This window comes from Microbispora sp. CL1-1, assembly GCF_012034195.1.
Lineage (GTDB): Bacteria > Actinomycetota > Actinomycetes > Streptosporangiales > Streptosporangiaceae > Microbispora.
On record NZ_JAATEK010000017.1, the window covers coordinates 57672 to 114783 of the forward strand.

Consider the following 57112-nt stretch of genomic DNA (forward strand, 5'->3'; position numbering starts at 1 on the left):
GCGGCGGCTGCACCTGCTGCTGGCCGAGGCGGCGTACGCGGGCCGGTTCAAGCAGCAGCACCTAGTGGTGCCGAACGAGACCTGGGTGCCCGACCGGGTCAGCCGGCCCGGCGACGACCGCGTCGTCTATCTCGGCTGGCTGTCGGAGGCCCGGGGCGTCCAGGAGGCCGTCGAGGTGGCGCGCCTGCTCCAGCCCCATCGGGTGGCCGTGGAGCTCATCGGCTACGCCGACCCGCAGAGCCGCCCCCTGCTGAACGAGGCCGTCGCCCAGGGCGTGCTGGAATGGCGCGACTTCATGCCGAACGACGAGGCGCTCAAGCGGCTCGACGGCGCGCTCGCCGGGCTCTCGCTGCTGCACGACGAGCCCAACTATCGCCACTCGATGCCCACGAAGATCGTGGAGTACATGGCGCACGGCATCCCGGTCATCACCACCCCCTCGCCGCGGGCCGTGGAGCTCGTGGAGCGCTACCAGTGCGGCCTCGTCGTCCCCTGGCAGGACCCTCAAGCGGTGGCGCGGGCGGTGCTCAAGCTCAGGGACAACCCCTTCGAGCGGATCGGCACCGGTGGACGCGGCTACGCCGCCGCGCGGGCGAACCACCACTGGCCCAACTCCGCACGCCGCTTCGTCACCCAGTTAGAGGCGTGGGCGGGCGTCAAGAGCTGAACGCGTGGTGAACACTCCCGCAGGCGGCCGCTGAGGCCGGCCCGGCAGTGCGCACATCCGGGTAGGCTGGGCGCGGCAAGATCATTTGAACGACGGGCGGTAGTGTCCTGAAAGTGCGCTGGCTCACTCTGATCCTGGGTGTGGCGATCCTCGCCGGCGTCGCATCAGTGGTGATCGTCCTCCGTGACGGAAGCACCGGCTCCGGCACCGCCAGCGCCGGGCAGACCGTCCCCTCGACCCCCATGGTGGGGTCGCCGACGCACAGCGTGTTCACCGACCCCTGCGGGACGTTCGAGACCGCGGCGACCACGCCGTACGCCGTGAGCGGCTACTGGCTCATCCCGACCTCCGACCCCTGCACCTGGCGACGCCAGCTTGAGGCCATCCACCGCCTTGGCGGGGACACCGTCGTACGCCTCGGGTTCGGCCTGTCGCCGCGCAAGACCGACGATGAGGGGCAGGTCCTGGAGGCCTCGACCCCCGAGGGCAAGGCGCCCAAGCCCGACGCCAGGTTCGCCCGCTGCGTCGAGAACGGGCTGCCGTGCATGAAGGCGGCGGAAAAGGAGCTCCAGGCGGCCAACCCGGGCAACCGCATCACGAGGACGTACGTCTACCGCACCGACGAGCGCTTCGGCCCCGGCATCTTCCGCTGCCCCCAGATGGAGCACGAGATCGTGGTGGGGGACGCCGTCTTCTTCCGGCTCATCGCGCCCGAGGACGGCTCGGACGACCCCACCTGCGACTTCAGCCGTGAGGGGCGCGGCTATCACCTGATCCTCGTCTCGGCGGGCACCAGGGACAGCCTCAGCGAGCTGCTCGACCTCGGCGACCGGTTCGGCATCAAGGTCTTCCCCGCCCTGCCGCTCGCCCCGCGCGACCCCGAGGAGTCGACCCGGGCCGACCCCCGCCACATCGGCACGCTCACCACGCTGACCCGGCGGGTGCTCCAGGACTACGGCGACCGGTTCAAGGGCCGCGAGTCGCTGGGCGGCGTCTATCAGCCGTTCGAGCTGCAGTTGCGCGACTGGCCCGACCCGAGCAAGGTCGACACGCTCCAGGTGTACGCCGAGCAGCACCTGATCGTCGAGCAGGAGCTGCCGGACAAGCCGATCCTCGTGAGCCCCTACATCGACAGCCGCAGGCGGGTGAAGTACACCTCCACGCCCGCCCAGGTGGCGCAGGGCTTCAAGCAACTGGCACGCACCGGAGTCGAGATCATCGCGCCGCAGGACGGCCGGGGCACGGGCAAGGTCGGCCTGTTCTGGCCCAACTGGAAGAACAAGCCGGTGGACGACACCCTCAAACCGGTCGTCGGGGAGAGCACGTACGCCACGGCCTACTACGGCAGCACCCGCGACTACTACCGCGCGATGTCGCAGGCCCGCCAGGACCTGGTCCAGGAGGGCATCCAGGTGGAGCTGTGGGCCAACGTCGAGGCGTTCGAGCCGTCCACCTCGGCGGAGCCCTGCGGCCGTCAGGGCACCCGCGGGCGTACGGACAAGCCCCGGCTGGACACCCAGGTGACGCTCGCCGCGCCGTACGTGTCGAAGATCATCTCGTACATGTGGAGCGACTTCTTCACCTGCGGCTCGCCGTCGCTGTCGGAGGAGATCGCGGCCGACTGGGACCGTCCGATCCCGATCGAGGCGCAACGGCGCGCGCGGCAGATACAGGACGGCCTGGAGATCCGCGGCTACCACCTCGGCTCGGCCAAGGTCACGCTGAGCTGGCCGGGCCTGGACACGCCGCGCGTCGTCGACTCGGCCACGGTCGGCTGGCACGACACCACCCCGATCCCGGGGCTGCCCGCGGGCACGGAGAAGATCTGGATCCCGGTGGACTGGGCCACGGTCCCCGGCGACGTCTGGGTGCGGGTGGAGGTCACCTCCGCCGACGGCAGGAAGTCCGCCGAGCCCGTCTACTACCACAACACCGGCTGATCTCCCTGCCGCCGTGTCGCGCCGGAGGCGCGCAGTGGGTACGCGCCGGAGGCGCGTGCGGTGCAGGGGCGTGATGCGCGTGTCAAGCGTAGGGTGCGGCAATGTCCGGGCAAGGAACGGGCAATGCCGCGGCGGGGCTCGCGCGCGGCGCGCCCAGCCCGCTGATCTCCTTTGCCTGCGCCGCCGCCAGTGGATCTCCATGTCGCGGCGGCGTGATGGCCGGCCCATCCCCGCCGGCGCCGAGGTGCCTCCGCAACAGGGCACCCGACGATCGACAAGGAGACCGCACATGAACCGACTTCGTAACCTCCTGCCCGCGGGTATCGCGGCGGGCGCGCTGGTGACCGGGATGGCTCTGGCCGCCCCGGCGGCCACCGCCGCCCAGACCGCGAGCGGGCGTGCGAACGTCGTCACCGCGCTCGACTACAACAGCACCGGCTGGACCTACCGCCAGGTGCCCCCCACGACCCAGGTGCCGGACTTCGCCGACCGGGGGTTCGACGACAGCGGCTGGCCGCTGGGACAGGCCGGCTTCGGCACCACCAACGGCACCTGCTCGTGGAACAACGAGAACACCGTCAAGACCCCGTGGGCGGTCGACACCGACATCCTCGTGCGCCACTGGATCCACCTGCCGCGCGACGCCCAGCAGGTGCGCATCCAGGGCACGGTGGACAACGACGCGCAGGTCTACTTCAACGGCCACCTCGTGCAGAGCGTCAAGAGCGGCAAGTGCGCCGCCGGGGCGATCGACGTCGTGGTGCCCGTGGCCGACCTCGACTGCTGCAACCTGATCGCCGTACGCGGCCATGACGGCGGCGTGGCGACCTATCTCAACCTCCGGGTGACCTACGTCAAGCCCACGAACGCGTTCTGACCCACCCGGCCGTGCGTGGCCCGGCATCGGCCGTACGGTGCCGGGCGACGCCCGACGGGGGTTACGAGGGTGTGGAGCGGTGATGAAGCTCCCGTGCGGGGCCCGGCCGGCCTACCCAGGACGGCTCGAGCCGAGGCCCGCGTCCTGTAGCGTCATGGGCATGATCCCGCGTATTCCTGTCAGCGTGGATCTTGTCGTGCTCACCGTCAGGTCCCAGCAGCTCAGCGCACTCGTCTGGCGGCGCGACCGGCCGCCGTACGAGGGCCGGTGGGCGCTGTCCGGCGGGTTCATCAAGCTGGAGGAGGACCTGCCCGCCGCGGCGGCCCGCGTGCTGGCCGAACGGGCCGGTCTTCCCGGGGCCCCGGTCCATCTGGAACAGCTTCAGACCTACGGCTATCCGGACCGCGACCCGCGTCAGCGGGTGGTCAGCGTGGCCTATCTGGGTCTCGCTCCCGACCTGCCCGCGTCCACCGAGGCCCACATGAGCTGGCAGCCGGTGGCCGAGCTGACCGAGATGGCCTTCGACCACCGCAGGATCATGCTCGACGGCGTGGAGCGGGCGCGGGGCAAGCTCGAATACACCTCGCTCGGCGCGGCCTTCTGCCCGCCCGAGTTCACCGTCGCGGAGCTGCGCCGCGTCTACGAGATCGTCTGGGGACGCCCGCTCGACCCGCGAAACTTCCACCGGAAGGTCACCAAGACCGAGGGCTTCCTCGTGCCCACCGGGCGCACCACGACCCGCGACGGCGGCCGTCCCGCCATGCTCTACCGCCGGGGCCCCGCCGTGCTGCTCCACCCGCCCATGCTGCGCACCTGACCGGCCGCGCCGGCCGTTCCCCCGGACCGTCCCGGTTGCGTGCGCGACCTGCTGCGGTTCTGCGCGGTCCTCGGAGTCGTCCGCTTCCCCTGGCGAGACACACGCCTGGGACACGCTTCACCGTTTCGGCGGGTGGCTGTTCCCCCTGGCTGTTCGTGGGCGCTTCCGCGTGCGCGAGCGGCGAAGCGCGCGGCCGCATGCGGGCGGCGGGCGTCGTCGGTTCAGCGGGCGCGGTACGGCGGGCGTCGTCGGTTCAGCGGGCGTCAAGGGCCTTGAAAGCGGCCCGGGACACACTGCCGGCAACGACGAGGAAAGGACCCCCAGCCATGACCCTCACCCGCTCCCTCGCAGGCATCACGCTCGCTGCCGGCATCCTGGCCCTCGCCCCGCTCGCGACCGCGACGGCCGCCGAGGCCACCGCCGCCAAGTCCTGGGGCCCCTACTACGCCACCGGGTCGAAGGCCAAGGTCAGCGGCTCGCTGATCGCCGCGGCCAAGAGCGACCGGAGCCGGCCCGCGCCGTACGTCAAGGTCACCGGCAAGGTCACCAGCCTGAACCACACGTCGTCCACCTGCGGCTGGGCCCTGTTCCGCGTCAGCTACTTCGACGCCGCCAACAAGCCGCACCTGGCCTACCGCAACTACCGCACCTGCTCGTACGGCGCGAAGAAGACCTTCGCCTTCACCATCAAGAACGTCGGCGAGGTCGAGCTCAAGGTCTGCTCCGAGCGCAAGGCCACCAAGCCGTCCCTCACCTGCCAGTACGCCGGCAGCTGGAAGACGCTCTACGCCTACTACCAGTAAGACCGGGGCAGGAGAGTTATCCACAGGGGGCGTGCGGGGTGCCGCCGGGACAGGCGGATCTCCTATCGTTAGGGCATGCCTCGATTCCGCTCGATCCTCGACACCGTGCCGGCCTACAAGCCGGGCAAGGCCGTGGTCTCACCGGACGGCCGCTCCTACAAGCTGTCCTCCAACGAGAACCCCTTCGGACCCCTGCCGTCGGTGCTTGAAGCGATCGCGCGGGCGGCCACGGACGTCAACCGCTACCCCGATCCCGGCGCGGTCCGGCTCACCGAGACGCTCGCCGAGCGGCTCGGCGTGCCGTACGACCACGTGGCGCTGGGTGCCGGATCGGTCGCGGTCGCCCAGCAGATCCTGGAGGCGGTGGGCGAGCCCGGCGCCGAGGTGATGTACGCCTGGCGCTCGTTCGAGGCCTACCCGATGCTGGTCGGCTTCGCGGGCGCCACCTCGATCGAGGTGCCGCTGCGCGACGAGACGCACGACCTCGACGCCATGGCCGACGCCATCACGCCGGAGACGCGCCTGGTCTTCGTCTGCAACCCCAACAACCCGACCGGCACGGTCAACCGGGCCGACGAGCTCACGCGGTTCCTCGACCGCGTGCCCGAGAACGTCCTCGTCGTCCTCGACGAGGCCTACCGGGAGTACGTCAGGGACGCGGACGTGCCGGACGGTCTCACGTTCTATCGCGAGCGCCCCAACGTCGCCGTCCTGCGCACGTTCTCCAAGGCGTACGGCCTGGCGGGGCTGCGGGTCGGCTACCTGATCGGGCAGGAGCCCGTGGCCGCCGCGGTCCGCAAGACGCTGCTGCCGTTCGCGGTCAACCACCTCGCCCAGGCGGCCGCGATCGCGTCCCTGAAGGCCGAGGACGAGCTGCACGAGCGGGTCGAGACCGTGATCAAGGAGCGCGCCCGGGTCAGGGAGACGCTGCTGTCGCAGGGCTGGACCGTCCCGCCCACCGAGGCCAACTTCGTCTGGCTGCGCCTCGGCGAGCGCACGATGGAGTTCGCCGAGAAGTGCGCGGCCGTCGGGGTCGCGGTGCGCCCGTTCGCCGGCGAGGGGGCCCGGATCTCCATCGGCGACAGCGAGGCCAACGACGTCTTCCTCGCCGCCGCCGAGGCGTTCCGGAAGGACTCCTAGCAACGTCCACGGGGTGGAGGGAGCGGAGCGGAAGGGAACGAGGACCGCAGCGAAGGCCCAGCGGAGCGGGTTTCGCGAGGACCGGAGTTTCCTTCCGGCGCAGTGACCGACTTGCCCCAGGCCCGTGGATACGTCTGGTGCAGACCGGCAACGGTCTCCGCCACCTGCCGGCTTGCCCAAGATCTGTGAACGTCCCCCAGGCTTCGCGAGGAGCGGGGTTTCCGCACCCCGCCAGGGGGCCGTTCGAGGGGCGGGGTTTCCGCACCCCGCTAGGAGGCCGGGTAGTACTGCCGGATGAGCTCCTCCGTGGCCCGCGCCGCGTGGCCGGGATCGGCTCCGGAGGCGACCAGCACCCGCGTCGCCACGGTCTCGTGATCGCGGAGGAGCGCGAGCAGGATGTGCTCGGTGCCGATGCGGTCGTGGCCGCGCCGCACGGACTCCTCGTTCGACGCCTGGAGGACCGCGGAGGCGGTCGGGGTGAACGGCAGGGGCTCCGCCGTGGCGGACCGGCCGTGGCCGACGGTCTCCTTGACCCGGAGGCGCGCGTCCTCAAGGCTCAGGCCCAGGCTCGTGAGAACCTGGGCCGCCAGGCCACCGCCTTCGCGGAGCAGACCGAGCAGGATGTGCTCGGTGTCGATGGATGAGTGGCCGAGCGTCCGGGCCTCGTTCTGGGACAGGACGACGACCTGTCGTGCTCGATCGGTGAACTTCTCGAACATCGCGCGGTTCCTCGCAAAGCAGTGTCAGTGAACCCTTCCGGGTCCTGTCATGATCCGGTTGTCAGCGATCTTGTATATCGCGTGCGGCCGTCCATGGAGTCGCCCACCCTGACCGCCGCGGGATGCCCTCGCATTTGTCGTGCGAATATCGCGGGATAGTCGGCGGATCGCAGCGAAATCATGCGTCCGATTCGCGTGCGGCCTCGAATTACCGATTTCGCTCTCATGCCTCGCCAAGCCGGCCCCGTTTCCCGTTCGGTCCCCGTTTCCCGGTTCGGCCCGGTTTCCGGTTCGGCCCGGTTTCCGGTTCGGCCCGGTTTCCGGTTCGGCCCGGGTTCCAGGTCCGGCTCGGATTCCCGGCCCGGCTCATGCTCACGGTGCGGCGGCTCGCATTCACGGCTCGACGGCCGGCTGGGGCGCCGTGACGCGTCCGGGGCCCGCGGGGGCCTCCTCCTCCGGCGGCGTCGCGGGCCTCCCACGGCGCTCGGTGGAGACCACCAGCGCGACCCCCACGACGATCAGGACCCCCGCCACGAGCATGGCCGCGGTGACCGGCTCCGCCAGCACCGCCATCCCGAGCAGCACCGCCACCACGGGGTTCACGTACGCGTAGGTGGACACGAGCGAGATCGGCGCATGGCCGAGCAGCCAGATGTAGGAGGTGAAGCCCACGAGCGAGCCCACCAGCACCAGGTAGGCCAGGGCCGTCCACGACTGCCAGCTCACCTCGGCGAGGTGCAGCCGTTCGCCCTGCACGAGACCCATGACCAGCAGGGCGATGCCGCCCACGGCCATCTCGACCGTGCTGGCCACGAAGGGGTTCTTCGGCATCGGGATCCGGGGGGAGATGAACGACCCCACCGACCACGACAGCGAGCCCAGCAGCACGATGGTGATGCCTACGCCGCTGCCGGACGCGCCGCCGCCCCGCAGGGAGAGGAAGGCGACCCCGGCGAAGCCCACCAGCACGCCGGCCAGCGTCAGCACGTGCGGCCGGTCCCTGAACATCGTCCTGAGCACGATCAGCCACAGCGGGGTGGAGGCGACGAGCAGCGCGGCCAGGCCGCTGGAGATGTGCTGCTCGGCCACGGCGACCATGCCGTTGCCTCCGGCGAGGAGCAGCAGCCCGACGAGCGCGGCGCCGCCGAACTCCTTCCACCGCATGCGGAGCGGCACGGCCCTGACGAGCAGGACCGTGCCGAGAACCAGCGCCGCCGCGACGAAACGGAGTCCACCGCTTGTCATCGGCGGAAGGGTCTGGATGGCGATGGCGATGCCGAGGTACGTCGAGCCCCACACCACGTACACGGCGGCCAGCGCCAGCCACACCCGTGCGTCATGACCGTTTCGTTCCATGGGTCATGACAATAGACCGTTGTTTCCGGACGGCGATTACCGGTTCAGCTTCTCCACGATCAGCCGGTAGAGCTGCCGCGGCCGGCCCGGCTGGGGGGTGCGGTTGGGCGGAAGCGGCCACGCGAGTCCCTCGTCAACCAGCGTGCGCAGCAACCGCCTGGCCGTGCGGGGGGTCACCCCGAGCATGCGTCCGGCGCCCTCCGCGTCGACGACCGTGTCGCCGCCCTCCAGCTTGGCGGCCAGGCGCGCCAGCACCTCGACCCCTTTGGGCTTGACCGGTCCGCCCGGCTGGGGAGGCATCCGGGGCGGCGGCACCAGTGCGCGGCCCTCCCGGTCCACGGCGAAGCCCTGCGGCTGCTTGCCGCCCTGGGTGCGCGCGAGCGCGCCCCTGGCGTGCGTCTCGGCCTCGTGCGTGGTGCGGCCCATCCCCACACCCACCTCGACCGCCAGACCCAGCTCCTCGCGGATCCTGGCGGCGAACGGCAGCACCCGGAACCCGTCCGTGGCCGTCGAGATCGAGCCCTTCGTCGCGACCACGAGATAGCTGTGGTCGTCGATCGGCCACACGCTCGCGTTGATCCGGTTGGCCTCCTGCACCAGCAGGCGGTGCAGCGACAGCCGCAGCTCGTCGCGCCAGTAGCGCGGCGCGGCCCGCCGTACGGGCTCGCGCAGCGTCGGCACCTCGACCAGCACGACCGTGAGCTGCGACTCCTCCAGCCGGTGGCGGGCGCCGAGCAGCGCCGCCGTGTGCAGTGCCGTACGGACGGCCGCGGAGGTCGGCCTGACGGGCACCACCGGCACCCCGGCGGCGGTCAGCCGGTCGGCCACGCCCTGGACGCACGTGAGCGCGCCCGTCGTGGCCCCCTGGCGGAACAACCGCTCGTGGAAGGCGGTGATCGTGCCCACCGGGCCCGGCTCGTCTCGGCTGTGGACCTCACCGGAGGAGAGGTTGAGGTCCGTGTACGCCTCGTCGATGTCCGGCCGGCCGAGCACGTCGAGGCTCACCCGGCGCGGATCGATCCGCTCGTCCAGCGCGGCCCGTGCGATCGCCGCCACGAGCGCGGCCCCGCCGAGCTGCACATGCGTGGCCGGCATCGTGAGCACGCCGGCTCGCCGGGCGAGCTCGAAAGGCACCGGACTCGCGAACAGGCATGCGTCCACACCCGGACCGAGCCGGGTCACCTTGTCCGCCGCCTCCTGCTCGTCCCGGTATGCGGCGGCGACCAGCCGGCAGGGCACCGGGGCAGCCGAGTGCCCCATGAGCATCACCCGCTCGACCAGATCGTGTGACCCCACCACGCCGATGGTGAGGTCGGGTGTCACCGTGCCCAGACGTGACCCGCGCGGAGTGTCTTCCGTGCGTTCGACCAATGTTCGTCCCATCCCACGTCGCCCTCGTTGTTGTGGCTTCTCTTTGGAACGATCGCTGGTTAAGGCCGTAATGTCACGCCCAGATTTACCGGAATACCATTCTGGGTGGTCTGGGGGGTTCCTTAAATCGGAAGATCTGCGCTGGTCAGGGCATTAGTAAAGGTTTCCGGACTCACCCCTCGTCCGAAGTGGAAATTTCACGCACCACATCTGCGCCGAGAGCCTGCATACGCTGCGCGAGCGCGGCGTGGCCCCGGTCGATCAGATATCCGGACCCGATCGTGGTCTCGCCCTCCGCCGCGAGCCCGGCCAGCACGAGCGCGATGCCCGACCGCAGGTCGTGCGCAGTCACCTCGGTGCCGTGCAGCGGCGTCGGTCCGTGCACGACGGCCCGGCTGCCCTCGACCTCGACGTTCGCCCCCATCTTGTTCAGCTCGCCCGCGAGCGCGAAGCGGCCGTCGAAGATCCGCTCGTGGATGTAGCTGGAGCCCTCGGCGAGGCAGGCCACGGTCATCAGCGGCGACTGCAGGTCGGTCGCGAAGCCGGGGTAGGTGTCGGTGATGACGTTGATCGGCCGCAGCGGGCGGTTGCGGCGCACCTGGAGGACCGCGCCGTGGGTCTCGAACTCGACGCCCATCTGCTCCAGCTTCCACCGGACCACGCCGAGGTGCTCCAGGGAGGCGCCGACCAGGCTGACCTCGCCACCGGTGATCGCGGCGGCCATCGCGAAGACGCCCGCGTCGAGCCGGTCGGGCATGACGGTGTGCTCGACCGCGGTCAGCTCGTCGACGCCCTCGACCGTGATGAAGCCCGTGCCGCCGCCGCGGATGCGCGCGCCCATGCGGGTCAGCATCGTGATGACGTCGAGCACCTCGGGTTCGAGGGCCGCGTTCTCGATGACGGTGGTGCCCCGCGCCAGCGAGGCGGCCATGATCAGGTTCTCGGTGCCGGTGTGCGACGGGGTGTCGAGGTAGAGCGGGGCGCCGATCAGGCCGCCGGCCTTGATGTGGATGACGGATTCGCCCTCGTCCACCATCGCGCCCAGGCGCTTGTAGCCCAGGTAGTGGAAGTCGAGGTTGCGGCTGCCGAGGTTGCACCCGCCGATGCCCTCGATGATCGCCTCGCCCAGGCGGTGGAGCAGCGCGGGGACGAACAGCACCGACCCCCGGAACCGGCGGGCGATCTCCGCGGGCAGGACCGGGCTGGTCAGGCGGGAGGCGTCGATGACGAGCGTCCGCTCGCTCTCGTGGAACTCCACCTTCGCGCCCACGGCCTGCGCGAGCTCGACCGCCCGGCGCACGTCCTCGATGACGGGCACGTTGCGGAGCACCGTGCGGCCCTCGGCCGCGAGCAGCGCCGCCCCGATCATGGGCAGTACGGCGTTCTTCGCGCCCTGGATGAAGGCGGTTCCACGCAGTACGTTGCCACCGCGCACGCGGTAACGGACCATGAATTGCTCCTATTTCGGGGGAAGGATGGGGGACTCCCGTCAGCCGGCACCCGACGCGTCGGCGAGGACGATCGGCCTAGAGTAGCCGCTGTTCCAGGAGTTTCGGGGAGGAACTACCCCCAGAACGCATGGGGGAACGAGTCACTTGAGACTACTTGCGTGACCTGTGTGATTCAGCCGCGGAAACGCTCGCCGGTGAGCCGCTCGTACGCCTCGACATAACGGCTGCGGGTGCGCTCGACGATCTCGTCGGGCAGCGGCGGGGGCGCCTCGCCGGACGACCTGTCCCAGCCCGATTCGGGGGACAGCAGCCAATTTCGGACGAACTGCTTGTCGAACGACGGCTGGGAGTGGCCGGGCTCCCACTCGTCCAACGGCCAGAAGCGGGATGAGTCGGGCGTCAGCACCTCGTCGCCCAGCGTCAGCACGCCGTCGGCGTCCCAGCCCAGCTCGATCTTCGTGTCGGCCAGGATGATGCCGCGTTCCAACGCGATCTCGGCGCCGCGGCTGTAGACGTCGAGGGTGATCCGGCGCAGCTGCTCGGCCACGTCCTCGCCCACCTCGCCCACGACCTCCTCGTACGTCATGGGCTCGTCGTGCTCGCCCATGGGGGCCTTGGTCGACGGCGTGAAGATGGGCTCGGGCAGCCTGGACCCGTCGGTGAGCCCTTCGGGGAGCGGCACGCCGGAGACGACGCCCTCCCTGCGGTAGTCCACCAGCCCGGAGCCGGTGAGGTATCCGCGTGCCACACACTCCACCGGCACCATCCGCAGCCTGCGGCACAGCACGCCGCGGCCGGCGAACTCCGCCGGGACGTCGGTCGAGACCACGTGGTTGGGGACCACGTCCTTGAGCTGCTCGAACCACCACAGGGACAGCCGGGTGAGGATCTCCCCCTTGTCGGGGATGCCGGGTTCGAGCACGTAATCGAAGGCCGAGATGCGGTCGGAGGCGACCATCAGCAGCAGCCCGTCGGGGGTCTCGTAGAGGTCACGTACCTTGCCGGAGTGCAGGTGCTTCACCGTTCCATCTTCCCAGCTCTTCACCGCGCCTTGAGCAGCGGGAGCGTCCGCGGCCGCACCTCGATGTGATCACCCACGAACGGCGGGAACGGGTCCTCGGTCCGTGTACTCGAAGGTCACCCGGCCCGCTCGCATCGTGAGCATGCCGACCGGGCGTTCGCCGAGCAACACCTGAGCGGTGGTCTGTGTGCTCATGCGCTCACTCTGGCCTGATCAGATCGGGACCGTCCGGGAAACCGAAGAGCGCGTTCTCCTGGACGTGCTCCTCGACCGCCGTCGCGAGCTGGTCGAAACGGCGCGCGAGGAAGAGGTCCTCGTGTTCTGGAAGATCGCGCAGGGCGGCCTCGTCGATGACGTGGCTCCGTAGAATCTCGGGGTCCGCCTGGCCGATCGCCGCACGGATGGCCCGAGCGGGGACGTCACGAGGATGAACGAGGTGCTGGCCGTCCACCACCCAGCACGCGTCGGCCGCCTCGGGCGCGTCGATCCTCAGCGGCCCGATGTCTGGACGCGCGGCGGCGGCCGGCCGCTGTCACATGAGCAGGGCGCCGATGGGATAGCCGCGCAGGACGCTGTCGAACAGCCTGACGACGTCGTCCCGGTCCCAGCGGAAGGAACGCTGGAAGGACGGAATGCGCAGCCGTCCGTCGCGCACCAGGCCAGGGAGGTACGCGAGACGGATCTCCTCGACCCGTGGCCTGGCGACCGCGGCCATGCGCCCTCCCCTCCGCTGATCAGATCGTATGTCCGCACACGAGTCGTGCACCAACCGTTAGGCGGACATCACCGATCGTCAGGCGTCAGGAGGACGCTGCGGCGAGGGCGATGTCGGAGCGGTGGTGGGAGCCGCGCATCGTGATCTGCTCCAGCGCCTCGTAGGCCCGGGCCCTGGCCTGGGCGACGTCGGCGCCCGTGCCGACCACGTTGAGCACCCGCCCGCCGTTCGACACGACCCGGTTGGCCTCGTCGAGGGCCGTGCCCGCGTGCAGCACGTACGCGCCCTCGACCGTCACAGGGAGCCCGGCGATCGGGTCGCCCTTCACCGGGTCGGCCGGGTAGTTCTCGGCGGCGAGCACCACGGTCACGGCCGCGCCGTCCCGCCACCGCAGCGGCGGATGCCCGGCGAGCGTGCCGGTCGCGCACGCGAGCAGCAGCCCGCCCAGGGGGGTCTCCAGCCGGTCGAGCACGACCTGGGTCTCCGGGTCGCCGAACCGCGCGTTGAACTCGATGACCCGCGGCCCGGACGAGGTCAGCGCCAGCCCGGCGTACAGCACTCCCGTGTACGGCGTGCCGCGCCGCGCCATCTCGGCCACGGTCGGGCGCACGATCTCGGCCATCACCCGCTCGGACAGGCCCTCCGGGGCCCACGGCAGCGGGGTGTAGGCCCCCATGCCGCCGGTGTTGGGGCCCTTGTCGCCGTCGTAGGCCCGCTTGAAGTCCTGGGCGGGCTGCAAAGCAACCGCATCGGTCCCGTCGCACAGCGCGAACAGCGACACCTCGGGGCCGTCGAGAAACTCCTCGATGACGACCCGGCCGCATGCCCTGGAGTGCTCCAGGGCCTCCTCGCGGCTGTCGGTCACGACCACGCCCTTGCCCGCGGCCAGCCCGTCGTCCTTCACGACGTACGGCGCGCCGAACGCGTCGAGCGCCGCCGCGGCCTCCTCCTGCGTGGTGCAGGTGTACGCACGGGCGGTCGGCACCCCGGCGGCGGTCATCACGTCCTTCGCGAACGCCTTGGACCCCTCGATCCGCGACGCCTCCGCCGACGGGCCGAAGCAGGCGATCCCGGCGGCCCTGACCGCGTCGGCGACCCCGGCGACCAGCGGCGCCTCGGGGCCGATCACGACGAGGTCGGCGCCCAGCCGTTCGGCGAGCGCGGTCACGGCCGCCCCGTCGGTGGGCGTGACCTGGTGCAGGGTGGCCACCTCGGCGATCCCGGCGTTGCCGGGGGCGCAGTGGACCTCTACGACGGCGGGGTCGAGCCGCAGGGTCCGGCACAGAGCGTGCTCACGACCCCCGGAACCGATGACAAGTACGCGCACCCGACCATTGTCGCAGTCTTTGCCCGCCACACCTCCGGCGCGGCACCACCGCCCCCGCGCCATCGCCCCCGCGCCATCGCCCCCGCGCCATCGCCCCCGCGCCGCCGTCCCCGCGCCGCCGTCCCCGCGCCGCCGTCCCCGCGCCGCCGTCCCCGCGCCGCCGCCCCCGACACCCGCCGGCGCGGCGACCCCGGCGTCGCGCCGTCCCCGCGCCCAGGCGGAGCGGTTTGGGGGTGGATACACATCGATGGCCAGTTTGTACGGGCGCTTTTTGGCAAGAAGTGCATGATCGACGGCACTTGACGCGGGTACGCTGGAACAGGTGTCCAACGGCCGTGTGGTAGGTTAGACAGGCTTCGCGCTGTCTCGTGGCGATTGGAGGTGGTCTGGGATGAATTCTGGTGATCCCGTCAGTACGTGCTCGCGCACGTACGTCGTGCGCATTCCCGACCACTCCGAAACTGAAGCCCGAGGGGCAGCTCACGCCTGTATGAAGGGGTGACATCACGTCGCGCGTAGAGCGTGCCGGCTCGGGCGGGAAGGGACCGCCATGCGCTCCTCTCTGCTCTTTCCCCGCATCAACAGGCACACCCGGGTCATGCCCACGCGCCTCGGCGCGGCGCCGATGAAGAACGTGGAGCCGATCGTCCGCTGTGTGCCGCCGAGCAATTCCCTCGTCGAGTTCGGCGCGTACGTCGGCGGCAAGAAGGTCGAGGCCGGCGGCATTCCCGAGGCCGTGCGCCTGGTACGCGAGCACAACGAGGTCAACGAGGTGCCCGACGCGTACGTCTGGGTCGGGCTGCACGAGCCCGCCGCGCCCGAGGTCGAGTGGCTCGCCGAGGTGTTCGGCCTGCACCCGCTCGCCGTAGAGGACGCCATCAAGGCCCACCAGCGTCCCAAGGTCGAGCGCTACGGCGACTCGCTGTTCGTGGTGCTCAAGACCGTCGCGTTCCTCGACCACGAGGTGTCGGCGGCGAGCAGCGAGATCATCGGCACCGGCGAGATCATGGTGTTCGTCGGGCCCGACTTCGTCGTGACCGTACGGCACGGCCGCTACTGCCCGCTCGGTGAGATCCGCGAGAAGCTGGAGGCCAAGCCGAAGCTGATCGCCCGCGGCCCGACCGGCGTCCTGCACGCCATCGCCGACCACGTCGTGGACAAGTACCTTCAGGTCGCCGACCTCATGCAGGCCGAGCTCGAAGAGGTCGAAGCGGCCGTCTTCGCGGAGGTCAGCTCCCGCGACATCAACCGGATCTACCAGCTCAAGCGCGAGATGCTGGAGCTCAAGCGCGCGGTCGGACCGCTCCAGACCCCCTTCAACGCCCTTCCCCAGCGGCGCAGCATCCCCTCCGAGATGCGTGAGTACTTCCGCGACGTCGGCGACCACCTGTCCCGCGTGTGCGAGGCGGTCCAGGCGTCCAACGAGCTGTCCGACTCGATCCTCCAGGCCGCGCTGGCCCGCTCCAACGCCCTCGCCAACGAGGACATGCGCAAGATCTCCTCGTGGGTGGCGATCATCTCGGTCCCCACGATGATCGCCGGCATCTACGGGATGAACTTCGAGCACATGCCCGAGTTGCGGTCGGTCTACGGCTACCCGATCGTCATCGGCGTGATGGTCGTCGCCTGCACGCTCCTGCACCGCGCCTTCCGCCGCAACGGCTGGCTCTGACCTCCCCTTTTCCCCCGGGACGCCGCCCCACGGGCGTCCCGGCGGGTGCCGACCGTTTCGGACTGCGTACGCTTCGTGACCGGAATCATGAACAATCGGTCATTGCTATCTGTCAAATGATGTTGTTAGGTGGGGGGAGCGGGCCGCTCGACACATCGACCGTTTCCACTCTCGCAGGAGCGTGTCATGACAGAGGCGACACCCCGGCTGGCCACCTATCCCCTCGCTCGCGAACGTGCCTTCGACCCACCGGACGAACTGGCACGCCGCCGCGCCGAGGCGCCGATCCAGCGGATGACGTACGCGGACGGGCACGAGGGCTGGCTGGTGACGGGTTATGCCGAGGCGCGTGCCATCCTGGCCGACAACCGCTTCAGCACCCGCCCCGAACTGTTGCACTCGCCGATCCCCCAGCGCAGCGAGTTCCGCAGTGAGCCGCTGACGCCGGGGTTCTTCATCCGCATGGACGCCCCCGCCCACACCCGCTATCGCCGCCTGCTGACCGGGCAGTTCACGGTGCGGCGGATGAAGCAGCTCGAACCGAGGATCCAGGAGATCACCGAGAGCCGCCTCGACGCCATGGAGCGCGAGGGCGCCCCCGCCGACCTCGTCGAGTCGTTCGCACTCCCCATCCCCTCGCTGGTCATCTGCGAGCTGCTCGGCGTGCCGTACGAGGACCGGGGGAAGTTCCAGCACGACTCGGCGGTGCTGCTGGACCTGAGCTCCTCGATCGAGGAGGTCCGGGCCGCGGTGCAGGACCTGTACTCCTACCTGCACGGCCTCGTCCTGGCGAAGGCCAAGGAGCCCGCCGACGACATCCTGAGCGGCCTGGTCGCGGGCGGGGAGCTGACGCACGAGGAGATCGGCGGCGTCGGGCTGCTGCTGCTCATCGCGGGCCACGAGACGACCGCCAACATGCTCGGCCTGGGCACGTTCGCGCTGCTGACGAACCCCGACCAGCTCGCCGTCGTGCGGGACGACCCGGCCGCCGTCGAGAACGCGGTGGAGGAGCTGCTGCGCTACCTCAGCATCGTGCACATCGGACCAACCCGTACGGCCCTGGAGGACGTGGAGGTCGGCGGCTGCCTGATCAGGGCAGGCGAGGCCGTGACGCTGTCGGTGGCGGCGGCGAACCGCGATCCCGAGCGGTTCGAGGGCGGCGACACGCTCGACGTGACCCGGCCGGCGCACGGGCATCTGAGCTTCGGGCACGGCATCCACCAGTGCCTCGGCCAGCAGCTCGCCCGGATCGAGATGCGCATCGCCTATCCCGCCCTGCTGCGCCGCTTCCCCAACCTGCGCCTGGCCGTGCCCGCGCACGAGGTGCCGATGCGGTCCAATATGGCCATCTATGGTGTGCACCGCCTGCCGGTGCTGTGGTGAGGAAGGTCGCAGGGGGAACGATGAAGATCAAGGCGGACACCGGACGGTGTATCGGTGCGGGGATGTGCGTGCTCACGCTGCCCCGGGTGTTCGACCAGAGCGAGGACGACGGCACGGTCGTGGTGCTCGACGCCGAGCCTCCGGCCGACCTCGAGTCCGGGGTGAAGAGGGCCGTGCAGCTCTGCCCGTCCGGCGCGCTGTCCGTGGAGGAGTGAGCCGAGCGGGCCGTGTGACGGCGACACGCAGGGGCGGGTGACGCTCGGCTACTTGACGGGCACGGTCCGGTGCGCTTGGCTGTACGTCGGCTGTGAAGCCATTCTTGTGGGTGACCCTGGAGCCCCGCCTCGGTGGTTGTGAAACCGCCCACGGCGGGGCTCTTCCTTTGCGCTGTACGGCTCAGGCTCCTACGGGCCGTAGCGGGGTCACCGGGCCGGGCAGCGGCAGGCCGCGGGCCTTCCAGAGGCGGCGCATGCGGTCGGGGTAGTCGGTGACGATCCCGGCCACCCCCATGTCGATCAGCCGGGCGGCCTCGTCGGCGTCGTTGACCGTCCAGACGACGACCGGCAGGTTCTGCCGGGCCGCCCCCGTCATCAGCGCCTCGTCGACGAGCACGCGGTCGGGGGACAACGCCGTCGCCCCCACCGCCGCGGCCGCCGCCGCGAGGTCGCCGCCGACCTCGCCGAGACGGATGCCGTTCATCCAGGCGGGGGTCATCGTGTCGCGCTCGACCAGGGCGTACCGCCGCTCCAGCATCGGCCGGGCGATCTCCAGGAGGCGCCAGTCGAAGCTGAGCAGCGCCGCCCTCGACAGCCGGTCGTGCCGGTCGAGCTCGTGGACGACCTCCTCGACGAAGCGGCGCGGGTCGGCGCACAGGTCGGGACGGGTCGGATCGGACTTCAGCTCCACGTGGAGGCGCACGTGGTCGGCGCCGAGGGCGCCGATCAGGCCGAGCACCGCCCCGAGCGTCGGCATCCGGGTGTCCGGCAGCGGCACCTGCGTGAGCGCGAAGCGGTCGTCCGGCCGCTCGGGCAGCCGTACGCCGACGTCGAGGGTGCGCAGCTGCGGCAGGGTGAGCGCGATGATCGGCTTGCCGACGTAGGGGAACATCTCGTCGCCGGGAACGGCCATGCCCGTGTCGGCGCTGGTGACCGCGGACACGTGCAGGTCGTGGGTGAGCACGAGCTGTCCGTCCGCGGACATGGCGACGTCGAACTCGAGTGCGTCGACCCCCAGCTCCAGCGCGAACGCCAGGCCGGGCAGGGTGTTCTCGGGCCGCAGGCCCCGCGCTCCACGGTGCCCGTGCAGCTCAACGTATCCATGCACAGCGGCGTACCTTACCGCCTCGCCTGTCCGCGGCCCGGAACCCGCCGGTTCCGGGCGCGTACCCCACGAACCATCAGATCAGGGAACGAATCTGGATGGTCTGCGTGCGGCCCGGACCGACGCCGATGGCGGAGATCGGGGCGCCGCTCATCTCCTCCAGCGCCCTGACGTACGCCTGCGCGTTCGGCGGCAGGTCCTCGAACGTCTTGGCACCGGTGATGTCCTCCTGCCAGCCGGGCAGCTCCTCGTAGATCGGCGTGGCGTGGTGGAACTCGGTCTGCGTCATGGGGATCTCGTCGTGGCGGACGCCGTCCACGTCGTACGCCACGCAGACCGGGATCCGCTCCAGGCCGGACAGCACGTCGAGCTTGGTCAGGAAGAAGTCGGTCACGCCGTTGATCCGGGTGGCGTACCGCGCGATGACCGCGTCGAACCAGCCGCAGCGGCGGTTGCGGCCGGTGGTGACGCCGTACTCGCCGCCGGTCTGGCGCAGCCAGTCGCCCTGCTCGTCGAGCAGCTCGGTCGGGAACGGCCCGGACCCCACGCGCGTGGTGTACGCCTTGAGGATGCCGATGATCCTGGTCAGGCGGGTGGGCGGGATGCCGGAGCCGGCGCAGGCGCCGCCGGAGGTGGGCGAGCTGGAGGTCACGAAGGGATAGGTGCCGTGGTCGATGTCGAGCAGCGTGCCCTGCCCGCCCTCCAGAAGCACGACCTTGTCCTGGTCGAGCGCCCGCGAGAGCACGAGCGAGGTGTCGGCGATGTGGGGGCGCAGCCGCTCGGCGTAGCCGAGGTACTCCTCCAGCACCTTCGCCGGGTCGATCCCGCGGCGGTTGTAGATCTTGGTGAGGATCTGGTTCTTCTCGCCCACCGCGGCCTCGATCTTCTTGCCGAGGATGCCGGGGTCGAGCAGGTCCTGGACCCGGATGCCCATGCGGTAGATCTTGTCGCCGTACGCCGGGCCGATGCCGCGGCCGGTCGTGCCGATCTTGGCCTTGCCCAGGAAACGCTCGCTGACCTTGTCGATGGCCTTGTGCTGGGGCATGATCAAATGAGCGTTGGCCGAGATCAGCAGCCGGTCGCAGGAGATGCCCCGCTCGGCCAGCCCGTCGATCTCGCCGAGCAGCACGCCCGGGTCCACCACCACGCCGTTGCCGATCACCGGGACCACGTCGGGGGAGAGCACGCCCGTCGGAAGCAGGTGCAACGCGTACTTCTGGTCGCCGATGACGACGGTGTGGCCCGCGTTGTTGCCACCCTGGTAACGCACGACGTAGTCGACGTCACCACCAAGCAGGTCGGTGGCCTTCCCCTTGCCCTCATCGCCCCACTGGGCGCCAACGAGAACGACAGCCGGCATGGTTCAACTCCCGCACCAAGACGAAAAGCCCCTGACGCAAGCGCGGCAGGGGCCTCTTGCACACAGAGACTACCTGAGGGGCATGCCGACGGTGAACGGAGTCTTAAGTCACAAGACGGATTGATTGTCCCGCTTAATGCCCCGTTTGGGCGGTTTGTCCAGGAGTCATCCAGGCAATTCGTTAAAGAGATCGTTCAGGGGTTGGGTGCGAGCGCCTCCGCGGCCTCCCGGCTGCTGTCACGCAGGAACTGGGCGCAGCGCTCGGCCTCGTCCTTCTCGCCGATCGCCTGTGCCGCCCGGGCCAGGGCGTTCAGACAGCGCAGGAACCCCCGGTTGGGCTCGTGCTCCCACGGGATCGGCCCGTGCCCCTTCCAGCCCGCCCGGCGCAGCTGGTCGAGACCCCGGTGATAACCGGTGCGCGCGAACGCGTACGAGGTGACGGCGTGACCCGCGGCGAAGTAGTCGTCGGCGAGAGCGGCCCAGGCCGCGGAGTAGGCGGGGAAACGGGCTGCCACGTCGGCCGCCTTGGCGCCCGACTCGAGCATCTGCCGCGCTTCGGGGTTGTCCGGCAGCAGGGTGGGCGGCGGGCCGGCAAGGAGGTTCTCGTGCGATTCCATGGGGACAGTCTTACCCGTCCAAGAGCCACACGGGTATGGGCGGCCCGGTGGGAACCGAAGACCGATACAAGAATGCGGCTTCGCGTTTCCCGCCGGGCCGTGCCCTGACTACTTGAGCTTGGTGCCCGCGGACTTGAGCTGCTGGCACGCCTCGACGATGCGCGCGGCCATGCCGGCCTCGGCGGCCTTGCCGTACGAGCGCGGGTCGTAGGCCTTCTTGTTGCCGACCTCGCCGTCGACCTTCAGCACGCCGTCGTAGTTGCGGAACATGTGGTCCACGATCGGGCGGGTGAAGGCGTACTGCGTGTCGGTGTCGATGTTCATCTTCACCACACCGTACGAGATCGACTCGCGGATCTCCTCCAGGGTGGAGCCGGAGCCGCCGTGGAAGACCAGCGAGAACGGCTTCTCCTTGCCGTACTTGGCGCCGACTGCCTCCTGGATCTCCTTGAGCACGCTCGGGCGCAGCTTGACGTGGCCCGGCTTGTACACGCCGTGGACGTTGCCGAAGGTGGCGGCCACGATGTAGCGGCCACGCTCGCCGAGGCCGAGGGTCTCGGCGACGGCCAGGGCGTCCTCCGGCGTCGTGTACAGCTTCTCGTTGATCTCGCCGACGATGCCGTCCTCCTCACCGCCGACCACGCCGATCTCGATCTCGAGGACGACCTTGGCGGCGGCGGTCTTGTCGAGCAGCTCGCTCGCGATCTGGAGGTTCTCGTCCAGCGGCACGGCGGAGCCGTCCCACATGTGCGACTGGAACAGCGGGTCCTGGCCGCGCGCGACGCGCTCGGCGGAGATCTCCAGCAGCGGGCGGACGAAGGAGCCGAGCTTGTCCTTCGGGCAGTGGTCGGTGTGCAGCGCCACCGTCACCGGGTACTTCTCGGCGACCACGCGGGCGAACTCGGCGAACGCCACCGACCCGGTGACCATGTCCTTCACGGTGGTGCCGGAGAGGAACTCCGCGCCACCGGTCGACACCTGGATGATCCCGTCACTTTCCGCCTCCGCGAAGCCGCGCAGCGCGGCGTGCAGGGTCTGCGACGAGGTCACGTTGATCGCCGGGTAAGCGAAACCGCCCGCTTTGGCGCGGTCGAGCATCTCGGCGTAGACCTCTGGAGTCGCGATAGGCATGCGAAGTCATCTCCTTCTGACGGTATGCGGCGTGGCAAGTATCCCGAAGGGCGGGCCGATCGGGAAAGCCGGGTATGCGGGGCACCGGGAAAGCCGCGGTCATTCCGCGATTCACGGTTTTCCACAGCCCTGCCGCTTCTCAGTCTGATCTCACCCGGGACGGGTAGGCTCGCCCCGTGGACGTGCTCTTGGACCTTCTTGACCCGAAGTGGTGGCTGAGCATGCTCGGCGCCTTCGCGACGATCGGCGTCATCGCCATCGTATTCGCCGAGACCGGGCTGCTCGTCGGGTTCTTCCTGCCCGGTGACTCGTTGTTGGTGACCGCTGGAATTTTCAGCACCGTCGCCGCAGCGGAGGGATTCGGGATCGCGCCGCTGTCACTGCCCACTCTGTTGATCGGCGCACCGCTCGCGGCCATCGCCGGAGCGCAGTTGGGCCACTTCCTGGGGGCGAAGGTCGGGCGAAAGATGTTCGACAAGCCCGACTCCCGGCTGTTCAAGAGGGAGCACGTCGAGAAGGCGGAGTACTACTTCGAGAAGTTCGGCCCCGCGAAGGCCGTGGTCGCCGCGCGGTTCATGCCGATCGTCCGCACCTTCATGAACCCGGTGGCCGGCGTGCTGGAGATGGACGCGCGCCGTTTCTTCGTCTGGAACGCCCTCGGCGGGGTCGTCTGGGTCGAGGCCCTGCTGCTGCTCGGCTATTTCCTCGGCAGCAAGGTCGAGGGCATCGACAGGTTCATCCTTCCGGGCGTCTTCGTCGTCGTCCTCCTGTCGGTGATCCCGATCGTGCGCGAGGTCCTGAAGAACCGCAAGGCCGCCGCCGCCGTCCCCAAGGGCCGACACCACGCACCCCGGTAAAGCGTCCGGCGGGGCGGTGCCGCCGTGGGCCGTCCGTACGGGGGAGCCGGGGATGACCTGCGGGAAAGTGCTGCCGCACAAGAAGTGACCGGTCAGTACTGAGATATGCCTCACACCCGCTACTCTCCCGATTGTGGGACGCCACAGGTCTGATCCCCTCGGTGTCGCCAGGCTGGCGCTGGCCGGCCTGGCGGCAGTGCTGCTGCTCGCGGTCATCGTGGTCGGCGCGAGAGCGCTGCTGTCCACGTTCGGCTCGGAGGAACCCGCCTCCGACACGGCCTCCACCTCGCCGGCGCGGCCCACCGCCGAATCCTCCAAGCCTCGCGTGCCCACCGTACGCGTGGTCTGCAAGGCCGACCTGTGCCCCGTGTTCGTCCGGGTGCCCGGTGGCGACGTGCTCATCGACCGCGACCTGGCCCGGGGCGAGGAGGCGTCCTACTTCCAGCCCGAGCTCGACATCGTCCTCGACGACGCGAGCACGGTCCAGGTCTTCGAGAACGGAACCGCCAGGTCACCCGGGTCGGCCGGTGAGCGGCAGGCGTTCAGCGTGAAGCGGTCTGAGGATCAGTGAGCGCCAGGTCCGCGAGCGAGTAGGCGGAGCGGTAGGGGATTCCCGTCGCGGCCAGCGCCTCGTCGCCGCCCCGGTGCACGATCGTCGCGATGCCCACGACCTGCGCGCCGGCCTCGCGCAACGCCTCCACGGCGGTGAGCACGGACCCGCCCGTCGTGGTGGTGTCCTCCACTGCGAGCACCCGGCGCCCGGCGACGTCCGGGCCCTCGATCCTGCGCTGCAGGCCGTGGGCCTTGCCCGCCTTGCGCACCACGAACGCGTCGAGCCTGCGGCCACGCGCCGCCGCGGCGTGCAGCATCGACGTCGCCACCGGGTCGGCGCCCAGCGTGAGCCCGCCGACCGCCTCGTAGTCCAGGTCTTCGGTGAGGTCCAGCATCACGCGGCCCACCAGCGGGGCCGCCACGCCGTCCAGGGTGATGCGGCGCAGGTCGACGTACCAGTCGGCCTCCTTGCCGGAGGACAGCACGACCCGCCCGTGCACCACGGCCTTGTTCTTGATCTCGTCAAGCAGTCTCTCGCGGTCACTCATGAGCCTCAGCGTACGGCCGGCCCCGCGGTGCGGGCCGTACGGGGCGGGTGGGGTGGGCGTGGCGTGCGATGACTACTGAGAGTAAAGAGGGTCCAGCGGTTTAGCCAGGACATGGACTGCGGAATGTATGGCCGTGCAACTCATCGTAATCGCGAGGTCGCAATGCGTAGAGAAGTCCGGCATACCGACATGGAACTGCTTGAGGCCGTGCGGGGAGGCGACACGGCGGCCTTCGGGACCCTCTACCGGCGTCACTCGGCCGCCGCCCGGTCCTTGGCGCGGCAGGTCGTGCAAGGCGAGGACGCGGTCGAGGATCTCCTCGTCGAGGCCTTCGCGAGGGTTCTCGAAGCGGTGCGGCGGGGCGGCGGGCCCGCCTGCGCGTTCCGGCCCTACCTCTTGGCGTCCGTGCGCCGCTACGCCGCCGCCGGAGTGGCCGATCTGGCCGACGGTGACTCCCTCTACGTGGACCCCGAGCTCACGGGGCTGGAGCGCTCGCCGCTCGCCCGTGCGTACCGCTCGCTGCCGGAGCGCTGGCGCGCGTTGCTGTGGCATGTGGAGATCGAAGGCGGCAGGCCCGCCGACGCGGGGCCGCTGCTCGGCCTGTCGGGCAGGGCCGCGGCCCTTCTCGTCCGGAGGGCACGCCAGGGGCTGCGGGAGGCGTACCTGCGGCTGCATCTGGAGAACGGCCCGCGCGCCGAGTGCCGCCCGATCCTGTCCATGATTCTGCGGTACGTCGAGAACGGCCTGCCCAAGCAGGAGGCGGGTGAGGTCGACGCCCACGTGGCCGAGTGCATCGACTGCCGGTCGGTCTTCCTCCAGATGATCGATCTCACCCAGGAGCTGCGGGCCGTCGTCGGGCAGCTCGTCGCCGGGCCCGCCGTGGACGGCTACCTCGCCGATCTCGCCACCGCGACCGTCACGGGAGCACGGTCGTACGGCGGCGGCATGACGGGCGGCACGAGCGGGCGCGGGCCGAACGGCAGGGCAGGCGGCAGGGTGGGCCGCAGGGTGGGCGGCAGGGCCGTGGGCAGGGCAGTAGGCGGGGCAGTGGGCAGCGTGGGCACCCGGGCGCGGGCGCGGCTGGAGGCCGTGCGCCAGCACATCGGGGCGTTGGCAGGCCGGGCGGACCTCCGCATGCGGGGCGCCGTCCGGGCAGCCGAGGACGGGACGGGCACAGCGCGGCCCACGCGCGGCCGGGCGGACGCGCTGCGCGCGGCCTGCGGCCGGGCCCTGGCGATGATCCGGCGCGCGTGGGCGAAGGCGAGCGCGGCGCCGGGCGCGGTCTGGGGCATGGTCTGGGGCACGGTCTGGAGCACGATCTGGGGCACGGTGTGGGGCCGTGCGCGGGCGATGACCGGGCGCGTGTACGCGAAGGTCGGCCCGGAGCCGGGCTCGCGAGCGGGCCTGACCACGGGCCTGATCGCGGGCCTGAAGACGGGCTCGAAAGTGGGCCCGGCGATCGGCAGGGCGCTGAGGATGGCGTTCGCGCGGGTGCGTGCGGCGCTGGTGTGGCTGTCCGAGCTGGTGCGGAGCGTGCCGACGCCGCATCGGGCGGTGCTGGGAGGCATCGCCGTGGCGGCCCTCGCGACGGCCGCCTTCCTGCTCGTCGCCCAGCCGACGGGCGTGCTCTTCACCGGCGGCACGAGGGAACAGGACGGAACACGGGCCCTGGACCGCCCGCAGCCGGCGGCCGGCCCCTCGCGTTCGCAGGCCGCCACGGGCGACACCAGCGCGGCCGGCGTCCCATCCGATCCGCAGACCCCGAGCGGGGAGGCGTCCCATACGGCCGCGAGCGGCCCGGCGCCGGAGATCGTGGACGACCCGGCGGCGGAGAGCGATGCCGATGGGCCGGGCGCGGGCATCGCGCTCGGCATGCCCGAGATCACCGGCGAGGCGACGCCTGGTGCCGATCAGCGGTCGCCACGCGCGGAAGGCCGTGGTAGCTCGGGTGAGCTTCCGTCGGCCACAGGTCACGACGACGGACGATCGGCGGCCCCCGGTGTCCAAGGCCGCGAGGGCGGACAGCACGCGGACGCAGGTCGGGAGAGCGGTCGTCTCACGGGTCGCGGGCAGGACGGCAGGGGACAGGGCAGCAGAGCGCAGGCAGGCACGGAGCAGACGGGCACGGGGCAGGCGGGCACAGGGAAGGGCACGGAGCAGACGGGCACGGGGCAGGCGGGCACAGGGAAGGGCACGGAGCAGGCGGGCACGGGGCAGGCGGGCACAGGGAGCACAGGGCAGGCGAGCAGGGGGCAGACGGGCTCGGAGCGGGCGGGCACAGGGAAGAGCACAGGGAAGAGCACAGGGAAGAGCACAGGGCAGGCGGGCAGGCGACCGGTGAGCGAGCCGGACACGACCGTCCTCGCCGATCGTGAGCGGGCTTCCCGCCCTGCGGATGCCGCGAAAGCCTCGACTCCGGAACGGGAACAGGTGCGACGTCAGCTCTCTCGTCACCCGTACCAGGACCACCGTGCCCAGGCCGGGGCGCAGGGTGGTGCCCAAGGCGGCCAGGCCGGGGCGAGAGGCAGCGTTGGCAGCGCGCAGCGCAGTGTTCAAGGCAGCGCTCAGCGCAGTGCTCAGGGCAGTGCCGAAAGCAGCGCCAAGGCTGGGGCGCGGAGCAGCGCTCAGGGCGGGCAGCCTCGCTCGAAGGCGGACGCGAGCGGTGCCGAGGCCCGTGCGAAGGGCGGGGCTCGGCAGACGTCGGAGGGGGCTCGTGAGCGGCGCGAGCCGCAGGCGGGCCGTCCGGCAGCGGATCGCGCCCCGAAAGTGCGGCCAGGAACCGCTCAGGGCCCCCGGCAGGCCGGTGAGCGAGGCCGTGAGGCCCGTGAACACGCCAAGTCGGGCGGGAGCCATCCCGGAGCCCAGAAGGCCGCAGGGAGCGGGAAGAAGGCGAAGGAGGCGCTCGTCGCCGCCGTCGATCCGCTCGGCGCCCTGCTGCGCGGCCAGACCGGGCTCGTCGCCGTACGGCTGCGCAACGCGGGTGATGCGGCCACCGGCGAGATCACCGCGACGGTGACTCTGCCGCCCGGCGTCCGCTACCTGGGTCAGGACGGAGGTCGAGGCCGCGCGGCGGGCGGCGGCAAGCGACAGGGCCACGAGACGAAGCCGGGCGTCACCGGGCAGAACGGTGCAGCCCCCGAGCCGGGCGGCGGCACAGGTCAGGGGCGTGCGGCAGGGAGCACCCAGGGCGCGAACGCGGGAAGCGGGGTCGGTCCGGGGCGTACGGAGGGCGCGCGCTCGGGAAACGCGGCGAGCGGTAGCGCGGGTCAGGGGCGCGCCGCCAGCGGGGGCACGGAGGGCGCGAACGCGGGGAGCGGGGCGAGCGGTAGCGCGGGTCAGGGGCGTGCGGCAGGGAGCGGCCAGGGCGCGAACGCGGGAAGCGCGGTGGGTGACGGCTGGTCGTGTGAGGCGTCGGGCCGCTCGGTGACGGGCCAGGTGGTGCGGTGCGTCCGGGGACCGCTCGCCGCCGGTGAGGTGACGGCGATCTTCCTGAAGGTGGCCGTGGCGGCGGACGCGCCCACGGGACGGGCCTTCACGGTGCGGATACGGTCGGGGCGGCTGGAGACCACCGCCTCGTCGACCGTGGGAGTGCGGGCCTCGGGCGCGGCCGCGCGCTTCGCCGCGGACGGCCGCCTCCTCGCCCGGGTCGTCGGCAACACGCTCGTGGGCACCGCGCCGGCCGCTCCCTGCGGGGTCGCCACGGGCGGCCGGGGCCGGGCCTCCGGCGTGAGTGTGCCGGTGGACCTCGACAAAGACCCCTCGACGCGTACGTCCAGTTGCGCCGATCTCGACCTGCCCGCCGGAAGCCGGGTGTTGTGGGCGGGTCTCTACTGGTCCGGCGGCGGCCGGGGTGCGGCCCCCGCGGGCGACATCAAGGTGCGCGCGCCGAAAGCGCCGGGATACGCGACCCTGCACGCCGCCGAGGTCACCCGGAGGGATCTGCCCTCCGGGTCCGGCTATCAGGCGTTCGCCGACGTGACCTCTCTCGTCCGTACGGCGGGCGGGGGCCGCTGGTGGGTCGCCGGAACCCCGGCGCGTACGGGATCGGTCCGGCACGCGGCCTGGGGCCTGGTGGTGATGGCCGAGGACGAGCGGCAGCCGTACACCCGGGCCGTGGTCCTGGACGCCGCGGCGGTCATCGGGAGCGAGGAGAAGGCCCTGCGGCTCCCGCTCGACGGGCTGGCCCCCGGCGGCGCGCCCGCGCGCATCGACCTGATGGTGTGGAACGGCGAGGGGGTCAAGGCGGGGGTCGTCAAGATGAGTGATCGCGCGTCCGGCGGCGGAGCGGACCGGAGCCCGGAGGGTGTCCTCGGCCAGGGAGACGCCGGAGGCGTCGCGGTCGACACCCTGCACGCCCTGCTGGGACCTCGCCCCGCGCTTCAGCTCGCCACCCGGCGCGACCCCGTCTTCTTCGGCGTCGCGGTCGTGAGCGCGAGAACGTGGTCTTGACAGCCTCCCTTGCTGCACAGCCCTTGCCGCAAGGGGATTTCGAGCCGTGGCCGGTCGTTCCCGGGGTGCTTTTTTCCATACCAAATTGGTGAGAGGCGATACCCGGACAAACTGGTACGGTCGGCGTGAACGCTTGCGATCCCAGGGTTGTCGGCGTCCTGATCCCCCACCAGGCGGGCGAGGGCTGAATCGCCGGGAATCACCCTCGCGGGAAGACACGCTTGTCTACCCTGAGAGAGCCACGTAGGAAGGGCGGTGTCGCGTGGATCGCTGCGCGCTGTTCGTTGACGCCGGCTACTTGCTGGCAGACGGCGCGATGGCCGTCCACGGGACTCGCCATCGCGAGTCCGTCTCCTGGGACTATCCGGGCCTGCTGCAGCTCCTGACCAACCTGTCAAGAGAGCGCACGGGCCTTCCGCTCCTGCGCTGCTACTGGTATGAGGCGACCGTCGAGGGCCGCCGCACGCCGGAGCACGACGTGCTGGCGGACATCCCCGGGCTCAAGCTCCGCCTCGGCCGGATCCGGCCGGGCCGCCGGGAGGGCGTGGACGCCCAGGTCCACCGCGACCTCATGACGCTGGCGCGCAACAACGCGGTCTGCGACGCGGTCGTGGTGAGCGGCGACGAGGACCTCGCCCAGGTGGTGAGCGACGCGCAGGACCTCGGCATCCGCGTGACCGTCATGCAGATCGCCGCCGACGGCGCATGGTCGGCGGCCCGCACTCTGCGGCAGGAGTGCGACGACCTCGTCGAGATCGCGAGCGGCCACCTCCGGCCGTACGTCACGATGCTCACCGGAGCGGACCCGGGCCCCGGCCTCGGCAACGGCCAGTCGCACGGCAACGGCCTCGTTCCCCTCGGCAACGGCTCGCTGTCCAACGGGACGCACCTCAACGGCTCCCAGCCGAACGGCTCCCTGCAGAACGGCTCCCTGCAGAACGGGACACAGCACAACGGGACACAGCACAACGGGACACAGCCGAACAGCTCCCAGCAGAACGGCATCCCGTCGCAGGGGAGCCACTCTCCCGGCCTTCCCAGTGGGACGGCCCCGGTGGCGGGAGCGCACGGCGCCCTCCCCCAGAGCGCGTCGTACGACCTGGGCGTTTCCGGCGGGGTGTCGAACCTCCCCCAGCCGAACGCCACTGGAGCGCCCGGCACGGGCACCCCCAGCGGCGGCTCGCATGGCACCGGCGTCCCCGGGAGCGGCACTCCCGCGGACAGCGCCCAGGGAAGCGGTGCGCAGAGAGGCGGCGCTCACGGCACGGGCGTCCCCAATATGAGCGCCCCCAATATGAGCGCTCCCGGTATGAGCACGCACGACTCGGGCGCCCATGGCATGGGTGCGTCCGGCATGGGCGTCAACGGCATGGCCACTCATGACTCGGGTGTCCCCGGCATCGGTGCTCCCGGTCCAGGCGCCAACGGCATGGGCACCAACAGCATGGGTGTCAACGGCATGGGCACGCACGACTCCGGTGCCCACGGCGCCGGCTCTCATGGCGTCGGCTCCCAGGGCACGGGTTCTCACGGCGCTGGTTCCCCCGGCTCGGGTTCCCCCGGCTCGGGTTCCCCCGGCTCGGGTTCTCACGGTTCGGGTTCTCACGGCGCGGGCTCCCAGAGCACGGGCTCCCAAAGCACGGGCTCTCACGGCACTGCTTCGCACGGCACGGGCTCTCTCAATGCCGGCTCCGCCGGCAGCACTGGGGCGCACAGCGGCGGGCGGTCCTCGGCCGCCCACGCGCGTCCGGCGCTGCCCGCGCAGCCGTCCCCGCCGGTCTACAACGGCTACTCGCCCGAGTCGCAGCAGCCCGCCCAGCCGCCCCAGCAGCAGCGCCAGGCCCAGCCGTCCGGGAGCACCCCGCTGCCTGCCCCACCGGCGTCCACCCCTCCGTCACCACCGTCGCCGCCCGTCCAGACCCCGCCGAGCAGCCCGGTGGGCAGCCCGGCGCAGAGCCAGTACGGCTCCGGCTCCACGGGCTACTCGCCCTCGCAGCTCGGGCCGTACACGGGTCCGCAGCCCGCGCCGGTGCCGGTCCACACGGGAGGCACCACGACGCTCGCCGAGGCGGTGAAGGCGGCGCACAAGGAGGGCCACGACTTCGGCGAGTCGGTCGCCAGGGACGCCCCCGCGCTCTGGTTGGAGGCCGTGCTCGCCCGCAAGCCGCGGATGCCGTCCGACCTGGAGGCCCGCCTGCTGCAGGGGTCCTCGCTGCCGATCGACTTCCTGCTGCACGACGAGGTCCGGCACGCCCTGCGCCGCGGCTTCTGGGACGCCCTGGAGCGCGCCCGCCGCTGATCCCCTCGAAACGCCGGGCCGCGACCGACCGTAACGGTCCGGTCGCGACGCGCGGTCGTCAGCCGAGGGCGTCGAACCCGGCGCGCAGGTGGGCGACGCGCTCGCCCAGCTCGGTGACGGCGCCGTTCAGGGGCGTGTCGCCGGACTTGTCCGCCAGCTCCCGCACCCGCCGCAGCTCGTCCTCCACGGCGGTGACGCGGCTGGACAGCTCGGCCAGCACGGAGGTGTGGTCGCCGCCGCCCGGCAGCTCGTTCGACAGGCGTTCGCGCAGCAACGCGGCCTGCTCGGCGAGCCGCCGGTTCATCGTGTAGAGCTCCACGAACACGGCGACCTTGGCCCGCAGCACCCAGGGGTCGAACGGCTTGGTGAGGTAGTCGACGGCCCCCGCGGCGTACCCGCGGAAGGCGTAGTCGGGGGCGCTGTCGACCACGGTCAGGAAGATGATCGGGATGTTCCTGGTGCGCTCTCGCCGCTTGATGTGCGCGGCGGTCTCGAAGCCGTCCATGCCCGGCATGCGCACGTCGAGCAGGATCAGGGCGAAGTCGGTGGACAGGAGGGCCTTCAGCGCCTCCTCACCGGACCGGGCCCGTACGGGCACGACGTCCAGCGAGCTGAGGATCGCCTCCAGGGCGATCAGGTTCTCCTCGCGGTCGTCGACCAGCAGGACCCTGGCGCGGTCGGGCATTGATCATGCCTCCTGGGAGTCTCGGGACTCTGGGGACGGCACGCCCCTCGATCGTTCTGTGCCCCCGCTGCGCCCGCGCATGAGCCATCCGCGCAGGCGTTCAAGGAGCCGGTCGACGTCGACGGGCTTGGGCACGTAGTCTGACGCGCCCGACGCGATGCTCTTCTCGCGGTCTCCCCGCATGACCTTCGCCGTCAGCGCGATGATCGGCAGGTCGGCGAACTGCGGCATGGTGCGGATCGCCGAGGTCGTGGCCCAGCCGTCCATCTCGGGCATCATGATGTCCATCAGCACGAGCGCCACGTCCTCGTTGCGTTCGAGCTGCTCGATGCCCTCGCGGCCGTTCTCGGCGTACACGACGGTCGAGCCGTGCCGCTCCAGCACGCTGGTCAGCGCGAAGACGTTGCGGATGTCGTCGTCCACAATGAGGATCTTTGCCCCGGACAGCGGATCTTCACCCTGCCAGTCGTTGCCGTCCACCAGCGGCGTGTACGGGGGGACCGGGAGGTCGGTCGGGAGGGGGATCTCCGGGAGGATGTCCTTGATGTGCAGCTCGGGCACCTCGTCCTCACGGACGTCCGGCTCCGTGGGGGTGGCGATCGCGCCGCCGTCGGGCGCGGCGAGCGGCCCCGAGTAGTCCGAGGGCAGATAGAGCGTGAACGTGCTGCCCTCTCCGGGGACGCTCTGCACGTGGATCTCGCCGCCGAGCAGGCGGGCGATCTCCCGGCAGATCGACAGGCCGAGGCCGGTGCCGCCGTACTTGCGGCTGGTCGTGCCGTCGGCCTGGCGGAACTGCTCGAAGATCACTTCGAGCTTGTCCGGCGCGATGCCGATGCCGGTGTCGACGACACGGAAGGCCAGCATGCCCTCCGGCGAGCCCTGCAGCTTCTCGTCCACGTAGGTGACGTCGGCGGGCGCGCGGGTCACCTCCAGCCTGACCTCGCCCTCGTGGGTGAACTTCACCGCGTTGGACAGCAGGTTGCGCAGCACCTGCTGCAGCCGCTGCTCGTCGCTGCTCAGGTCGTCGGGGACGGAGGGGTCGACCTGGACCGTGAACGACAGGCCCTTGTCCTGTGCCAGCGGCGCGAAGGTGGCCTCCATGTAGTCGACCAGAGCGGACAGCGACATCGTCTGCGGATGGATGTCCATGCGGCCGGCCTCGACCTTCGTCAGGTCGAGGATGTCGTTGATCAGCTGGAGCAGCGCGGAGCCGGCGTCGTGGATGGTCCGGGCGAACTCCACCTGCTGCGGGGTGAGGTTGCCCTCGTCGTTCTCGGTCAGCAGCTTGGCGAGCACGAGAAGGCTGTTGAGCGGGGTGCGCAGCTCGTGGGACATGTTGGCGAGGAACTCGGACTTGTAGCGCGAGGACACCGCGAGCTGCTCGGCCCGCTCCTCCAGCGTCCGCCGGGCCTGCTCGATCTGGAAGTTCTGGATCTCGATGGCGCGGTTCTGCTTGGCCAGCAGCGCCGCCTTGTCCTCCAGCTCGGCGTTGGACCGGCGCAGCTCCTCCTGCTGGCGCTGCAGCTCGTCGGAGCGCTCCTGCAGCTCGATCGCGAGCCGCTGCGACTCGGTGAGCAGGTCTTCGGTGCGGGAGTTGGCCATGATCGTGTTGATCGTGACCCCGATGGTCTCGACGAGCTGGGTGAGGAACGCCAGGTGGACCTCGCTGAACTGGGTGAACGAGGCCATCTCCAGGACGCCGAGCACCTTGTTCTCGAAGAGGATCGGCAGCACGACGATCTGCGCCGGGTTCGACCGGCTGAGCCCGGTCTCGACCGTGATCGAGTCGACCGGCACGCCTTCGAGGATGACCTGCTTGGCCTCCAGCGCGGCCTGGCCGATGATGCCCTCGCCCAGCTCGAAGCTCGGCTTGGGGGTGGAGCCCGGCTGGATGCCGTACCCGGCGATGAGGTTGAGCCGGCCGTCGTCGTACAGGTAGCAGGCGCCGTGGCTGGCCGAGACGAGCGGGGTGAGCTCGCTCATGATCAGGCGGGCGACCTCGATCAGGTCGCGGTGGCCCTGCATCAGGCGGGAGATCCTGGCCAGGTTGGACTTGAGCCAGTCCTGCTCCTGGTTGGTCTTGGTCGTCTCGCGCAGCGTGGCGACCATCGTGTTGATGTTGTCCTTGAGCTGGGCCAGCTCGCCGGGCGCCTCGACGGTGATCGACCGGGTCAGGTCGCCGCGGGCGACCGCGCTGGTCACCTGGGCGATCGCGCGCACCTGGGTGGTGAGGTTGCCGGCCAGCTCGTTCACGCTCTCGGTGAGCCGCTTCCAGGTGCCCTCGACGCCCTCGACCCGGGCCTGGCCGCCGAGCTGGCCCTCCGAGCCCACCTCGCGGGCGACGCGGGTGACCTCGGAGGCGAACGAGGAGAGCTGGTCGACCATGGTGTTCATGGTGCTCTTGAGCTCGAGGATCTCGCCCTGGGCGTCGACGTCGATCTTGCGGGTCAGGTCGCCGTTGGCGACGGCGGTGGTGACCTGGGCGATGTTGCGCACCTGATAGGTGAAGCTGTTGGCCATCGAGTTGACGTTGTCGGTGAGGTCCTTCCAGACGCCCGACACGCCGGGAACGCGCGCCTGGCCGCCCAGCCGTCCCTCGGTGCCGACCTCGCGGGCGACGCGGGTCACCTCGTCGGCGAACGCCGAGAGCTGGTCGACCATCGTGTTCATCGTGTCCTTGAGCTCAAGGATCTCGCCCTGGGCGTCCACGGTGATCTTCTTGGACAGGTTGCCCTGCGCCACCGCGGTGGACACGACGGCGATCTGACGGATCTGCGACGTCAGGTTGTTCGCCATGAAGTTGACGTTGTCGGTGAGGTCCTTCCAGATCCCCGACACGCCGCGCACCTGTGCCTGGCCGCCCAGCCGTCCCTCGGTGCCGACCTCGCGGGCGACGCGGGTGACCTCGGAGGCGAACGAGGAGAGCTGGTCGACCATGGTGTTCATGGTGCTCTTGAGTTCGAGCATCTCGCCCTGGGCGTCGACGTCGATCTTGCGGGTGAAGTCGCCGTTGGCGACGGCGGTGGTGACCTGGGCGATGTTGCGCACCTGATAGGTCAGGTTGTTGGCCATCGAGTTGACGTTGTCGGTGAGGTCCTTCCAGACGCCCGACACGCCCTTCACTTCCGCACGGCCGCCCAGCTTGCCCTCGGTGCCGACCTCGCGGGCGACGCGGGTGACCTCGTCCGCGAACGCCGAGAGCTGGTCGACCATCGTGTTGAGGGTCTCCTTGAGTTCGAGGATCTCGCCCTGGGCGTCTACGGTGATCTTCTTGGTCAGGTTGCCCTGCGCGACGGCGGTGGAGACGACGGCGATCTGGCGCACCTGGGAGGTCAGGTTGTTGGCCATGAAGTTGACGTTGTCGGTGAGGTCCTTCCAGACCCCCGACACGCCGCGCACCTGCGCCTGGCCGCCCAGCTTGCCCTCGGTGCCGACCTCGCGGGCGACGCGGGTGACCTCCTCGGCGAACGCCGAGAGCTGGTCGACCATCGTGTTGACGGTGTGCTTCAGCTCCAGCATCTCGCCGACGGCGTCGACGGTGACCTTGCGGCTCAGGTCGCCTCGCGCGACTCCGGTCGTCACCTCGGCGATGTCGCGGACCTGCGCGGAGACGCGGTCGGACATCGTGTTGACGGCCTCGGTGAGATCGCGCCAGCTTCCCGACATGCCGCGCAGGTTGGCCCGGCCGCCCAGCTTGCCCTCGGTGCCGAGGTCGCGGGTGACCCGCGTCACCTCGGAGGTGAACAGGGAGAGCTGGTCGACCATGCCGTTGATGGCCTTGCCCAGGCGGCGTACCTCGCCCCGGGCCGCGCGGTCCACGTCGATCCGGCGGGACAGGTCGCCCTTGGCCACCGCGTCGATGACGTCGGCGGCGCCGCTGACCGGCGTCACGATGGCATCGATGAGCTCGTTGACCGAGCCCACGCTCTCCGCCCACGCGCCGACGCCCGGCCCGGGGCTCAGCCGTTCGGTGAAACGGCCCTCCTTGACGATCTCGCGGCGGACCCGGGCGAGCTCGTTGGCGAGGTGTTCGCGCCGGTCGGCCACCTCGTTGAGCAGCAGCCGGATCTCGCTGAGGATGCCCGGCGGGGCGTGGGAGACGCGACGGCGGAAGTCGCCGTCACGCCATGTGATGAGCGTTTCCAGGAACGGCACGAGATCGGATTCGCGGTAGACCCGTTCGGTCCCGGCCAGCTCGGCGTTGGCGGGCGACATTTAGCCTCCTTTACCCCGACGGGGCTGACGCGACCAAGGCGTTCGGCCTGATACGGCCTGTCCAGCCGCGGACTCCATGCCAGTCTGTCACGTTCCGTGGGGTGCGGGGCCCCTTGCTTGACCCGAAGTCAGCAGGAAGTGTGGTAAGCACAATGGTGGTGGCGACTACCCCTCGAGCCGTCCTCGCGGCGTCCTTCACGCCGGGCGAGACGGCCGTACCCGAAGTAAAGCGGTTCACGCGCGAGGTGATGACCGCGTGGGCCGCGATGTCCGTGTATCCCCAAGCCGAGCGCCTGGTGGGCGAACTGGTCGCGGACGCCGTCGGCGCGCCCTTCGAGGTCGTGTGGCTCCACCACGGCGAGTCCGTCCAGATAGAGGTGCGGGAGAAGGCGGACGGCCACGACTTCGGGCCGCCGGCCGACGCGATCACGTGGGGCGTCACCTTCACCTCGTCGTTGCGCACCCGCTGGGCCCGCCTGGAGCTGCCGGGCGGGGAGCCGGTGCAGAGCGACGAGTGGCTGCTGGAGGCCGCGCACGGCCCCGGCTGGCTGGGCTTCCTCGCCGACGCGAGCGACCTGCTCGCGGGCACGCTCAACCCGGACATGGTCCCGGCGATCATCGCCCAGATCGTGGTGCCCCGCCTGGCGAGCTGGTGCGCCGTCTACACCGACCAGGACGGGATGGGGGAGCTGCGGCCCGCCTACCTCTGGCACGCGGACGAGACCCAGATCGACCCCATGCGCGACGAGCTGGAGGAGATCGCGCTGCCGGGCGACGACGACCCCGCCGTGCTGCCGATGAGCGACTGGCAGGCGCTCGCCTACCCGCTGACCGCCCGGGGGCGGCGGCTCGGCGTGATGTGCCTCGGCCGGCGCGACCGCTTCCCCGACGAGGCCATGCAGATCGCCGAGGACCTCAGCAGGCGCGCGGCGCTCGCGCTCGACAACGCCCGCCTGTACGCGCAGCAGGCGGCGGCCAACCGGGCGCTGCAGCGCAGTCTCCTGCCGCCCGACGAGCCCACGACCCCCGGGCTCGACTTCCACGTCATCTACGAGCCGGCCGGGGAGAACAACGAGGTCGGCGGGGACTTCTACGACCTGTTCCCGATCGCCGACGGGGTTTGGCGCTTCGCGATCGGCGACGTCTGCGGCACCGGACCCGAGGCCGCCGCGGTCACCGGCCTGGCCCGGCACACGCTGCGGCTGCTGGCCCGCGAGGGGTACGGCGTGGCCGCCGTCGTGGGCCGGCTCAACCAGGCCATCCTGGAGGAGGGGGAGCGCGCCCGCTTCCTGACGCTGCTGCACGGGCAGATCACGGTCGTGCCGGAGGGCCTCGACATCCGCCTCGTCTCGGCCGGGCATCCGGAGGCCCTGCGGCTGCGGCCGAACGGCGTCGTGGAGGTCGTCGCCTCGCCGCAGTCGTTGCTCGGGGTGTTCCCCGAGGCGAAGTTCCAGGAGGACAACCTGCGGCTCACCCCCGGCGACGTGCTGCTGGGCGTGACCGACGGGGTGACCGAGCGGCGCGCGGGCGATCGGCTGCTCGACGACGACGGCGGCCTCGCCAAGCTGCTGGCGGAGTGCGTCGATCTGTCCGCCCGCGCGGTGGCCGAGCGCATCCGCCGCGCCGTACAGGACTTCGCGCCCGAGCCGAGCGCCGACGACCTGGCCATCCTCGTCCTGCGCGCGCCCTAGCCGGAGGGTTTCTTCCGGCGCGCGGCTGCCGCCCCGCCGAAGACGGAGGTTCCTTCCGGCGCGGTGACCGGCCGGCAGAGGTTCGCGGGACAGCCGCTAGGAACGGCCCAGGGTGCGGACGGCGAAGTCGATCGACGCGGCCATCTGGTGCACCCGCTCCTCCACCATCGACGTGCCCGGCCCGGCGCCGCACCGGTGGACGCACGCCTCCCTGCCGTGGTCCGCCAGGGCCCGCACGTAGCGTTCGACCTGCCGCGCCGGGCCGCGCGGGTCGTTCGCGCCCGTGAGGATCAGCAGCGGCGCCTGCACCATGTCGGCGTAGGTGATCGGGGAGGACGCGGCGTATCGCTCGGGCACCTCGGCCGGGGAGCCGCCCAGCAGCGCCCGGTGGGCCGCGCGCAGGCATTCGGCCTCGTCCTCGTACGCCGCCGCGTGGTCGGCGATCGGCATGGCGGCGATCCCCGCCGCCCACGACTTCGGCTGGGTGCCGAGCGCCAGCAGGGTCAGGTAACCGCCCCACGCCCGGCCGGCGAGCACGAGACGGTCGGGGTCGGCGATGCCGCGCTCCACCGCCCACTCGCGTACCGCCGCCACGTCGGCCAGCTCGATGTGGCCGATGTCGCCGCGCAGGGCGTCGCGCCAGGCCGAGCCGTACCCGGCCGAACCCCGGTGGTTCACCCTGATCACCGCGAAGCCGCTGTCGACCCATGCCGCGACCTGCGGCCGGAACGAGTCGTCGTCCTGGCCGCCCGGGCCGCCGCCGAACCCCGGCAGCGTGCTGCGCAGGAGGAACACCGTGGGGTAGGGCGCGGCCACCCGCTCCGGCCGGGAGACGAGGGCGTGGATGCGCCCGCCGGGGCCCTCCACGTCGATGTCCTCCAGCGGCACGGACGGCGGCGGCGTGCGCCCGGGGCTGAAGACCACGTGGCCGTTGCTCGACTTGACGACCGGCGGGTGGGCGGCGCTCGACCAGGCGTACTCGACGGTGCCGTCGGGGCGCGGCGCGGCCGCCTCGATCACCCCGTGCGGGCTCTCGATCGGGGTGAGGCCGCCTCCGGCGAGGTCGTAGCGGAGCAGTTCGGTGCGTCCCCGCTGGGTGTGGATGATGAGCAGCGCCCGGCCGTCGTCGTACCAGTCCGCGGAGATCTCGCCGCGCACCCGCAGCCAGATCTCCCGCTGCTCGCCGGTGACCGGGTCCCACACGAGCGGTTCGCGGCGGCCCCGGCGCTCGTGCAGGACGAGCAGGCGCCGGTCGCCGGGGACGGGGGCGAACCTGCCGCCGGTCACACCGCGGCCCGGCCCGTCGTTCAGCTCGGCGACCGTCGAGCCGTTCGCCCTGATCACCCGCAGGGCGGGGTGCATGACGTCGCCGTGCTCGCTGTGGTTGACGGCGATGAGCGAGCCGTCGAGCGACATGTCCGCGACCGCGGCGTACTCGTCGTGGCGATACAGCGTGACCGGCTCGCTTCCCGGCCTGGCCAGCAGGATCTCGAAGCCGTCCCGGGAGGAGCGGCCGACGGCCGCGGCGCCGTCGGAGGCGAGCGCGAGGCCGCAGGGGTGGCCGGGCGGCATGGCCAGGGGCACGTCCGGGCCGCCGTGGAACGGCTGGCGCGACCACACACCGAACCCATCGTCATAACCGTCGGTGTCGCCGGGTGTGTCGCCGAACCACCAGATCCACTGGCCGGTGGGGTCGATCGCGCCATGGCGGGTGCCGTGGGGGTGGTCGGTGACCTGGCGGGTCTGGCCGCTCGCCCGGTCCCAGGCGTAGATCTCCCAGGAGCCCGAGGCGTTGCCGCGATAGACGGCCCGCTGCGGCGCCTGGCGCGCCCACGTGGGCAGGGTCACGCGGGGTGCCCGGAACCTGGCCTGCCAGCGTTCCTCGGCCTTCATGCCGGCCCTCCCCTGCGCTTCTACGGGGTCGGGTTCAGTATGTCCCGCCAGACGCGACAATGCCTGACAAACAGGTGATGTCGGGCCACAAGTTCGGCGGTGTGCCCCTCAGGACAGGTCCAGCCCGGCGAGCTGGGCGCGGCTCGCCACGTCGAGCTTCGGAAACGGCGGTCACCCCCGCGATCCGCGCCATCCGTGCCATCGCACCATCCCACCAGGGGCGTGGCGATCCTGCGCGCGTGACCGGTGCCGCGTGGTCAGGACGTGGCGGTCCTGTGGGTGAAGGAGCGGGTGATGATCCAGCGGGTGAGGGTTCAGCGGGTGAGGGTTCAGCGGGTGAGGGTTCAGCGGGTGAGGGTTCAGCGGGTGACGGCCCAGCGGGTGATGTGGAAGGACGCGGTCACCGGCACCGGGTCGGGCAGCCCGCCGATCTTCGCGGCCAGCTCCTCCGGGCGGGTGTGCCAGGCGCTCGGGCCCATCCCGACCACCGCCTCGATCTCCTCGTGGCCGAGGGAGAGCGCGATCTCCTGGGTCTCCTCCGCGACGCGGGTGAACCGGCCGCCCAGGGCGTCGTCCAGGCGGCGGTCCTTGTCCTCGTCCACGTTGAGCAGGCCGAGCCGTTCGACGAGCGGGCTCAGGTGGCCGGGGCCGGGCGTGACGACGACCAGCGTGCCGCCCGGCCGCAGCACCCGGGCGAACTCCTCCGCGTTGCGCGGCGCGAAGACGTTGAGCAGCACGTCGACGCGGTCGTCGGCGACGGGGATCGGCCGCCACACGTCCGCCACCACGGCGCCGATGCGGGGATGCACGCGGGCGGCCCGCTTCAGCGCGTGCTTGGACACGTCGAGCGCGATGCCCACGGCGGCGTCGCCGAGCGCCGCGGCCAGGTAGTAGCCGGTGCCCGCGCCGGCGTCGGCCACCACGGCGGCGCCCTCGCACAGCCGGGCGAGGCGGCCGGCCAGCGGGGCGTAGTGGCCCGCCTCCAGGAAGCGCGCCCGCGCGGCCACCATGGCGGGCGTGTCGGCCGTGCCGGCCGGGCGGGTCAGCATGTTCACGTATCCCTGGCGCGCCACGTCGAAGGAGTGGCCGTGTGCGCATCTGACCGACCCCTCGGCCAGGTGGATCGCCGTACGGCAGGCCGGGCAGACGAGGTGGTCGATGACGTCGGCGAGCACCCGTCCATCATCCACCCCGAGCGGAGTGCGAACCGGCGGCAAGCCGGCTTTCCCAGGGGAGACCGACATCGGCCTCTATGGTGGTGCGATGTCGCACCATGAGCCGAGAATCGTGTCCGGTGCCGAGATCGTGCCGCTCTGCGATGCCGTGGGGCCGATGAAGGATCCGGTCCGCAAACCGCTGCCCGAGATGTTCGCCGGTGCCGCGTTCGCGCCCGACGAGGAGTGGGTGCTGCACTTCCACTGCTACCTGGTGCGGGCGGCGGGCCGTACGGTCCTGGTGGACACCGGGATCGGCGGCGCGGACTCGCCCGCGACCTGGGCGCCGCTGCCCGGCCGCCTGACCGAGGAGCTGGCCGCCGCCGGGACCGCGCCGGAGGACGTGGACGTCGTGGTGCTCACCCACCTGCACAGCGACCACATGGGCGGCGCGGTGGCGGGTGGCGCGCCCGTCTTCCCGAACGCCCGCCACATCGTGCAGCGAGCGGAGGTCGAGTGGGCCTCAGCCCCGGTGCGCGAGCTGATCCTCGATCCCCTGCGGGACCTGCTCGACGTCGCCGACGGCGACGTGGAAGCCGCGCCCGGCGTCCGGGTGCTGCACGCCCCCGGGCACACGCCCGGCCACCAGTGCGTCGAGGCGGGCGACGTCGTCATGAGCGGCGACGTCCTGCACCACCCCGTGCAGCTCGCCGATCCCACGATCCGTTACGTGTACGACGAGGACCCCGGCCTCGCCGTACGGACGCGCACGGACGTCCTCGCCCGAGCCGCCGTCCTCGCCCCCGCCCACTTCCCCGACCCCTTCGTGTACGTGAAGTAATCATCCGATCGCTCTTCGCTCATCTTCTTGTCAAGCTCTTGGTTATGGCTGCACAACGTACGTACGCTCTAATCGTGGGTGCCAAGGAGGAGCGCATCAACCTGCGCGTGGATGCGGAGACCAAGCGGCTGCTGGAGAACGCGAGCGAGGCTGCCGGGGACACCGTCTCCTCATTCGTCCTCGGTGCGGCTACCACGGCCGCCCGCGAGTTGCTGGCGGACCGGACGGTTTTCCGGCTTGATGAGGAGCAGTGGCAGGCCTTTGACGCGGCCCTGTCCCGGGAGTCCCGTGACGTGCCGGGGCTCGCCGAGCTCATGAGGGCTCCGACGATCCTGGACGAAGGCCCGTGAAGCTGTCTCAGGTTGCCCCCGCCACCAGGGACGACGACCTCGACGGCTTCGACTGTGGTTCTCCCGCCCAGAGTGAGTGGCTGACGCGCCATGCGCTACAGGCGCACGCGAGCGGGGGATGTCGCGTCTATGTCGTCCGCGACATCGGTTCTGGCAAGGTGGTGGGTTACTACGCGCTCGCGGCCGGGAGCGTCAGGCTCGGCGAGGCTCCTGCGCGGCTGCTCAAGGGGGCCGGTCGTCACGCACAACCCGTGGTGATCCTGGCCAGGCTGGGAGTGGACAGAGCCGCACAGGGCATTGGGCTCGGACGGGCGCTCGTGGTGGACGCTCTCCGGAGAGTGGTGCGGGTCGCAGATCAGATCGGTGTGCGAGCCATGCTCATCCACTGTGAGAGCGAGACGGCGCGGGCCTTCTATCTGCGGCTCGCCGCGTTCGAGCAGAGCCCGAGCGACCCGCTGCACCTCCTGCTGCTGATGAAGGACCTGCGACGGGCAGTTCCCGGCGGTGCGTGGGATGACGTGCCGGGGACGATCCCCGGCTGCACGGTGGCGGTTGACGTGGAGAACGGCCGCGACAGTTGACGCGGGCGGGCTTTGGTGAGGCGGGGGCCGGGACGGCGGGGGTGCGCGGAGCGGCGCGGCGGCGGGCGCGATAGCGGATCACCTGTACGGCCCCGAGCAGCCAGATCGGATACTGCACGGCGAACGCCCAGCGGAAGTCGTTCTGCAGGTCCATGACGATCCCGACGAGCGCGATCAGGGACATCGAGGCGGCGAAAACCACCGCCGTTGACGATGCCGGTCGCCACGCCGATGTGCTCGGCCGGGTTGAAGGTGCGGGCGTAGTCGAAGCCGACCAGCACCCTCCCGGCGACGGTCTCCGGGAGGCCGGTGGCGTTGATTTTCCTCCTTGTTTGTCGGCATTTCGATACGCTTGTCCGGAGAGGGGGCTCCGATGTCCGACGTCGTGAACCGCATGATCGCCGCGATGAACGACCATGACATCGACGCCGTGTTGCGGTGCTTCACGCTGGACGCGGTGGTGGTCGGGCCGGAGTTCGAGGCGGGGAACCCGAATGAGATCGCTTCCTACTTCCTGCAGATCTGGGAGGGATTTCCGGATCTGCGGCTCCTGCTCTGGGGGAGGGTCGGCCACGGTGACGCGCTGGCGACGGAGCTGCTGGCCACGGGGACCCATCGGGGGCCCTACCTGATCGCCGACGGCCAGGTCCTGGAGCCGACGGGACGCTTCACCTCTCTGCGCGTCTCCTGGTTCTGGCACATAGCGAACGACCTCATCGTCAGCCAGCGCTACTACTACGACCAGCTGGAGCTCTACACGCAGCTCGGGCTGCGCATGCCGCTGACCTTCGACCCGACCGCCTGACGGGTCTTCTCCCGCACGGACCCCGGCGAGCGTATGTGCGGGCGCATGCCCCTATGGCCGGATCCGAGGGATGCGTGTCCCATACGGCGGCGATGGATCGCCCGGCCGGGCGCATTGATGCCAGGTGATTCCTGCACCCGTTCATCAGGAGGACATGGCATGCGTCCTGTCGATTCCCCCGGCGTCGTCGCCGGATCCCCCGCGCCCGTCGGCGCGTCACCCGCCCGGCAGGCCCTCACCGCGCTCGGCCTGGCCGCGGGACCGGTCGTCGCGCTCGGCTTCACCCGCTTCGCCTACGCGCTGCTGCTCCCCGCCATGCACGAGCGGCTGCACTGGTCGTACGCGCAGGCGGGCGGCATGAACACGGCCAACGCGCTGGGCTACATCATCGGTGCGGGCACGGCCGCCTTCTGGGCGCGGCGGCTCGGCAACCGCGCCGCGTTCCTGTGGGGGCTCGTGGTGAGCGCGCTGTCCCTGTGCGCGACGGCGGCCACGGCGGACTTCCCCGTGCTGCTCGCCCTGCGCTTCGCCGGGGGATTCACCACTGCGGTCGCGTTCGTGGTCGGTTCCGCTCTCGCCTCACGTGTCGCGACCGGCGCCGGCCGCGGCCGTGCGGCGCTGCCGGTCGCGATCTACATGGCGGGCGTCGGCGCGGGCGTGGTGGTCTCCGGGCTTGTCGTGCCGGCCGCGCTGTCGGCCGGGCAGGACGCGGGCTGGCGGCTCGGCTGGCTGCTCATGGGCCTCGCCTCGGTCGCCGCCCTGCTGCCCGCCTGGCTCGGCGCCCGCGCGGTCGCGGAGCCCACCGGCCCGCACGCGGCCATGCTCACCGCAGGTCAGGTGCGCCGCCTCACCCCCACACTGGTCTGGTACGTGCTGTTCGGCGCCGGATACGTCAGTTACATGACGTTCGCGGTCGCACTGCTGCGCACCCAGGGACTGGGCTCCTCGATCGTCTCCGTGTTCTTCGTCGTGCTCGGCGCGGCCTCGGCGGTCGCCACGCTGACGGTGTGGAGCCACCTCGCGGGACGGCTGCGCGGCGGGCGCGCCCCCGCCCTCGTCGCCGCGCTGGTCTTCCTCGGTGTGCTGCCCGTGCTGCTCATGAGCCCCGGATCGGCCGCCGCGCTGCTGTCGGCCGTCGTCTTCGGCGCGAGCTTCATGGCCGGTCCCACGGCCGCCACCGTGATCGCCCGGCGGATGCTCCCCGCGTACGGCTGGACGGCGGGCATCGCGGTGCTGACCGTGGCCTTCTCGCTCGGCCAGGCCGCCGGGCCCCTGGTGTCGGGGTTGCTGTCCGACGGCCAGGGCGGCATCGCCCGGGGCCTGTGGCTGTCGGCGGTCCTGCTCGTCCTCGCCGCCGTCGCCGCCCTGTTCCAGCGCGAGCACACCCCGTCCTGACCGGCTCTCCGGCGGGGTCGGCGATGCGGAAGGGGGTGGCGCAGACTGGACGCATGGGCGTCCGGACGCGGGCGGGTCACTGCGTGGTCGTCGTCGTGTACGACGGCGTCCGGCTGCTGGACGTGACCGGCCCCCTGGAGGTGTTCACCGTCGCCAACGAGCACGGGGCGACGTACCGGCTGCGGACGGCCTCCCCGGGCGGGCGGGACATCAGGACCAGCGGCGGCGTCCGGCTCGGCGCCGACCTGGCGCTGGAGGACCTGGGCGGGGAGTCTCCCGACGTGCTGCTCGTGCCGGGCAGCCCGGACGTCGCGGCCACCGAAGGCGACCCGGTGCTGCTCGACCAGATCCGCCGGCTGTCGGAGCGGGCCGGGTGCACGGCGTCGGTGTGCGCCGGGGCGTTCGTCCTCGCGGCGGCCGGGATCCTCGACGGACGCCGGGCGGCCACCCACTGGGACCTGGCCGACCGCCTGGCGCTCAGCTATCCCCGTGTGACGGTCGACCCGGACGCCATCTTCGTCCGGGACGGCCGCGTGATCACCTCGGCGGGGGTGACGTCCGGAATCGACCTGGCGCTGGGTCTGGTCGAGGAGGACTACGGCCCCGGCCTGGCCCGGACGGTCGCCAAGCACATGGTGGTGTTCATGCAGCGGCCGGGCGGCCAGTCGCAGTTCAGCGTGCGGTTGCGTTCCGGCGGCACGGGCGGCGGGACCCTGCGGCAGGTGCTCGACGCGGTGACCGTCGACCCGGCCGCGGATCACGGGCTGACCGCGATGGCCGCCCGGGCGGGGCTGAGCGTCCGCCAGCTCACCCGGCTGTTCAAGGGGGAGACGGGCATGACCCCCGCCCGGTACGTCGAGCTCGTGAGGGTCGAGACGGCGCGGGGCCTGCTGGAGGCAGGGAACGACCCGCTCGACGTGGTCGCGCGGCATGCCGGGTTCGGCACGCCCGAGACCATGCGGCGGGCGTTCGTCCGGGAGATCGGCGTGCCGCCCGCCGCATATCGGTCGCGTTTCCGCACCACCGGCGCGTAGCTAGGCTCGGGGCATGAGATCGGAGCTGCGATGATCCCGGCGGACGCCTTCTACGCGGGGCTGTTCAAGGTGGCCGCCGCTGCGGCCGGTTTCCTCACCGACTCCTCCGGGCGGGTCCTGCTCGTGAAGCCCGGCTATCGCGACCACTGGGGCTGGCCGGGGGGCCACATCGACGAGGGCGAGTCGCCCGAGGCGGCCTGTGGCCGCGAGCTGGCCGAGGAGCTGGGCCTCACCCGGCAGGTGGGCCGCCTCCTCGTGGTCCAGTGGGTGCCGCCGCTGGACGACCGGCCGATCCCCCTGGTCCACTTCCTGTTCGACTGCGGCACGTTCGAAGACGGCACAGGCGTCGTCCTCCAGGAGGAGGAGCTGGACGACTACGGGTTCTTCACGGCGGAGCAGGCCGCCACCCTCATGCCGGCCTACCTGGTGGCGCGGCTGAGGGCCGCGCAGCGGGCCCGCGCGACCGGCGAGACCGTCTATCTCCCTGTCACCGTCGCCGAATAGTTTGCCGTCCCCGTGGAATGGGGTGGACGAACACGCCACGGTGAACGCGCGTGACGCGACGGGACGGTGAGGCATGGACGATCCGGAGCTCAAGAAGGAGCTCGAAGAGCTGGAGGCCCAGATCGAGCGCCTGCGCAGGGAGACCGTGCAGATGCGCGAGGAGATCGGGCAGAGCTGGGACGCGCCCACGGATCCGGCGGAAAGGGCCACCCTGCTGACCAACGTCGAGCAGCAGGAGGCGCTCATCGACGACCTGGAGCTCAGGCGCGAGCAGATCCTGCGGCGGATGAAGGGCTGAGCCCGCCGCCCGGGCGCCCCACCCGGCGAAGGGCGGGGCGTACGCCCCGACGAGCGGGCAGAGCACGGCCTGACCTGCGTTTGTACGCTGGTATGTGCCACGACGTGGTGGTTTGTGCCAGGACGACGGGGGCGGCGTGGGCGTCATGACCGCGATGCGAACGAGAGTTGCCAGGGGGGAACTGGACGGGCTGCCCGCGGAGGTGACCAGCTTCGTGGGGCGGCGCCACGAGCTGGCCGAGCTCAAACGCCTGATAGGGATCTCGCACGTGGTCACGCTGATCGGCGCGGGCGGGGTGGGGAAGACCCGCCTCGCGCTGCGGGTGGCCGAGGAGGTACGCAGGACCTTCCCCGGCGGCGTGCGGTTCATCGAACTGGCCGCGCTCGAAGATCCGGATCTTCTGGTGCAGGCCGTGGCCGAGGCGCTGCCGGTCAACGAGCACTCGACCCGGTCGCCGCTCGACGCGCTGATCGAACGCCTGCGGGGCAGGCAGACCCTGATCGTGCTCGACAACTGCGAGCACCTCCTCGCCCAGTGCGCGGTGCTCGTGGACACGCTGGTCCGCGCGCTTCCCGAGCTCCGGATCCTCGCCACGAGCAGGCAGGCGCTGGGCATCGCCGGCGAGCAGATCGTGGAGCTGTCGCCGCTCTCGACGCCCACCCCGGACGGCGACTCGGCGGTGCCGCTCGCCGAGTCGGACGCGGTCAGGCTGTTCGCCGAGCGGGCCGCGGCGGTCGTCCCCGGGTTCGAGGTGACCGAGGAGAACGAGGACGCGGTGGCCGAGATCTGCCGCCGGCTCGACGGCCTGCCCCTGGCGATCGAGATGGCGGCCGTACGGCTGCGCGCCCTGTCGGTGCGGCAGGTGCTGGAGCGGCTGGACGACCGGTTCCGGCTGCTCACCGGGGGTTCGCGGGCCGCGCTGCCCCGGCAGCGTACGCTGCGGGCGCTGTTCGAGTGGAGCTACGACCTGTGCACCGAGCAGGAACGGCTGATGTGGCAGCGGGTCTCGGTCTTCGCCGGCTGCCTCGACCTGGAGGCGGCCGAGCAGGTGTGCGCCGGCGACGGGATCGCCCGCGAGGACGTGCTCGAACTCATCGCGGGCCTGGTCGACAAGTCGGTCCTGCTCCGCAGGGAGTCCGACGGCATGGTCCGCTACTGCCTACTCGACACCGTGCGGCAGTTCGGCCGGGAACGGCTGGCCGAGTCCGGCGGGGAGGCGACGCTGCACCGGCGCCACCGCGACTACTACCGGAAGATCACCTCGCGGGCCTGGGCGGAGCTGTTCAGCGCCGCCCAGCAATCGTGGGTGGAACGTCTCCAGCGCGACCACGCCAACCTGCGCAAGGCCCTGGACTGGTCGCTGCGCGAGCCGGGAGAGGCCGAGACGGGCCTGGCGATGACCGCCGAACTGCTCTACCACTGGAGCGGCTACCACCTGTCGGAGGGGGCGGGCTGGTTCGACCGGAGCCTGGCCGCCGCGACCGAACCCGGCGAGGTGCGCGCCCACGCGCTGTGGGCGGGCGCCTGGATCTCCCTGCTGAGGGGCGACTACACCACCACGCTCGCCCGGCTGGATGAGGCCGCGTCGATCGCCGAGCGGCTCGGGCTGCGGGTGACGCTCGGCTACATCGCGTTCCTGTACGGCATGGCGGCCGTGTCCGGGGGCGACCTGGAAAGCGGCATGCGGCGATATGAGGAGGCGGAGGCCATCCACCGCGCCGCCGGCAACCCCATCGGCCTCGCGCTGGCACTCAACCGGCTCGCCCTGGCCAACGCGTTCCTCGGCCGTCCGGCCGCCCGTGATCTCGCCGAGGAATGCGTGGCCCTCTGCGACCTGCACGGCGAGGTCTGGCACCGGGCGTACGCGCTGCTGGCGCTGGCGATCGACGCCTGGCACCGCGGCGACGTGCGCGCGGCCTGCGCGATCGACAACGAGAGCCTGCGCTATAACACGGCGATGGGCGACCAGCTCGGCATGGGCATGAACCTGGAGGCCCACGCCTGGTTCGCCGCGGGTGAGCAGAAGTACGAGCGGGCGGCCCGGATGCTCGGCGTCGTACAGACCTGCTGGCAGGCCGTCGGGGCGCGGCTGGCGGAGTTCCGCCACATGAGCCGATATCACGACGAGTGCGAGGCGGTGACCCGGGAGGCGCTGGGCGAGCGCGCCTTCCAGGCCGAGTTCTCCCGGGGCGCGGCCCTGACGAGGGAAGAGGCCCTGGAATACGCGTTGCTCGAACGAGCGCCCGCCGCCGCGCGGGGGCCCGCGCCGTTCGAGGGCCGGATCGCGCCGCTGACGCGCAGAGAGACGGAGATCGCGCACCTTGTCGCCGAGGGACTGAGCAACAAGGACATCGCGGGGAGACTGGTGATCTCTCAGCGCACCGCGGAAGGCCACATCGAGCACATCCTCGACAAGCTGGGGTTCAAGTCGCGCGCCCAGGTCGCCGCCTGGGTGAAGGAAAGACTGAGCGAGGGCGCGGACGGCCAGGTCGCGGACGGTGCCGCAGGCCCGAAGACCGGGCCGGTCAGTGGAGGGCGTAAGCCGGCAGCTCGAACCAAGTGATCTTGCCCTGGCGGGTGCGCTCCGCGCCCCAGCAGCAGGCCAGCGTGTCCATCAGCCGCAGTCCGCGCCCGTGCTCCTCGCCCGAGGAGGGCTGGGCCATCTGGGGCATCGTGCCGTCGGTGTCCTCCACCTCGCAGCGCAGCAGCCCCTCGACGGCCGACAGCCGTACGACGAGGTCACCGCAGCAGGTGTGGCAGACCACGTTGGTGACCAGCTCGGTCACGAGGAGCTGGGTCACGTCGGACAGGTCCTCCATGCCCCAGGTGGTGAGGCGCTCGTGGACCAGCCGCCGGGCCAGCCCGGCGGAGGTGACGTCGGCGGGCAGTCGCCAGGACGCCGTCTCCACGTCGGGCTCCTCCACAAGCCGGATCGCGAGGTCGCCCACCCGCTTCCGCAGCGCGTCCCAGCGGTGCCGGATCGCGGAGTGCCGGTGCTGCCGGGCGGTCTGCGTCTCGCCGCTCTGCGCTGACGGTGACACGGATGACAACGAATCGTCCTGAACAGGAGTGAGCAGACTCATGCGGCACACCCCAAAGAAGCGCGAGCCGGGATGCTGCGACCATCCGGCATGAGCTCACCGCTGTCGTCGAAGAGCACCACGCCGTTGCAGAGCAGGCCCCATCCCTGCTCCGGGTGGAAAGCGATCAGACAGGCCGCGTCGCGGTCAGGTGCGTCCGCTGACGGGCACTGCGGGTGGTGCTGGCACATGATCGGTCCCCTGACTCTCATGCACTCTTTAGGACGTTTTCAGACTGCCCTCTTGTGCCTTGGTGCGAGGAGGGGGAAAACACCCGTATCGATACCTGTTCGCGACATACGTACGTAGTGGGTGCTAGTCGGGTAGAGGACAGGTAAAGAGCCACGGGTCCCTCACTCGTCCAGGGAGATCGGGTCCTTTGCCCGGTCAACGGACGCCTCGGACGCCCCACGGCCCGGGTTCTCCGTGGCCGGCGCCTGGTTCTCGGCCTCCGGCTCCTGCTCGGCGGCGTCACCTGCCTGGTGGAGCGGAGCCCCGCCTCCGGACGGTCACTAAAGTGACGGGCATGAATGAGCGGAGCGGATCAAATGGGCACGACATGCCGCTCCGCATCGGAGGCGAGGAGAGCGCATGAGTGAGCGGAGCGAGAGGCACGGCGCCTGGCTCATGCCACTCCGAGCCGGAGGCGAGGAGACAGCATGAGTCCGAGGATCGCGACCGCAGAGAAGGTTTCCCGTGAGGAGCTGCTCGACTTCATCCGGGGTCGCCACCGGGCGATCCTGATCACGACGAAGCGTGACGGCGGTCCCCAGGCGTCTCCGGTGACGTGCGGAGTCGACGCCGAGGGCCGCATCGTCGTGTCCACCTACCCCGAGCGCGCCAAGACCCGCAACGCCCGCCGTGACCCGCGCACGAGCGTCGTGGTGCTGTCGGAGGACTTCGACGGGCCGTGGGTGCAGGTGGACGGCACCGCCGAGGTGCTCGACCTGCCGGAGGCCCTGGAGCCGCTGGTCGAGTATTACCGCTCGATCTCCGGCGAGCACCCCGACTGGGAGGAGTATCGCGCGGCGATGGTCCGCCAGGGCAAGTCGCTGGTGCGGATCACCCCGACGTCCTGGGGCCCGGTGGCCACCGGCGGGTTCCCGCCGCGCCTGGCGTGACCCATCGCACCGGCCTGTGAGCCGCGCGTGCCTGTGGCCCTTGTACGCCGCCGGGTTCACCACCGCCTTCGGCGCGCACGGCATCGCGGCCGGTCTCGGCGTGGCCGGTGACGGCGCGGGAGCGTCCCCGCTCCGGCCCGGCCTGCTGCTCGCCCTGTATGACGGCGCCGAGGTCGTGCTCGAACCGGCGTTCGGCACGCCGGCCGACCGGATCGGCCCGCGCCCGGTGCTCAAGGGCGGCGTGGATCAGGCCGCCGCGGCCGCCTGGTAGTTACCCGGGCTTATGCCATAACAGTGGACGAACCAGCGGGTGAGGTGGCTCTGGTCGGCGAACCCCGCCTCGGCCGCCGCGTCGCTCAGTGAACGGCCCTGCGCGATCAGCCGCCGGGCCGTACGCAACCGGAGCAGGCGCTGGTAGTCGCTGGGCGCCATGCCGTACACGGCACGGAAGGCGCGATAGACCGCGAACCTGCTGCGCCCGGTCACGGCGGCGAGGTCGTCGGCGGTGACGTCGGCGAGCGGGGCGTCCTGGAGGTGGCCGCGCACCCGCTCGGCGATGCGGCGGGCGTCCGCGGAGGTGGCCTCCCGAGCCCGCACCGGCCGGGTGGCGGCACGCCGGACGATCGAGGAGACGACGGCGGTCAGCAACTCGTCGCGGCGGAGGGCGCCGGCGCCCCCGAGCAGGGCCCTGTGCAGCGCCCGGAGCCCGGCCGCGAGCGCCGGGTCGCGTACGACGGGGTGGGGGAACAACGGCGGGCCCGTCTCCCGCCCGGCCACGTCGCCCAGCACGCCGGTGACCAGCTCGGGCCCGATGTGGACGATCCGATAGGTGAACCCGAGGGCGTCGGCGGCGTGCCCGTCGTGCGGGTCGTCCGGGTTGAACGCCATGACCATGCCCGTCACGCTCGTGTGCGCGGCTCCACGGCAGGTGAACGCCTGGTGGCCCTCCTCGGTGACGCCGAAGGAATAGGTCTCGTGGCTGTGCCGGTGATAGACGTGCTGCGCGAAGTGGGCGTGCATGGCTTCCAGCGACCGGTCGGGAGAGCGCCAGTAGCGGGACCAATCCTGTGCCACCCCACCATTGTGCGGGGCGCACGAGCGTACAAGACCGCCCGGGTGCGTGCGGGCAGGCTGGGGCGCATGCGTTTCGACACCAAGATCGGGATCGTGGTCCGGGAGGACCTCGCCGTGTGGCAGAAGCTGAACGTGACGGCGTTCCTGGCGAGCGCGGTCGCGGGGGGAGCCCCCGAGGTGATCGGGGAGCGGTACGAGGACGGCTCGGGCACCTCTTATCTGCCGATGTTCCGCCAGCCCGTGCTCGTCTACGCCGCCGACCCCGCCGGGCTGGCCCGCGTGCGCGCCCGTGCCGTCGAACGCGGGCTCGCCGCGGCCGTCTACATCGAGGAGATGTTCAAGACCGGCAACGACGTGGACAACCGCGCCGCCGTACGGGCCGTCACGGCCGAGGAGATGCCGCTCGTCGGGCTGGCCGTCTACGGTCCCAGGAACGCCGTGGACAAGACGCTCAAGGGGCTCCCCCTGCATCCGTGATCCCCTCCGCGACTCCGAACAGGGGGAGGCAGGGTGCGAGGTTGTGGATCTCGAACCCGTCCGGCGTCCTCCACTCGTCGCGTGACAGGCGCACCCGCTGCTGGACGACGGCCTCGCCCCTGCGGTTGAAGACCCCGATCCCGTCCTCCCGATAGCCGAGCTTGCGGGAGACCGCCAGCGAGGCGGCGTTGTCGGCGAAGGCGGACGACCGGGCGTACCGCGCGCCGAGCCCGGCGAAGGCGAGGTGCAGGACGGCCGCGCGCATCTCGGTGCCGATGCCCTTGCCGTGGAAGCGCCTGCCGAGCCACGAGCCGGTGGCGACCTCCCGGGTGACGGCGAAGTCGACGGCCCGCATCTCCTGTACGCCGACCACCTGGCTCTCCCATACCGTCACGAACGAGCACGCCCAGTGGCCGGGAGACCAGGTGCCCCACTGCCGGAAGTGGACCTGGACGGTGGAGCGGGCGCGTTCGTGCGGCGGGGCGTCCGTCCACGGCTCGCCGAACGGCATCTCGCCCGAGTCGTGCACCCCCTCGGCGGCCCGATCGGCGAGCGCGTCCAGGTCGTCGAGGCCGGGCAGGCGCAGCTCCAGCCGTGGGGTGGTCAGTCGTAGTGCCAGGAGCGGCCAGTGTCGCATGGCACGATCGTGACAAGATCGGCCGCCCGCTGGACAGCGGTTTTTGCCGAAATAATCGGTTTCCGCCGGTCCGGGGGTGCGGCTAGTCTCTGGTGCCGCCCTGAGCGCCGGGGCCGACGAGCCCGGCGCCGACCAAGAGCGCCGACCAAGAGCGCCGACCAAGAGCGCCGACCAAGAGCGCCGACCAAGAGCGCCGACCAAGAACGCGGACGGAGAACGCGGACGAAGAACGAAGAACGCGGACAGAAACCGGGGACGAGAAACCGCATGCCCGACCCGCTCAACACGCCGGCCGCCGAGCTTCCCGTACGCCGGCTCGGACCCGGGGACCTGGATCGATGCGTCGCCCTGAGCGTGGACAGGCACTGGGCCCCGGAGGAGCGCAAGTGGCTGTTCCTCCTGGAGAACGCCGAGGTCTACGCGATCGACGCCCCTTCGGGAGATCTCGCGGGCACGGTCACGCTCACCCGATATGGCACGACAGCGGCGGGCATCGGCATGATGCTCGTCGCCACGCGGTATGGCGGACGCGGGCTGGGCCGCCGGCTGATGACGCACGTGCTCGACACGGCCGGTGACGCGACCGTCTTCCTCTGGGCCACCGAGTTCGGCCGGCCGCTGTACGAGAAGCTCGGCTTCGAGACCGTGGGCGTGACCGAGGCGCGCGTGGGGCGCCTGCGCGTCGGGGACGACCCCGTACGGACGAGGCCGGCCGACCTCGACGCCGATCTCGGCGCCCTGCTGGCGCTCGACGGGGAGGTCTTCGGCGCCGACCGGGCCGAACTTCTGACGCGGTTGTTCGCCTTCGCCGAGGAGGTAAGGGTCACCGAGGACGAGACGGGGCTCACCGGTTACGCCGTGTCGTGGCGCAACGGCGGCACCCTGTTCATCGGGCCGGTGGTCGTCGACGACGAGGAGGCCGCCCACGCGCTCGTGATCGACCTCGCACGCCGGGCCGACGGGCTGGTGCGGATCGACGCCGACCGCTCCCGGCCGAGCCTGCTGCGCCGGCTCGGCGAGCGGGGCCTTTCAGAGGCGTTCTCGACGTCCTTCATGGTCCGCGGCGGCAGGCCGATGCCCGGCGACCGGGCCCGCATGTTCGCCCCGATGATGCTCGCGATGGGCTGACCTCGGTCGATCCTCATCGGGCCGCTCCGATCGGGCCGCTCCGATCGCCGTTCCGGCCGGGCTGCTCCCGCCGCCGCCTCCGGGAAGCCGCTCCCACGGAGCCGCTTCCCCTGGTTGCTCTCGCCGGGCCGCCCCCACCTGGGCCGTTGCCAGCGGGCGGCGCGGGCGCGACGCGGCCCTGGTCTGGGAGGCTCTGATCCGGGCGGCTCTGGTCTGGGCGGCTCTGGTCTGGGCGGCTCTGATCCGGCTCTGATCTGGGCCGCCTACCGTCGCGACAGCCGGTGGCACACCGGCGCCCGCGCCGCGGCGGGTCGTGTCGTCGCCGCGGGCGGGTGCCTCGCGAGACGAAGGAGCCGGACGTGAACGATCCCGTCATCCACGCCCCGCACCCGGAACGCGCCGAGCCGCGCATTGCGCCACCCACCGCGCCGCACACCCTGCCGCACACCGCACCACCCACCGCGCCGCAGGCCCTGCCGCACACCGCGCCGCAGGCCCTGCCGCACACTGCGCCGGACGCCGGGCCCCGCACTGCGTCACTTGCTGCGCCGGACGCCGGGCCCCGCGCTGCGTCACTTGCTGCGCCGGACGCCGGGCCCCGCACTGCGTCACTTACTGCGCCGGATGCCGTGCCGGATGCCGTGCCGCCGGACTCCGGTGGGCCGTACGAGCAGGCCGCGGATGCCTTCCCGCACCTGCTGCTGGAGGCGCTGCGCGGCGCGCCCGGCACCCCCGCCTTCGAACATGGCGACAGGATCGTCTCCCGGGGCGAGCTGCTGGACCTCATCGGACGCATGGCCGGTGCGATGCGCGAGGCGGGGCTCGGCCCCGGCACGGGCGTCGCGATCCGCACCGGGCTGTCACCGGAGGCGTTCGCCGCCCAGACGGCCGCGCACGTGCTGGGCTGCCGCGTCGTCAGCGTACGGCCCGGGTATACGCCCGGGCAGCTCGCCGACGTCCTCGGCGTGGGCGTTGACGCGGTGATCCTTGATCGATCGACGGCGACGCCGGACCTGCTCCACGCCGCCGGACCGGCCACGGTGCTGTCGCTGGGGCCCGTTCCCGGCGCAGAAGACCTGGTGGCTCATCCCGGCGACGGCCGCTTCCCCGGCGTGACGGCACGCCCGGACGACGTGGCCCTGCTGACCTTCACCAGCGGCAGCACGGGCCGGCCGAAGGGCTGCGTGCTCACCTATCGGGCCATGGCGGCGCACTGGTCCAGTTATCGCGGCTGGTCGTCGATCGCGCCCGGTTTCGCGGAGTCCTTCGAGCGCTACCTGCTGTTCGGCACCCTGTCGAGCCTGGTGGTGCTGGAGTTCCTGGCGCCGTGCCTGCTGTCCGGCGGCACCGCGGTGATCCCCGAGGAGGACGGCCGTCCCCTGTTCCCGTACGCGATCGAGCGGCACCGGATCACCGGCGCGATCGTGACCGTGCCCCGGGTGTGCCAGATGCTCGACCTGCTCCGCGAGGAGCGGGTGGACGTCGGCAGCCTGCGCGCGCTGACGGTCTCGGGGTCGCCCTTCAGCCCGCACCGGCTGCTGGAGGCGCTCGACCGGCTGGGCCCGGTCGTCCATGTCGCGTACGGCGCGACCGAGGCCGGGATCATCTCCCTGCTCACGCCAGGGGAAGGCCGCGACGCGCTCACCTCGGTCGGCCGCCCGCACCCCAGCGTGGAGATCAGCGTGCGCGACGAGGAGGGCCGCCCGGTCGGCACGGGACGCCCCGGCGAGATCCACGTGCGCAGTCCCTTCCTGATGGCGGGCTACTGGAACCTGCCGGAGGAGACCGGCGACGTGCTGCGGGACGGCTGGCTGCGCACCCGCGATCTCGGGCATCTCGACGAGACCGGCCTGCTGCACCTGGCCGGCCGCACCAGAGACGTGATCATGGTGAACGCGATCGTCGTCTACGCCGGTCCCATCGAGAAGGTGCTGGCCGGTCACCCCGACGTGGCCGAGGCGTACGTGACCGGCGCGCCGGACGAGCGGACCGGGGAGGCCGTCCACGCGTTCGTCGTGCCCGCTCCGGGCCGCGCCCCGGACCACGCCGCCCTGACGGAGCTGGTGCGCGCCGAGCTCGGCGCCGACAGCGTGCCCCGGACGATCACGACGGTGTCCTCCGTGCCGGTCGCGCCGAGCGGAAAACCGGACAAGCGTGCCCTGCTGGAGCGGCATCTGTCGTCTGCGCTCTGATCCGTCTCTGAGAATCACCCGCCAACACTGGTGAAACTTCAAGCACCCCAGTGAGGGAGGCGTCAGTGCCGGACAACATCCTGGACTACCTGGTGATCGGTGCCGGACCGGCGGGCCTGCAGATGGGCCACTTCCTGCACCGGGCGGGGCGCAGCTACCGGATTCTCGAGGCGGCGCCCGAGCCCGGCGCGTTCTTCCGGACCTTTCCCCGCCATCGCACGCTCATCTCCGTCAACAAGAAGTACACCGGATGGGACGACCCGGAGCTCAACCTCCGGATGGACTGGAACTCGCTGCTGTCGGACGACCCCCGTCTCCTGTTCACGCACTACAGCGACCGGTATTTCCCCGCCGCCGAGGACCTCCTCCGCTATCTGGAGGACTTCGCCGCCTTCCACGGCCTGCACGTCACGTACGACGCCCGGGTCGCGGAGATCACGCGCCCGGACGCCGCGGGGCCGTTCACGGTGACCGACGAGCACGGCCGGACCTACCGGGCGCGGCGGGTGATCGTCGCGACGGGGGTCACCCGGCCCAACGTCCCGCCCATCCCCGGCATCGAGACGGCCGAGCCGTACGGCACGCACTCGACCGACCCCGCGAACTACACGAACCTGCGGGTGCTGATCATCGGCAAGGGCAACTCGGCCTTCGAGACCGCCGACAACCTCGTCGAGACGGCCGCGGTCATCCACGTGGCCGGGCCGCGCTCGGTGCGCCTGGCCTGGCGGACCCACTTCGTGGGTCACCTGCGCGCGTTCAACGCCAACTTCCTCGACACCTATCAGCTCAAGTTGCAGAACGCCGTGCTGGACGGCGACGTCAGGCGCATCGAGCGCCGGGCCGACGGCTCCTACCTGGTCACGGTGGCCTTCGTCCGGGCCGACGAGGTCACCAAGAACATCCCGTACGACAAGGTGATCGTCTGCACCGGATTCCGGTTCGACGCCGCCATCTTCTCGCCCGAGTGCCGTCCCGAGCTGACGATCGGGGACCGGTTCCCCGCGCTGACTCCGGCGTACGAGTCGGTCAACGTGCCCGGTCTCCACTTCGCCGGCACGCTCACCCAGTCGCTCGACTTCAAGCGCGGCACCAACGCGTTCATCCACGGTTTCCGCTACGGCGTGCGCGCCCTGCACCGCTTGCTGGAGCACCGGAATCACGGCGTTCCCTGGCCGGGCCGCGACCTGCCCGCCGACCCGGACGCCCTCGCGGCGGCCGTGCTCGAACGGGTCAACCGCAGCTCGGCGCTGTGGCAGCAGTTCGGAGTGCTCGCCGACATGATCGTCCCGGACGGGAACGGCGGCATGCGCTACCTGGAGGAGCTGCCGCTCGACCTGCAGGGCCCGCCGCTCGGCGACGCGGGCCACTACGCGATCACCCTGGAGTACGGCCCGCACCATGACAAGATCGACCCCTTCGACATCAGCGTGGGGCGGATCAGGCAGAGCGACGCGGAGCGGGCGGACGAGGGCCATTACCTCCACCCGGTCGTACGCCGCTACAGAGGCGGCGTGGTGGAGGCCGTCCACCACGTGACCGAGAACCTGGAGAACGACTGGACC

51 protein-coding genes (2 of these 51 only partly in view) are annotated in these 57112 nt (G+C 71.4%); 29 read left to right on the forward strand and 22 right to left on the reverse strand.

Translation table 11 applies throughout. From position 1 onward, the window contains the following. The 6 genes from HCK04_RS20670 to hisC all read left to right on the forward strand — a co-directional run. A protein-coding gene (locus tag HCK04_RS20670; protein WP_185949005.1) for a glycosyltransferase crosses the window boundary here: on the forward strand, positions 1-667 show its 3' portion. It extends 422 nt beyond the left edge of the window; 667 of the gene's 1089 nt are visible here — the last part of the coding sequence; its start codon lies beyond the left edge, outside the window; the stop codon is at positions 665-667. Positions 668-780: 113 nt separating this feature from the next. Next, entirely contained in the window at positions 781-2607 is a 1827-nt protein-coding gene (locus HCK04_RS20675; RefSeq protein ID WP_142649019.1) for a DUF4434 domain-containing protein, read from the forward strand. A 289-nt stretch (positions 2608-2896) separates the two neighbouring features. Continuing rightward, positions 2897-3484 (forward strand): hypothetical protein, encoded by a 588-nt coding sequence (locus HCK04_RS20680; RefSeq protein WP_142649020.1) that lies wholly within the window; start codon positions 2897-2899, stop codon positions 3482-3484. A 160-nt stretch (positions 3485-3644) separates the two neighbouring features. After that, a complete protein-coding gene (locus HCK04_RS20685; RefSeq protein WP_079314646.1) occupies positions 3645-4301 on the forward strand; it encodes an NUDIX domain-containing protein in 657 nt (218 codons plus the stop codon). Positions 4302-4627: 326 nt separating this feature from the next. Beyond that, positions 4628-5104, forward strand: coding sequence for a hypothetical protein (locus tag HCK04_RS20690; protein ID WP_142649021.1), 477 nt, complete (start codon positions 4628-4630; stop codon positions 5102-5104). A gap of 75 nt (positions 5105-5179) precedes the next feature. Further along, positions 5180-6244 carry a histidinol-phosphate transaminase gene (gene hisC / locus HCK04_RS20695; protein WP_142649022.1) on the forward strand — a complete coding sequence of 355 codons (1065 nt, stop codon included), beginning with the start codon at positions 5180-5182 and terminating at the stop codon, positions 6242-6244. Positions 6245-6513: 269 nt separating this feature from the next. Here hisC and HCK04_RS20700 read toward each other — a convergent pair whose 3' ends face one another. The 9 genes from HCK04_RS20700 to purD all read right to left on the reverse strand — a co-directional run bounded on the left by HCK04_RS20700 (position 6514) and on the right by purD (position 14204). Then, positions 6514-6963: a Clp protease N-terminal domain-containing protein gene (locus HCK04_RS20700; RefSeq protein ID WP_142649023.1), complete on the reverse strand. Its 450-nt coding sequence runs from the start codon at positions 6961-6963 to the stop codon at positions 6514-6516. A 393-nt stretch (positions 6964-7356) separates the two neighbouring features. Then, positions 7357-8319 (reverse strand): EamA family transporter, encoded by a 963-nt coding sequence (locus HCK04_RS20705; protein WP_142649024.1) that lies wholly within the window; start codon positions 8317-8319, stop codon positions 7357-7359. 36 nt (positions 8320-8355) lie between these two features. Beyond that, the gene (locus tag HCK04_RS20710; RefSeq protein ID WP_142616314.1) at positions 8356-9585 is read right to left on the reverse strand and encodes a transcriptional regulator; all 1230 of its coding nucleotides are present in this window, start codon (positions 9583-9585) and stop codon (positions 8356-8358) included. Between the two features lie 277 nt (positions 9586-9862). Continuing rightward, positions 9863-11140 (reverse strand): UDP-N-acetylglucosamine 1-carboxyvinyltransferase, encoded by a 1278-nt coding sequence (gene murA, locus HCK04_RS20715; RefSeq protein ID WP_142649025.1) that lies wholly within the window; start codon positions 11138-11140, stop codon positions 9863-9865. A 173-nt stretch (positions 11141-11313) separates the two neighbouring features. Continuing rightward, positions 11314-12162, reverse strand: coding sequence for a phosphoribosylaminoimidazolesuccinocarboxamide synthase (locus HCK04_RS20720; RefSeq protein WP_142649026.1), 849 nt, complete (start codon positions 12160-12162; stop codon positions 11314-11316). 69 nt (positions 12163-12231) lie between these two features. Further along, positions 12232-12357, reverse strand: a complete 126-nt coding sequence (locus HCK04_RS43685; RefSeq protein WP_260617349.1) for a hypothetical protein — start codon at positions 12355-12357, stop codon at positions 12232-12234. Between the two features lie 4 nt (positions 12358-12361). Further along, positions 12362-12613, reverse strand: a complete 252-nt coding sequence (locus HCK04_RS41305; protein ID WP_185949007.1) for a hypothetical protein — start codon at positions 12611-12613, stop codon at positions 12362-12364. An 81-nt stretch (positions 12614-12694) separates the two neighbouring features. Further along, a complete protein-coding gene (locus HCK04_RS20725) occupies positions 12695-12877 on the reverse strand; it encodes a DUF262 domain-containing protein (protein WP_205830498.1) in 183 nt (60 codons plus the stop codon). A gap of 85 nt (positions 12878-12962) precedes the next feature. Then, positions 12963-14204 (reverse strand): phosphoribosylamine--glycine ligase, encoded by a 1242-nt coding sequence (gene purD / locus HCK04_RS20730; RefSeq protein WP_142649027.1) that lies wholly within the window; start codon positions 14202-14204, stop codon positions 12963-12965. A 550-nt stretch (positions 14205-14754) separates the two neighbouring features. Here purD and corA point away from each other — a divergent pair. From corA to HCK04_RS20745, 3 genes are all read left to right on the forward strand, one after another. Next, positions 14755-15876, forward strand: a complete 1122-nt coding sequence (gene corA, locus HCK04_RS20735) for a magnesium/cobalt transporter CorA (RefSeq protein WP_142649028.1) — start codon at positions 14755-14757, stop codon at positions 15874-15876. Between the two features lie 186 nt (positions 15877-16062). After that, complete coding sequence (locus HCK04_RS20740; protein WP_142649029.1) at positions 16063-17259, forward strand: cytochrome P450; 1197 nt, start codon at positions 16063-16065, stop codon at positions 17257-17259. 20 nt (positions 17260-17279) lie between these two features. Continuing rightward, positions 17280-17474: a ferredoxin gene (locus tag HCK04_RS20745; protein ID WP_142649030.1), complete on the forward strand. Its 195-nt coding sequence runs from the start codon at positions 17280-17282 to the stop codon at positions 17472-17474. A 181-nt stretch (positions 17475-17655) separates the two neighbouring features. Here HCK04_RS20745 and HCK04_RS20750 read toward each other — a convergent pair whose 3' ends face one another. From HCK04_RS20750 to fbaA, 4 genes are all read right to left on the reverse strand, one after another. Next, a complete protein-coding gene (locus tag HCK04_RS20750; RefSeq protein WP_142649031.1) occupies positions 17656-18582 on the reverse strand; it encodes a glycerophosphodiester phosphodiesterase family protein in 927 nt (308 codons plus the stop codon). A 73-nt stretch (positions 18583-18655) separates the two neighbouring features. Beyond that, positions 18656-19939 (reverse strand): adenylosuccinate synthase, encoded by a 1284-nt coding sequence (locus tag HCK04_RS20755; protein ID WP_142649032.1) that lies wholly within the window; start codon positions 19937-19939, stop codon positions 18656-18658. 194 nt (positions 19940-20133) lie between these two features. Next, positions 20134-20556 carry a DUF3151 domain-containing protein gene (locus tag HCK04_RS20760; RefSeq protein ID WP_142649033.1) on the reverse strand — a complete coding sequence of 141 codons (423 nt, stop codon included), beginning with the start codon at positions 20554-20556 and terminating at the stop codon, positions 20134-20136. Positions 20557-20664: 108 nt separating this feature from the next. Beyond that, positions 20665-21687 (reverse strand): class II fructose-bisphosphate aldolase, encoded by a 1023-nt coding sequence (gene fbaA / locus HCK04_RS20765; protein ID WP_142649034.1) that lies wholly within the window; start codon positions 21685-21687, stop codon positions 20665-20667. A 176-nt stretch (positions 21688-21863) separates the two neighbouring features. Here fbaA and HCK04_RS20770 point away from each other — a divergent pair, with 176 nt between their 5' ends. Then, positions 21864-22544, forward strand: a complete 681-nt coding sequence (locus tag HCK04_RS20770; RefSeq protein ID WP_260617350.1) for a DedA family protein — start codon at positions 21864-21866, stop codon at positions 22542-22544. A gap of 133 nt (positions 22545-22677) precedes the next feature. Beyond that, entirely contained in the window at positions 22678-23115 is a 438-nt protein-coding gene (locus HCK04_RS20775; RefSeq protein ID WP_142649035.1) for a hypothetical protein, read from the forward strand. Here the strand turns inward: HCK04_RS20775 and pyrE are convergent. Next, positions 23087-23644 carry an orotate phosphoribosyltransferase gene (gene pyrE / locus HCK04_RS20780; RefSeq protein WP_142649036.1) on the reverse strand — a complete coding sequence of 186 codons (558 nt, stop codon included), beginning with the start codon at positions 23642-23644 and terminating at the stop codon, positions 23087-23089. The two genes, HCK04_RS20775 and pyrE, sit on opposite strands and share 29 nt — an antisense overlap. Positions 23645-23833: 189 nt before the next feature. Between pyrE and HCK04_RS20785 the strand changes: the two genes are divergently transcribed. Together HCK04_RS20785 and HCK04_RS41310 are read left to right on the forward strand one after the other, a co-directional pair. Continuing rightward, positions 23834-28093: a sigma factor gene (locus HCK04_RS20785; RefSeq protein WP_168066124.1), complete on the forward strand. Its 4260-nt coding sequence runs from the start codon at positions 23834-23836 to the stop codon at positions 28091-28093. 262 nt (positions 28094-28355) lie between these two features. Further along, entirely contained in the window at positions 28356-30392 is a 2037-nt protein-coding gene (locus HCK04_RS41310; RefSeq protein WP_221889948.1) for an NYN domain-containing protein, read from the forward strand. Between the two features lie 58 nt (positions 30393-30450). On the opposite strand, the gene HCK04_RS20795 is transcribed toward HCK04_RS41310, so the two are convergent. Then, positions 30451-31077, reverse strand: coding sequence for a response regulator (locus HCK04_RS20795; protein WP_142649038.1), 627 nt, complete (start codon positions 31075-31077; stop codon positions 30451-30453). A 3-nt stretch (positions 31078-31080) separates the two neighbouring features. Beyond that, positions 31081-35292, reverse strand: a complete 4212-nt coding sequence (locus HCK04_RS20800; RefSeq protein ID WP_142649039.1) for a HAMP domain-containing protein — start codon at positions 35290-35292, stop codon at positions 31081-31083. A 152-nt stretch (positions 35293-35444) separates the two neighbouring features. Here HCK04_RS20800 and HCK04_RS20805 point away from each other — a divergent pair, with 152 nt between their 5' ends. After that, positions 35445-36983 (forward strand): SpoIIE family protein phosphatase, encoded by a 1539-nt coding sequence (locus tag HCK04_RS20805; RefSeq protein ID WP_142649040.1) that lies wholly within the window; start codon positions 35445-35447, stop codon positions 36981-36983. Between the two features lie 96 nt (positions 36984-37079). Here HCK04_RS20805 and HCK04_RS20810 read toward each other — a convergent pair whose 3' ends face one another. Together HCK04_RS20810 and HCK04_RS20815 are read right to left on the reverse strand one after the other, a co-directional pair. Further along, positions 37080-38876 carry a prolyl oligopeptidase family serine peptidase gene (locus HCK04_RS20810; protein WP_142649041.1) on the reverse strand — a complete coding sequence of 599 codons (1797 nt, stop codon included), beginning with the start codon at positions 38874-38876 and terminating at the stop codon, positions 37080-37082. 359 nt (positions 38877-39235) lie between these two features. Next, positions 39236-40066 carry a putative RNA methyltransferase gene (locus HCK04_RS20815; protein WP_260617351.1) on the reverse strand — a complete coding sequence of 277 codons (831 nt, stop codon included), beginning with the start codon at positions 40064-40066 and terminating at the stop codon, positions 39236-39238. Positions 40067-40139: 73 nt separating this feature from the next. On the opposite strand from HCK04_RS20815, the gene HCK04_RS20820 reads away from it, so the two are divergent. The 9 genes from HCK04_RS20820 (at position 40140) to HCK04_RS20860 (ending at position 48401) form a co-directional block, all read left to right on the forward strand. Further along, positions 40140-40871: an MBL fold metallo-hydrolase gene (locus HCK04_RS20820; RefSeq protein ID WP_240971635.1), complete on the forward strand. Its 732-nt coding sequence runs from the start codon at positions 40140-40142 to the stop codon at positions 40869-40871. 74 nt (positions 40872-40945) lie between these two features. Next, positions 40946-41221 carry a DUF1778 domain-containing protein gene (locus HCK04_RS20825; RefSeq protein ID WP_260617352.1) on the forward strand — a complete coding sequence of 92 codons (276 nt, stop codon included), beginning with the start codon at positions 40946-40948 and terminating at the stop codon, positions 41219-41221. Next, positions 41218-41802, forward strand: a complete 585-nt coding sequence (locus HCK04_RS20830) for a GNAT family N-acetyltransferase (protein ID WP_142649043.1) — start codon at positions 41218-41220, stop codon at positions 41800-41802. The genes HCK04_RS20825 and HCK04_RS20830 overlap by 4 nt, the downstream gene beginning before the upstream one ends. Before the next feature lie 373 nt (positions 41803-42175). Next, positions 42176-42607: an ester cyclase gene (locus tag HCK04_RS20835; protein WP_142649044.1), complete on the forward strand. Its 432-nt coding sequence runs from the start codon at positions 42176-42178 to the stop codon at positions 42605-42607. Positions 42608-42766: 159 nt separating this feature from the next. Further along, a complete protein-coding gene (locus HCK04_RS20840; protein ID WP_168066126.1) occupies positions 42767-44002 on the forward strand; it encodes a YbfB/YjiJ family MFS transporter in 1236 nt (411 codons plus the stop codon). A 53-nt stretch (positions 44003-44055) separates the two neighbouring features. Then, the gene (locus HCK04_RS20845) at positions 44056-45036 is read left to right on the forward strand and encodes a GlxA family transcriptional regulator (protein ID WP_142649046.1); all 981 of its coding nucleotides are present in this window, start codon (positions 44056-44058) and stop codon (positions 45034-45036) included. Positions 45037-45066: 30 nt separating this feature from the next. Then, positions 45067-45540 carry an NUDIX hydrolase gene (locus HCK04_RS20850; protein WP_142649047.1) on the forward strand — a complete coding sequence of 158 codons (474 nt, stop codon included), beginning with the start codon at positions 45067-45069 and terminating at the stop codon, positions 45538-45540. A 73-nt stretch (positions 45541-45613) separates the two neighbouring features. Then, positions 45614-45838 (forward strand): hypothetical protein, encoded by a 225-nt coding sequence (locus HCK04_RS20855; protein ID WP_142649048.1) that lies wholly within the window; start codon positions 45614-45616, stop codon positions 45836-45838. A 154-nt stretch (positions 45839-45992) separates the two neighbouring features. Continuing rightward, positions 45993-48401, forward strand: coding sequence for a LuxR C-terminal-related transcriptional regulator (locus HCK04_RS20860; protein WP_142649049.1), 2409 nt, complete (start codon positions 45993-45995; stop codon positions 48399-48401). On the opposite strand, the gene HCK04_RS20865 is transcribed toward HCK04_RS20860, so the two are convergent. Beyond that, positions 48364-48879, reverse strand: a complete 516-nt coding sequence (locus HCK04_RS20865) for an ATP-binding protein (RefSeq protein WP_142649050.1) — start codon at positions 48877-48879, stop codon at positions 48364-48366. The genes HCK04_RS20860 and HCK04_RS20865 overlap by 38 nt on opposite strands. A gap of 38 nt (positions 48880-48917) precedes the next feature. Further along, the gene (locus HCK04_RS42595) at positions 48918-49109 is read right to left on the reverse strand and encodes a DUF5999 family protein (protein WP_142615988.1); all 192 of its coding nucleotides are present in this window, start codon (positions 49107-49109) and stop codon (positions 48918-48920) included. A gap of 468 nt (positions 49110-49577) precedes the next feature. On the opposite strand from HCK04_RS42595, the gene HCK04_RS20875 reads away from it, so the two are divergent. Together HCK04_RS20875 and HCK04_RS20880 are read left to right on the forward strand one after the other, a co-directional pair. Beyond that, a complete protein-coding gene (locus HCK04_RS20875; RefSeq protein ID WP_142649051.1) occupies positions 49578-50039 on the forward strand; it encodes a PPOX class F420-dependent oxidoreductase in 462 nt (153 codons plus the stop codon). A 16-nt stretch (positions 50040-50055) separates the two neighbouring features. Continuing rightward, entirely contained in the window at positions 50056-50310 is a 255-nt protein-coding gene (locus HCK04_RS20880; protein ID WP_205830501.1) for a hypothetical protein, read from the forward strand. On the opposite strand, the gene HCK04_RS20885 is transcribed toward HCK04_RS20880, so the two are convergent. Further along, on the reverse strand, positions 50286-51113 hold the full coding sequence (locus tag HCK04_RS20885) for an AraC family transcriptional regulator (RefSeq protein WP_260617353.1): 828 nt from the start codon (positions 51111-51113) through the stop codon (positions 50286-50288). The two genes, HCK04_RS20880 and HCK04_RS20885, sit on opposite strands and share 25 nt — an antisense overlap. Positions 51114-51179: 66 nt before the next feature. Between HCK04_RS20885 and HCK04_RS20890 the strand changes: the two genes are divergently transcribed. Continuing rightward, positions 51180-51590, forward strand: a complete 411-nt coding sequence (locus tag HCK04_RS20890; protein WP_142649052.1) for a DUF2000 domain-containing protein — start codon at positions 51180-51182, stop codon at positions 51588-51590. Here HCK04_RS20890 and HCK04_RS20895 read toward each other — a convergent pair. Then, complete coding sequence (locus tag HCK04_RS20895) at positions 51565-52227, reverse strand: GNAT family protein (protein WP_142649053.1); 663 nt, start codon at positions 52225-52227, stop codon at positions 51565-51567. The genes HCK04_RS20890 and HCK04_RS20895 overlap by 26 nt on opposite strands. 267 nt (positions 52228-52494) lie before the next feature. On the opposite strand from HCK04_RS20895, the gene HCK04_RS20900 reads away from it, so the two are divergent. The 3 genes from HCK04_RS20900 to HCK04_RS20910 all read left to right on the forward strand — a co-directional run. Continuing rightward, the gene (locus HCK04_RS20900) at positions 52495-53355 is read left to right on the forward strand and encodes a GNAT family N-acetyltransferase (protein WP_142649054.1); all 861 of its coding nucleotides are present in this window, start codon (positions 52495-52497) and stop codon (positions 53353-53355) included. Positions 53356-53714: 359 nt separating this feature from the next. Beyond that, entirely contained in the window at positions 53715-55547 is a 1833-nt protein-coding gene (locus tag HCK04_RS20905) for an AMP-binding protein (protein WP_221889949.1), read from the forward strand. 65 nt (positions 55548-55612) lie between these two features. Beyond that, a protein-coding gene (locus tag HCK04_RS20910; protein WP_168066128.1) for an NAD(P)-binding domain-containing protein crosses the window boundary here: on the forward strand, positions 55613-57112 show its 5' portion. It continues 69 nt past the right edge of the window; the window shows 1500 of its 1569 coding nt (coding positions 1-1500); its start codon is at positions 55613-55615; its stop codon lies beyond the right edge, outside the window.

Excerpts from the sequence above, each read along its gene's own strand:
- HCK04_RS20680 (WP_142649020.1), top strand. The coding sequence starts at position 2,897 with ATGAACCGACTTCGTAACCTCCTGCCCGCGGGTATCGCGGCGGGCGCG.
- HCK04_RS20685 (WP_079314646.1), top strand. The coding sequence starts at position 3,645 with ATGATCCCGCGTATTCCTGTCAGCGTGGATCTTGTCGTGCTCACCGTC.
- HCK04_RS20690 (WP_142649021.1), top strand. The coding sequence starts at position 4,628 with ATGACCCTCACCCGCTCCCTCGCAGGCATCACGCTCGCTGCCGGCATC.
- hisC (WP_142649022.1), top strand. The coding sequence starts at position 5,180 with ATGCCTCGATTCCGCTCGATCCTCGACACCGTGCCGGCCTACAAGCCG.
- HCK04_RS20700 (WP_142649023.1), bottom strand. The coding sequence starts at position 6,963 with ATGTTCGAGAAGTTCACCGATCGAGCACGACAGGTCGTCGTCCTGTCC.
- HCK04_RS20705 (WP_142649024.1), bottom strand. The coding sequence starts at position 8,319 with ATGGAACGAAACGGTCATGACGCACGGGTGTGGCTGGCGCTGGCCGCC.
- HCK04_RS20710 (WP_142616314.1), bottom strand. The coding sequence starts at position 9,585 with ATGCTCATGGGGCACTCGGCTGCCCCGGTGCCCTGCCGGCTGGTCGCC.
- murA (WP_142649025.1), bottom strand. The coding sequence starts at position 11,140 with ATGGTCCGTTACCGCGTGCGCGGTGGCAACGTACTGCGTGGAACCGCC.
- HCK04_RS43685 (WP_260617349.1), bottom strand. The coding sequence starts at position 12,357 with ATGAGCACACAGACCACCGCTCAGGTGTTGCTCGGCGAACGCCCGGTC.
- HCK04_RS20725 (WP_205830498.1), bottom strand. The coding sequence starts at position 12,877 with ATGGCCGCGGTCGCCAGGCCACGGGTCGAGGAGATCCGTCTCGCGTAC.
- corA (WP_142649028.1), top strand. The coding sequence starts at position 14,755 with ATGCGCTCCTCTCTGCTCTTTCCCCGCATCAACAGGCACACCCGGGTC.
- HCK04_RS20740 (WP_142649029.1), top strand. The coding sequence starts at position 16,063 with ATGACAGAGGCGACACCCCGGCTGGCCACCTATCCCCTCGCTCGCGAA.
- HCK04_RS20745 (WP_142649030.1), top strand. The coding sequence starts at position 17,280 with ATGAAGATCAAGGCGGACACCGGACGGTGTATCGGTGCGGGGATGTGC.
- HCK04_RS20755 (WP_142649032.1), bottom strand. The coding sequence starts at position 19,939 with ATGCCGGCTGTCGTTCTCGTTGGCGCCCAGTGGGGCGATGAGGGCAAG.
- HCK04_RS20760 (WP_142649033.1), bottom strand. The coding sequence starts at position 20,556 with ATGGAATCGCACGAGAACCTCCTTGCCGGCCCGCCGCCCACCCTGCTG.
- fbaA (WP_142649034.1), bottom strand. The coding sequence starts at position 21,687 with ATGCCTATCGCGACTCCAGAGGTCTACGCCGAGATGCTCGACCGCGCC.
- pyrE (WP_142649036.1), bottom strand. The coding sequence starts at position 23,644 with ATGAGTGACCGCGAGAGACTGCTTGACGAGATCAAGAACAAGGCCGTG.
- HCK04_RS20785 (WP_168066124.1), top strand. The coding sequence starts at position 23,834 with ATGGAACTGCTTGAGGCCGTGCGGGGAGGCGACACGGCGGCCTTCGGG.
- HCK04_RS20795 (WP_142649038.1), bottom strand. The coding sequence starts at position 31,077 with ATGCCCGACCGCGCCAGGGTCCTGCTGGTCGACGACCGCGAGGAGAAC.
- HCK04_RS20800 (WP_142649039.1), bottom strand. The coding sequence starts at position 35,292 with ATGTCGCCCGCCAACGCCGAGCTGGCCGGGACCGAACGGGTCTACCGC.
- HCK04_RS20805 (WP_142649040.1), top strand. The coding sequence starts at position 35,445 with ATGGTGGTGGCGACTACCCCTCGAGCCGTCCTCGCGGCGTCCTTCACG.
- HCK04_RS20810 (WP_142649041.1), bottom strand. The coding sequence starts at position 38,876 with ATGAAGGCCGAGGAACGCTGGCAGGCCAGGTTCCGGGCACCCCGCGTG.
- HCK04_RS20820 (WP_240971635.1), top strand. The coding sequence starts at position 40,140 with ATGTCGCACCATGAGCCGAGAATCGTGTCCGGTGCCGAGATCGTGCCG.
- HCK04_RS20835 (WP_142649044.1), top strand. The coding sequence starts at position 42,176 with ATGTCCGACGTCGTGAACCGCATGATCGCCGCGATGAACGACCATGAC.
- HCK04_RS20840 (WP_168066126.1), top strand. The coding sequence starts at position 42,767 with ATGCGTCCTGTCGATTCCCCCGGCGTCGTCGCCGGATCCCCCGCGCCC.
- HCK04_RS20845 (WP_142649046.1), top strand. The coding sequence starts at position 44,056 with ATGGGCGTCCGGACGCGGGCGGGTCACTGCGTGGTCGTCGTCGTGTAC.
- HCK04_RS20850 (WP_142649047.1), top strand. The coding sequence starts at position 45,067 with ATGATCCCGGCGGACGCCTTCTACGCGGGGCTGTTCAAGGTGGCCGCC.
- HCK04_RS20855 (WP_142649048.1), top strand. The coding sequence starts at position 45,614 with ATGGACGATCCGGAGCTCAAGAAGGAGCTCGAAGAGCTGGAGGCCCAG.
- HCK04_RS20860 (WP_142649049.1), top strand. The coding sequence starts at position 45,993 with ATGCGAACGAGAGTTGCCAGGGGGGAACTGGACGGGCTGCCCGCGGAG.
- HCK04_RS42595 (WP_142615988.1), bottom strand. The coding sequence starts at position 49,109 with ATGTGCCAGCACCACCCGCAGTGCCCGTCAGCGGACGCACCTGACCGC.
- HCK04_RS20875 (WP_142649051.1), top strand. The coding sequence starts at position 49,578 with ATGAGTCCGAGGATCGCGACCGCAGAGAAGGTTTCCCGTGAGGAGCTG.
- HCK04_RS20890 (WP_142649052.1), top strand. The coding sequence starts at position 51,180 with ATGCGTTTCGACACCAAGATCGGGATCGTGGTCCGGGAGGACCTCGCC.
- HCK04_RS20895 (WP_142649053.1), bottom strand. The coding sequence starts at position 52,227 with ATGCGACACTGGCCGCTCCTGGCACTACGACTGACCACCCCACGGCTG.
- HCK04_RS20900 (WP_142649054.1), top strand. The coding sequence starts at position 52,495 with ATGCCCGACCCGCTCAACACGCCGGCCGCCGAGCTTCCCGTACGCCGG.